Origin of the sequence: Prescottella sp. R16, assembly GCF_030656875.1 — a bacterium.
GTDB lineage: Bacteria > Actinomycetota > Actinomycetes > Mycobacteriales > Mycobacteriaceae > Prescottella.
The window spans coordinates 2,062,962-2,120,632 of record NZ_CP130943.1; the positions used below are offsets into that span (position 1 = coordinate 2,062,962).

The following is a 57,671-nucleotide window of genomic DNA, read 5'->3' on the forward strand; positions in this document are numbered from 1 at the left end:
ACAGGTCGTAGATGCGTTTCGCGACCGCCGGATCCCCGGTGAACATCTGGTTCTCGATCTCGTCGATATCGTTCTCGAGCCCCGCCGCCACCGGAAGATAGTCGTCCACGATCTGGTCGAGCACCGCGTACAGCACCGACTCGGGCCCCAGCCGCAACAGGTCGGGATCGCGTTCGAGCCGGCGGCGCACCTGCGCCAGATCGGGGGACTCCGCGTGCCGGATCGTGACCACGAAATCCGGTCCGACGAACACGTGCACCTCACCGAACTCCACCTTCTCGACGTCGTCGAGATAGCGGGCCGGCCGCAACACCACGAACAGGGTGTCGTCGTAGCGTTCGAGCTTCGGCCGCTGGTGCGCGGCGACGGTGTCCTCCACCGCCAGGTGATGCAACCCGAATTCGGTTGCCAGCGAATCGATCTCGACAGTGTCCGGACGATACAACCCGATCCACGCCATCCCGCCGCACCGGTTCATCGTCGCGAACGTGCCTTCGAGAGACTCAGGACGCTCGACCCGCAGCCCGTCCACGTACACGGCACTGTCCACGATCGTCACGCCGGCCTCCTTCCTCGTCGCGGGCGCTCCGCACGGTCATTGGATCACGACACGGCGGGTGGGGTGGTGTGCATCAGTCGGGCCAGGACGTCGGCGAGGGTGATCAGGCCGACGAGCCTGCCGTCGGCGGCGCGGACGACGGCGATGTGACTGCGGGTATCGCGCATGGTGGCGAGCGCCTCGTAGACGGGGGTGCCGGCGTCGAGGGTGAGGATGTCGCGCATGAGGTCGCGTGCTCGGGTGCCGGTGGGGGCGTCGAGGCTGTCGCGCACGTGTACGACGCCGTCGACCCGGTCGCCGCTGCGCACCAGCAGCCGCAGGTGCCCGGCCCGATCGGAGGCGGCCCGGACGACGTCGGCGGGGGCGTCGGCGTCGACACTGCTCGGGTCGGCGTTGGGTCGGACGATGTCTCCGACGGTGAGGGTCTCGAGTTCGAGGGCGCTGGTGAGGTGGCCGTGGTAGCGCTCGTCGAGGGTGCCGACGGTGGCGGAATGTTCGACGAGGTGGCGGAGTGCTTCGGGGTCCTGGCCGGACGCCACCTGGTCGACCGGTTGTACGCCGACCGCGGCGAGGCAGCGGTTCGCGAACCGGTTGAGGGTGACGATGAGCGGCCGGGTGAGCCACATGAAGCCGCGCATCGGGAGTGCGAGCAGGGTCGCGGATTTCTCGGGGTGCGCGATGGCCCACGATTTGGGGGCCATCTCGCCGACCACGAGGTGCAGGAACGTCACGATGATCAGGGCGAGCACGAATCCGGCGACGTCGGCGAGCCACAGCGGCGCGCCCCAGCTCGAGAAGGCGGGGGTGAGCCAGTGGTGCACGGCCGGTTTCGTGACGGCGCCGAGCGCGAGGGTGCACACGGTGATGCCGAGCTGGGAGCCGGCGAGCAGCACCGACAGTTCGGAGGCGCTGCGCAGTGCGGCGCGGGCCGAGCGGCTCGTCGGGGCCGCGTCCTCGAGCCGGTGCCGGCGGGCGGCGATGAGTGCGAACTCGACGGCGACGAAGAAGGCGCTCGCCGCGACGAGTGCGGCGGTGACGGCGAGGACGATCCACGGGTTACTCATCGGCGGCGTTCTTCCGGTCGGTGTGGACGGTCACGGACAGCAATGCCGGGACGTGCTTGGCGACGGCCCGGACCTCGACGTGCAGTGTCTTCGGGGGTGCGGGTGTGTCGGCGACGAGGTCGGCCGGGGCAGCCGGTAGCGGGACGGTGACGGTGTCGCCGACCCGGGGCAGGCCGCCGAACTCGGCGATCACCAGACCGGCGAACGTTTCGTAGTCGTCGTCTTCGGGGAGTTCCTCGTCGAGGGCGCGGGCGACCTCGTCGATGTGGGCGCCGCCGGGGATCAGCCAGCCGCCGTCGACGGCGACGATCGTGGAGGCGTCGTGGTCGGGATCGTGTTCGTCGGCGATCTCACCGACGAGTTCCTCGGCCATGTCCTCGACGGTCACGACGCCGGCGAACCCGCCGTATTCGTCGATGACCAGCGCCATCTCGTCCTTCGCGGCGGTGATCTGGGCGAGGACGTCGGGCAGGGGCAGGGTGCTGGGCACGATCACGGCCGGCCGGGCCCGGTCGGCGGCGGTGCCGGTCGGGTCGGTGCCGAGGAGGTCGTGCAGGTGCACGACGCCGCGCAGGTCGTCGCTGCTGGAACCGACGACGGGGTAGCGGGTGTGCCCGGTCCCCATCCGGGACAGCACGTCGCGGATCGGGTCGTCGCTGTGGACGACGTCGACGTGGGCGCGGGGGATCATGGCGTGTTCGGCGGTGCGGGTGGGGAAGTCGAGGATCCGGTCGAGCAGTGTCGACAGCTCACGCGGGAGTTCCCCGGTGTCGCGGGACTCGGCGACGATGTGCTCGAGGTCGCGTGGGGTCGCCGAGTGTTCGACGTCGTGGACCGGTTCGATCTTCAGGGCGCGCAGCAGCAGGTTCGACGAGTGGTCGAACAGCCGGATCAGCCAGCCGAACAGTTTCAGGTACACGGTCGTGGACAGGGCGAGGCGGCGGGCGACGGGTTCGGGGCGGGCGATCGCGAGGTTCTTGGGGAACAGTTCGCCGAACACCATCTGCACGATCGTGGAGAACAGGATCGCGAGGAGCGCGCCGACGGCGAGACCGATACCGCTGGGCACACCGACGCCGCCGAGTAGATCGCTCAGGCCGCGCCCGATGAGGGGTTCGGCCACGTAGCCGACGAGCAGGCCGGTGACGGTGATGCCGAGTTGGGCGCCGGAGAGCATGAACGACGTGCGCCGGGTGACGGTCAGGGCGCGGGCCGCGGCGGCGTCACCGGCTCGGGCGCGGGCCTCGAGTCGGGACCGGCTCACGGCCATGTAGGCGAATTCCTGGGCGACGAAGTAGCCGGTCAGGGCGGTGATCGCCAGCACGACGGCGATGCCGGCGACGATGCCGAGCACGGTCAGCACGAGGTCACCCCCGGAGTGGGAGCAGTGGGGGTGACGTTACGGGCGGGGACGGGTCTTCGAGGTGGGCGTCGCATGGCCCTCTTTCTGTGTCGACGACGAACAGGTCTCGAAAAGTAGACGAATGCGACACCGTTCGGGTTCCGGGGTGGCACGAGCCGCGCCACGCCCCGACGGTAACGGGGCGAGCCGTGCCGCAGCGACTAGCGTGGCCGGAAAGGTGTCGGGAGGTGCGCGCATGACCGGAACGATGCGGGTGGTGCTGGTTGCGGTGGCCGCCGTACTGCTGGGTGTCGTCGGCCTGCCGGCCGACGCCGCGACGCTGTCCGCGGACCCCGGGACGTACGTCGTCCCGTCCGTTCCGGGACCGGTGCAGGGCAGTCACGCCGACGCGCTGCGGTATGCGCGGGCACATCCGGGTTCGGTGCCCGCCGGTGTCAACGACGCCGGCTGCCGGCCCGGGCCGGAGCATCCGCACCCGGTCGTTCTCGTGCACGGCAGCGACTCCGACGCCTACTCCGACTGGGCAGCCCTCGCCCCGATGCTCGTCGCCCGCGGATTCTGTGTGTTCGCACCGAACTACGGCGCCGACGGCACCCCCGGCACGTACGCCCGCGGCGACATGGTGGCCAGTGCCCGCCAGCTCGCGGACATGGTGCGTACGGTGCGCGAGTCGACGGGGGCCGCGGCCGTGGACCTGGTCGGGTACTCGCAGGGGGCGACCGTCGCCCGGTACTTCGTCAACCGTCTCGGCGGTGCGGACGTCGTCGACCGGTGGGTGGGGATCGCGTCTCCCACCTACGGCGGCACGATGTTCGGGCTGGTGCCGCTGCTGCGGTTGCTGCCGCAGCCGGAGCGGATCGCAGCCTGGTTGACGTCGGAGGCGATCGGCCAGCAGATGCAGGGGTCGACGCTGCTCGCGGAGCTCAACACGCCCGGTGACACGGTGCCGGGCGTCGAGTACACGACGATCGGGTCGCGGGTCGACGAGATGATCCAGCCGGCGTCGAACATCGCGTTGCGTGACGCCGGTGCGACGAATCTGGTGGTGCAGGATCTGTGCCCGCAGAATCTGGGCGGGCACTTCGCGATGGTGTACGACCCGTTCGTTCTCGCCCTCACGACGAGGGCGCTGGATCCGTCGGCGCCGTCGCCGCAGTGCGTGCCGGTGCCGCTCGGTTCCGGAATCCCGGAGATGGTGGTGGCGAGCCACTCCTGAGACCGTCCGGTCTGCCGGTTAGGGTTCCGGTCCATGAACGCCTTCGCGAGAGCGACCGCCCCCGTACGCGCCTACGGTCGTCGCCTGCATCCCGTGGGACTGGCGTTCGCGCTCGTGTTCTTCACGTGGTCGATCAGTCCGTCGCTGCTGCCGCGCGCGTGGTATCTGCAGGGACTCGCGACCGGTATCTCCGTCGCGCTCGGATACGGAGTCGGATGCCTCGTCGCCTGGATCGTGCGGGGGTGCGGCGTGCAGCCGGCGTGGTCGTCGCGCACCCGCAGGATCGGCCGGTGGCTGCTCGGTGTCGCCGCCGTGATCCTGGTCCCGGTGTACCTGGGCCTCGGTGCGGTGTGGCAGAACTACGTGCGCGACCTCGTCGGCGTCGAACGTAGTCACGCCGCGAACGTGCTGTTGGTGGCGCTGATCGCGCTCGTCGTGTGGTTCGTGCTGCTCGAGGCCGGACGCGGGATCCGGGTGGGCACCCGCAAGGCGTCCGATCTGGCCCGGCGGGTGGTGCCGCGGCCCGCCGCGAACGTCGCGGGCCTGATCGTCGCGGTCGTCGTCGCGGTCCTGATCGTCAACGGTGCGCTCTACCAGGGCCTGATCGCATTCGCGAACTGGAGTTTCTCGGGGGCCGACACCGCGACCGCGGAGGGTGTCGAGCAGCCCACCGTGCCCGAGCGCAGTGGGTCGCCCGCGTCGGCGCAGGCGTGGGACACCCTCGGGCAGGAGGGCCGCACGTTCGTCGGCCTCGGCCCCGGTGCCGCCGACATCACCGCCGTCACCGGACGTCCGGCGATCGAACCGATCCGCGTGTACGCGGGCCGCGAGTCGGCCGAGTCGGTCGCCGCGGTCGCGGACCTCGTCGTCGCGGAACTGGATCGCACGAAGGCGTGGGAGCGGAACGTTCTCGCCGTCAACACCACCACGGGTCGCGGCTGGGTCAACCAGAGTGTGGCGTCGTCGCTCGAGTACCTCGAGGGTGGTGACACCGCGATCGCGTCGATGCAGTATTCGTTCCTGCCCAGCCCGCTCGCGTTCATCGCCGACCGGGAGACCCCGCAGGTGGCCGGTCGGGCCCTGTTCAACGCGGTGTTCGCGCGCTGGATCGACCTGCCCGTCTCGACGCGCCCGAAACTCGTGGTGTTCGGGGAGAGCCTCGGCGCCTACGGCGGTCAGAACGCGTTCGCCGGTTACCAGGACATGGCGACCCGCGTCGACGGAGGGCTGTGGGTGGGCACCCCGAACTTCACACCGCAGTGGCAGGAGGTCACCGCGGACCGGGAACCGGGTTCACCGGAGATCCTGCCGATCGTCGATGCCGGGAAGGCGGTGCGGTTCGCGTCCGACCCGGAGGACCTCGACCTCGACACCGAGTGGGGGCCGCGCCGGATCGTGTACTGGCAGCACGCGTCCGACCCGATCGTGTGGTGGTCGCCGTCGCTGCTGCTGAACAAGCCGGACTGGCTGAGCGAGCCCCGCGGCCGGGACGTCGACCCCAACATGACGTGGATACCGCTGGTGACGTTCTGGCAGGTCACCCTCGACATGATCTTCTCGGCCGACGTTCCCGCCGGACACGGGCACTCGTACGGTGCCGAAGCCGCGGGAATGTGGGCGCGGATCCTGCAACCGGACGGCTGGACCGACGCGGACACCGCCCGCGTCGAGGCGGCCCTGACCGGGGGAGGCGGGGATTCGGCGGAGGCTCCGTAGAATCCTGGGGTGAACCTTCTTCCGGCGCCGCCGGGACTCGACGATCCGGGAGCTGCCCTCGTGCTTTCTGTGACCCCCCACCAGCCTCTGCCGTCCGCATGTGCGGAGGTGCTGCGCTGATGCGGATCGTCTTCGCGGGTACGCCCGAACCGGCCGTGCCGTCGCTGCGGCGGCTCGTCGAGTCCGGGCGGCACGAGGTGGTCGCGGTGGTCACCCGTCCCGACGCGGTCGCCGGCCGCGGCCGCAAGCTGGTGCGGTCGCCGATCGGGCAGCTCGCTGACGAGCACGGCATCGAGGTGCTCACCCCGGCGTCGGCGTCGGACCCGGAGTTCCTGGCGCGGTTGACGGAGCTGGCCCCGGACGCGTGCCCGGTCGTCGCGTACGGCAACCTGCTGCCGCGTCCGGTCCTCGACGTTCCTCGGCACGGCTGGATGAATCTGCACTTCTCGCTGCTGCCGGCGTGGCGTGGTGCCGCCCCGGTGCAGGCCGCGATCAATGCGGGTGACGAGGTGACCGGGGCGACGGTGTTCGCGCTCGACGAGGGGATGGACACCGGTCCCGTGTACGGCGTGGTGACCGAGACCATCCGCACCACCGACACTGCCGGGGAACTGTTGACGCGTCTCGCCGACAGCGGGGCGATCCTGCTCGAGAGTGTGCTCGACGGTGTGGAATCCGGTGCGGTGCAGGCGGTTCCGCAGCCACGGGACGGTGTCTCGCACGCCCCGAAGGTGTCGGTGGAGTCGGCGCACATCCGCTGGGATCAGCCGGCGCTCGCGGTGCACCGGCACATCCGGTCGGTGACACCCGCACCGGGTGCCTGGACGATGATCGGCGACCTGCGGGTCAAGGTCGGTCCGGTCGAACTGGTGGAGGAGACGTTGCCGCCGGGCCGGATCGAGGTCCGCAAGAACGGTATGTACATCGGGACGTCGACGACGGCGGTCCGGCTCGGGCAGGTGCAACCGCAGGGCAAGAAGCAGATGGCGGCAGTGGACTGGGCGCGCGGTGCGCGTCTGGGTGGAGAGGTGCGGGCACAGTGAGCGAGTCGGGCAGCAGCGAGTCCCGTGGCAGCGGGCAGGGCCGGCCGCAGCGCCGGTCCGGTGGGCAGGACCGGCAGGGTGGACAGGGCGGCAGGAACGCCCGTGGCAGCCGTGGCAACCGGGGCGGGGGCAACAGCCGGCCGCGGCAGGCCCGGCGCCCCGATCCGGGGCAGGCGTCGATCGATCAGCCGCGGCGTGCCGCCCGGGACGTGATCCGGGCGGTCCGGGAACGGGACGCGTACGCGAATCTCGTTCTCCCGGGGCTGCTCCGGGAACGCCGCCTCGACGGCCGGGATGCCGCGCTGGCCACCGAACTGGCCTACGGCACGGCCCGCGCCCGCGGACTGCTCGACGCGGTGATCGCGGAGTGCGCGGGACGCCCGATCGACGAGATCGACGGCCCGCTGCTGGACGTGCTGCAGTTGGGCGCCTACCAGCTGCTGCGTACCCGGATCGCGCCGCACGCGGCGGTCGCCACCTCGGTGGATCTGGCGCGTGCCGAATCCGGTTCGGGCAAGGCCGGTTTCGTCAATGCGGTGCTGCGCCGGGTATCGGAGAAGACCGAGGACGAGTGGGTGGCCGCACTGGGGCCCGACGCCGTCCGGGATCCGGTGGGGCACCTGGCGTTCGCGCACGCCCATCCGACGTGGATCGCGCAGGCGTTCGCCGATTCGCTCGGCACCGCGGCCGGTGAACTCGAGGACGTCCTGATCGCCGACGACGCCCGCCCCGGCGTGCACCTGGTGGCCCGGCCGGGGGAGATCTCGGCGGAGGAACTGGCGCTCGTCACCGGTGGCGAGGTGGGCCCGTACTCGCCGTACGCGGTGCACCTCGACGGCGGCGACCCGGGCCTGCTCGACGCGGTCCGGGAGGGCCTGGCCGGGGTGCAGGACGAGGGCAGCCAGCTGGTGGCCCGTGCCCTCACCCTTGCCCCGCTCGCCGGACCGGACACGGGCCGCTGGCTGGACCTGTGTGCGGGACCGGGCGGCAAGGCGGCACTGCTCGGTGCGCTCGCCGACATCGAGGGCGGACGCCTGGACGCCGTCGAACCGGCCGAGCACCGCGCCGACCTGATCCGCAAGACCACACGTGGGCTGCCCGTCGACGTGCACGTCGCGGACGGCCGGGAGCCGGGACTCGAGCCCGGATTCGACCGGATCCTGGTGGACGCGCCGTGCACGGGTCTGGGGGCGCTGCGCCGCCGCCCGGAGGCGCGGTGGCGGCGGCAGCCGTCGGACGTGGCGGGGCTGGTGAAGCTGCAGCGCGAGCTGCTGGCGTCGGCGCTGCAGCTGGTCCGGCCCGGCGGTGTGGTGCTGTATTCGACGTGTTCGCCGCATGTCGCGGAGACGATCGGCGTCGTCGACGACGCGGTCCGTCGTTACGGTGCGGTCCCGCTCGACACCCGGGAACTGGTGCCCGGGGTGCCGGATCTGGGGGACGGCCCGGGCGTGCAGCTGTGGCCGCACCGGCACGGCACGGACGCGATGTTCATGGCGGCGCTGCAGCGGCCGGCGGACGGGTGACGGGGGAGACGACTGTGCCACGCAGGCAGGAACACGCCGACCGCTACACGGATGCGCTCGCAGCGTTGTCGGCGGCCACGCACCGGCCCACGAACATCGTCGAGTACGGGGACGGTTTCGCGATCCGGGTCGACTTCGCCTTCGACCGGTTCCTCGTCGCCGTCAACACCGATACGGGCCTGAGCGACGACCCGGACGCGGTCGAAGGCTGGATCGTCCGGTTCTGCGAGACCGCGGACTCCGGGGTGCGGGTGCTGGCGGAGTCCCGGAAGGGCTGGCTGGTCGACGCGTTCGACGACGTGTTCGAGGCCGTCGACAAGGCGGGGCAGTGGATCGAGTCCGACGCCCAGCTCGGTGAGCTCACGCAGCAGCGCGACACGTACGACAGCTGAGCGGCCGGCCGCGGTCACACCGGTTCCGGCCACACCCAGTTCCGGATCTCGGGCAGGTCCTCGAAGTGTTCGCGGACGTAGTCGTGGTGCCGGCGGAGCATCCGCCGGCAGTAGCCGATCAGGTCGTCGGCGCCGTCGGGGCGTCGGCGACTGCGCCGCAGTGCCTCGATCGTCAGGTGGTAGCGGCTCATGTGGTTGAGGACGACCATGTCGAACGGTGTGGTGGTGGTGCCCTGCTCGGTGTAACCGCGCACGTGGAACCGGTCGGGGCGGGGCCGTCCGTGCAGGAGCTGGTGCAGGGCGCGGGCGTAACCGTGCCATGCGACCACGACGTCGGTGTCGTCGGTGAAGAGCCGGGTGAAATCGGTGTCGGGGCGGCCGTGCGGGTGCACGTCCGGCGGTGCGAGGGACAGTGGATCGACGACGTTGACGACCCGGACCCGCAGGTCGGGGACGTGCCCGCGCAGCAGTGCCGCGGCGGCGAGCGTCTCCTCGGTGGGCACGTCGCCGATGCAGGCGAGGACGATGTCGGGGCCGGAACCGTCCGGGGTCTCGCCGGTCTCGCTGTTCTCGGTGCCCGCCCAGTCCCACACGGACGCGCCCGCCTCGACGTGGGTGCGGGCCTGCGCGAGCGACAGGTACTGCGGATGCGACTGCTTGTCGACGACGAGCAGGTTGACGCGGTCCCGGGTGCCGAACACGTGTTCGGCCACCACGAGCAGGCAGTTGGCGTCCGGTGGCAGATAGATGCCGGTGACCCCGCCGGACAGTGACAGCACCGTGTCGATCAGCCCGGGCCCCTGGTGGGAGAACCCGTTGTGGTCGTTGCGCCAGCACGTCGACGTGAGCAGGATGTTCAGGCTCGCGACCGGAGCCCGCCAGTGCAGGGACCGGGCGCGTTCGAGCCATTTGGTGTGCTGGATCGTCATGGACGCGCTCACCATCGCGAACGCCTCGTACGTCGCGAACAGCCCGTGCCGTCCGGTGAGGAGATAGCCCTCGAGCCAGCCGTGGCACAGGTGCTCCGACAACACCTCCATGACCCGGCCGTGGCGTCCGACGTGCTCGTCGCCGGGGGACGGGGTGCCGGCGAGGCAGCGGTCGGTGACGTCGAAGACCGCGCCGAGCCGGTTGCTGTTCGTCTCGTCGGGGCAGAACAGGCGGAAGTTGTCCGGGTTCGCGGTGTACACGTCGCGCAGGAACTCGCCCAGCGGCCGTGTCGTCTCGTGGTGGACGGCGCCCGGCACGGGTACGTCCAGCGCGTAGGACGCCGGGTCCGGCAGGTGCAGCGGGCGCAGCAGCCGCCCACCGTTCGCGTGCGGATTCGATCCCATCCGCCGGTCCCCGGCCGGGGCGGCCGCGGCGAGCTCCGGCAGCAGGCGCCCGAGATCGTCGAACAACTCGTCCGGCCGGTACGACCGCAGCCACTGCTCGAGCTGCCGCAGGTGCACGGGATCGTCCCGGACATCGGTGATCGGCACCTGATGCGCCCGGAACGTGCCCTCCACCGGTTTCCCGTCGACGACGGTGGGACCGGTCCAGCCCTTCGGAGTGCGCAGCACGATCGCCGGCCACCGCGTCCGGTCGCCGCCCCCGGACGGGCGGGCCTCCCGCCGGATCCGGGTGATCTGTGCGTACGCGTCGTCGAGAGCGTCCGCGAACTCCCGGTGTACCCGCCCGGGATCGTGTCCCGCGACCAGCCGGGTGTCCCAGCCGTACGCGTCGAGCACGGCGGTGATCTCGGTGTCGGAGCGGCGGCCCGGCACCGTCGGCCCCGAAATCTTGTAGCCGTTGAGGTGCAGGATCGGCAACACCGCGCCGTCCCGGACGGGATCGAGGAAGAACGGGGCCTTCCACGACGCCGCCAGCGGGCCCGTCTCGGCCTCGCCGTCGCCGACGACGCACGCCGCGATCAGGTCGGGGTTGTCGAAGACGGCGCCGGTGGCGTGGGCGAGGGAGTAGCCGAGCTCGCCGCCCTCGTTGATCGACCCCGGTGTCTCCACCCCCGAATGGCTGGGAATCCCGCCGGGTGTGGAGAACTGCCGGGCCAGCCGGCGCAACCCCGCCTCGTCGGCCGTGATCTCCGGATACAACTCGGAGTACGTGCCCTCCAGATAGGCGTTCGCGACGACGGCCGGGCCGCCGTGCCCGGGCCCGGCGACGAACACGACGTCGGCGCCGGTACGGCGGATCAACCGGTTCAGGTGCACGTACACCAGCGACAGCCCCGGGCTCGTGCCCCAGTGCCCGAGCAGCCGCGGCTTGATGTCCGGCACCGTCAACGGGCGGCGCACCAGCACGTTGTCGCGCAGATAGATCTGCGCCACCGTCAGATAGTTGGCCGCCGTCCAGTACCGGTGCAGGACGGTGAGATCCTCGTCGGTCACGGGCCGCTCCTCCGGTCACGCGAAGTGCTTCCACCGACGACCCTAGAGCGGATCGGGGCCGAGTGTCGGTCACGAACGTGGTTCGGTCCACGAGAACCGGTGTCACCGGACCCCGGCGGCGCGCATCCTGGAGACATACACCCGGCGCCCGTGGCGGCGCCGGGCATCGATCGGCATCCGAACACGAGACGCAGGCTGGCATGCGGACCGACACCACACGACCGTCGACACCGACCACCACGATGCAGGCATGGCGGGTGACCAGACCGGGCCCGCTCAGCACCCGACCGCTGCGACTGAGCCGGGAACTCCTGCCGCGGCCCACCAGCCGGGACCTGCTCGTGCGGGTGCTGGCGTGCGGCGTGTGCCGCACCGATCTGCACGTCGTCGCGGGGGAGCTGGCACCGCACCGGCTCGAGGTCGTCCCCGGTCACGAGGTCGTCGGCGAGATCGTCGCGATGGGCGACGACGTGCCCACGTCCCGGTTCACGATCGGGCAGCGGGTGGGGATCGCGTGGCTGCGCGGCACGTGCGGGCACTGCCGGTACTGCGTGCGCGGCGACGAGAACCTGTGCCCGTACTCGACGTACACCGGCTGGGACGCCGACGGCGGCTACGGCGAGTACGCGACGGTGCCCGCCGACTTCGCACTCGACCTGCCCACCGGCTATCCGGTCGTGGAACTCGCGCCGCTGCTGTGCGCCGGCATCATCGGCTACCGGGCGCTGTCCCGGGCCGAACTACCCGACGGCGGCCGGCTCGGCATCTACGGTTTCGGTGGCAGCGCCCACCTGACCGCGCAGGTCGCGCTCGCCCGCGGCGCCCGCGTGCACGTGATGACCCGCGGTGAGGAGGCGCGCCGGCTCGCGTTCAGCCTGGGGGCGTCGTCGGTGCAGGGCACGTGCGATCCGCCGCCCGAACCGCTGGACGCGGCGATCCTGTTCGCGCCCGTCGGGGAACTGGTGCCCCCGGCGCTCGCGGCCCTCGACGCGGGCGGCACCCTCGCGCTCGCCGGCATCCACGTCAGTGACATCCCGGCACTGAATTATCAGCAGCACCTCTTCCGGGAACGGCAGATCCGCAGCGTCACCGCCAACACCCGGCAGGACGCCCGCGAATTCCTGGCCGTCGCCCAGAAGCACCGGCTGCGGGTGAGCGCGCACCGGTATCCGCTGGATGCCGCCGACGTCGCGCTCGCGGATCTGGCGGGCGGCGTGTTCGGTGGCGCGGCGGTCCTCGTGCCGTGATCACCCATCCGGCGTTCCCCGCCGAGCCGTGGCGGCTGCGGGCGACCAGCCTCGACCTGGACGTTCTCGCGCAGACCGAATCGCTGTTCACGGTCGCGAACGGTCATCTCGGGTGGCGGGGCAACCTCGACGAGGGCGATCCGCACGGGTTGCCGGGCAGCTATCTCGCCGGCGTCCACGAGGTCCGGCCGATGCCGTACGCCGAACCCGGCTACGGGTATCCGCGTTCCGGGGAGACGATCATCAACATCACCGACGGCAAGATCGTGCGGTTGATCGTCGACGACGAACCGTTCGACGTCCGGCGCGGACGTCTCCTGAACCATGAGCAGGAACTCGACCTGCGGGCCGGGGTGCTGCGCCGGAGCGTCGACTGGCAGTCCCCGGCGGGCCGGACCGTGCGGGTGGTCACCACCCGGTTGGTGTCGTTCACCCAGCGGTCGATCGGGGCCGTGCACTACGAGGTGGGTCCGCTCGACGGCCCGGCCCGCGTGGTGGTCCAGTCGGAGCTGGTCGCGAACGAGCCGATGCCGCAGCCGGAGAAGGATCCGCGGGCCGCCGCTGCGCTGGCCGAACCGCTGTGCGCGGAGGAGAACCTCGTGCACGGCACCCGCGTCCAGATGATCCACCGCACCTCCGCGAGCGGGCTGCGGGTGGCGGTCGCGATGGACCACGACGTCACCGGACCCGATCCGCACGTCGCCGCGGAAAGCTCCCCGGACCAGGGGCGGGTCACGATCACGGCGCACCTGCAGGCCGGGCAGCGGCTGTCCACCGTCAAGTACGTCGCGCACGCGTGGTCGGCGCGGCGCACCACCCCGGCGATGCGCGACCAGGTGATCGGTGAACTCGCCCTGGCGCGGTCGAGCGGCTGGGACGGGCTGGTCGCCGAACAACGATCGTTCCTGGACGCGTTCTGGGAACGCGCCGACGTCGTGGTCGACGGTGATCCGCAGGTCCAGCAGGCGGTCCGGTTCGCGCTGTTCCAGTTGTTGCAGGCGTCGGCGCGCGCCGAGGGGGTCGCGATCGCCTCGAAGGGGCTGACCGGGCGCGGCTACGACGGCCACGCCTTCTGGGACACCGAGATGTTCGTGCTGCCGGTGTTGACGTCGGTGCTGCCGCACGCGGTGGCCGACGCCCTGCGGTGGCGGCACGCGACACTGCCGATCGTGCGGGAGCGGGCCCGCCAGTTCGGGTTGCGCGGTGCGATGTTCCCGTGGCGCACCATCACCGGCACCGAGTGCAGCGGCTACTGGCCGGCGGGCGCGGCCGCGTTCCACGTCGACGCCGCGATCGCGCGGGCCGTCGTCGGCTACGTGCGCTCCGGCGGCGACACCGAGTTCGCGCGCACCGTCGGCCTCGACCTGCTGGTGGAGACGGCCCGGCTGTGGCAGTCGCTCGGCTACCTCGCCACCGACGGCACCTTCCGCATCGACGGCGTCACCGGCCCCGACGAATACAGTGCGCTCGCGTCGAACAACCTGTACACCAACCTCATGGCGCGAGTGAACCTGCGGGCCGCAGCCGCGTTGTCGGAACGATTCCCGGACCGGGCGGCCGAGCTGTCCGTGACCGCCGACGAGACCACCGCCTGGCGCGACGCCGCCGACCGCATGCTCGTCCCGTACGACGAGACCCGCCGCGTACACCAGCAGGCAGCCGGATTCACCGACCTGCAGGAATGGGACTTCGCCGGCACCCCGGCATCGAACTATCCACTGCTGCTGCACTATCCGTACTTCCACCTGTACCGCAAGCAGGTCGTCAAACAGGCCGACGTCGTGCTGGCGATGCAGTGGATACCCGACGCATTCACGCTCGAGGAGAAGATACGGAACTTCACCTACTACGAACGGTTGACGGTGCGGGACTCGTCGCTGTCGGCGTCCAGCCAGGCCGTTGTCGCCGCCGAGGTCGGTGCCCTCGATCTCGCCTACGATTATCTCGGCGAGACCGCCCAGATCGACCTCCTCGACCTCGAACACAACACCAGCGACGGCCTGCACCTGGCGTCGCTCGCCGGCAGTTGGATCGCCCTCGTCCAAGGCTTCGGCGGGGTCCGGCGGGCCCGCGACGGACTGCACCTGCGACCCGTCCTGCCCGACGGCATCGCCCACCTCTCCTTCGGTATCGCCGCCGGAGGCTGCCGGCTCCGCGTCGACATCGACCCCGAACGCACCCGCTACCGGCTCGTCACCGGCGACGAACTGACCCTGATCCACGACGGTACGCAGGTCACCGTCCGCGCCGGCGAGGTCCGTGTCCTGCCCACCGTGCATCTGCCGCCGGGACCCGTCGTCACCCAGCCACCCGGGCGGGCACCGATGCGGTGGAGGCCGTGACGGCGGCGTGTGCGCCCGGCCTACCCGCCCGCGAACTTCTCCGACGTGCCCAGATCGACGGGCAGGGCGATACCGGTGATACCGCGACCGGTGTCGCCGACCAGATAGAGGACCGCGTCCGCGATCGCCTGCGCCTCCACCCACGGCTGGGGGAGCAGGTTGAGTTTCTGCATGATCTCGGCAGTGTCCTCGAGCACCGGATGTTCGAGGTCGGGGCGGAATCCGCGCACCATCGCATCGTTGTCGATCATCGCGGTCCGCACATTGCCGGGGTGCACCGAGTTCACCCGGATGTTCGCCCACCCCAGTTCGTTCGCCAGCGACTTCGCCATACCGCGGACCGCGTGCTTGGCCGTCGCGTAGTGCACGATGCCGGGCACCCCGCGCAGACCCGCCATCGAACTGATCAACACGATCGAGCCGCCGTGGCCCGCCGCCAGCATGTGCGGAATCGCGACCTTCGTCGTCTGCCACACCCCGGTGACGTTGATGTCCAGCATTTCCCGGAACTCGTCGGCCGACAGATCCCACGACAGCTTCGGCGACGCGGAGATGCCCGCATTGGCGACGACGATGTCGAGCCGGCCGAACCGTTCGACACCGGCATCGACAGCCTTCTGCAGTGCATCGAGATCGCGGGTGTCGGCGACCGCCGACACGATGCCCCGGCCCTGAGCCTCCACCAGCGCCACCGTCTCGGCGAGATCGGCCTCGGTCGCCATCGGATAACCGGCCGTCGCGACCGGCGCGCAGCGGTCCACCGCGATGATGTCGGCGCCGGCCGCGGCCATCGTCACCGCATGCGCACGCCCCTGCCCACGCGCCGCGCCCGTCACGAACGCCACCTGCCCGTCGAGAACACCCACTACCGTCACCTCCGGTCGAAGAACTGGAACACGCTCATCATTCGGTATGTCGGATGCCGGCGCGGCCGTTTCCCGAAGGACGGTGTGTCGCGCCGGGCCGGCGTCGTACCGGCCTGTCGCAGACCGATTCCCGCCGTCGCAGGGGCTGTCGATGCACAGAACCCCTGCGACGGTGCGACCAGCCCTGCGGCGTCACGGCCCGTCGGAGCCGCCGAACGCGAGCGGCGGCGTCCCGACGACCGGCTCGCCCGGATGCAGTTGCTGCTGCAGTGAGTCGACGGCGACGGCATCGAGAGCCCCTCGCCTCGTCTGGATCGCCCAGTCGAAATCCGATGTGGACCAGGCGATCTGACCGCTGTAGGTCTGGACCCGCCACGGCTCGGTCGAGCGCGGGCGGCGGGTGAGCCAGCCTTGGTATCGCCCTTGTCCGAGTTCGGCGGAGAAGGCGCCGGCGTCGCGGTCGATCCAGTGGACCGAGTGTGGGCTCAGATCGACCGTGACCGGCACCCGGATCGGGTCCGCGGTGACGGTGTCGCGGAACCACTGCAGCGACTCCTCCCGGTCGGGTTCGTCCGGGGTGCCGCGGCCGGCGCGGATGCGGGATTCGTCGTCGGTGATCACCGGCCCGTCCCATGTGAACAGCGACGGATCGAGCGGCTCGCCCACCGTCACCTCGGTGAACGCCGCGCCGTCGATGCCGTCACCGCCGTGCTGTCCGAGGACCGCGCCGGATTCGGCGTCGACCACCAGACGCAGCGACGGCTCCGGAGGGTCACTGTTCTCCGTCGCGCCCAACTCCACCGACCAGCAGGGCCGCCCCAGGAACTCGACGTCGGACACCGGTCCGGTCGGGCGGGCCCAGTGTTCACCGGCCCAGTGCGAGACACGCGGTGTGATCACCAGGAATCGGCCCGAACCCGGACTGTGCACGTTCTTCACCTCGGTGCAGCGGGGCCGGTCCGGATCGGTGGTGAAATCCCAGGCCGTCTCGCCGTCGCTGACGAACAGCACTGTCCCGTCGAGTGATTCGATCCGTGACCGCCGCCCCCACCGCAGCAGGCGCACACCCTCGGAGCGTAGGGGGAGGAACACCGGTTCCTCGCCGTAGGTGCCGTAGTAGTAGTGCAACGGAACGTCACTGTTCCGGTACGGCACCATCGTGCCGTGCACGGGCAACGCGGGGCCGTCGGCCATCGTCACCAGCATCTGTACCCATGGGGTCATGGTCGTGTCTCCGTGTGCATGTCAGACGTACAGCACGCTGTTCACGGCGGCCGAACGCGGCGGATACTCGTGGGTGCCGGCCTGCTCCATCAGCATCGCCGGTACGTATGTGAAGAATCGTTCGAGCCGGACACCCTGCTCGTCGTACAGGTTCAGCTGCGCCACCAGCGTCAGGCCCGGGTAGTGGCTGTGCCGGAAGCGGAGGTGGATCCGGCCGTGCGGCCACTGCCCGACGTAGGCCGCCGACACGTCGTCGACCTCGTCGGAGAAACGCATCCCGTCGAGGCGGCGCACGCAGTGGTCGACGTACGCGCGGTGGTCGAGCGGTTCGGGACCCACCGGCCGGCAGTGGTCGGTGATGTCGACGGCGTCGAGCGGTATCGGTCGCACGGTGCCGTCGAGGTCGGCGACGAGCACGGATCGTCCTGGGCCGGTGTGGTCCTCCGGTGCGACGACCATCCACAGGCGGTTGTCGGCAGCCGCCCCGTCGACCACCCGGGTACGGGGTAGTTCGACGGTGACCGTGGGTGTCGACTCGCCCTGCCGGTAGGCCCGGACGGTTGTCGTGTCCCGTTGTCGTTTCTCGAACCCCCAGTGCCAGCGCAGTTCCGCCGTGATCGATCGTTTGCGCCGGTGGGCCTCGTTGTACGACATGTCCGCGTACTCGCTCGTGTACCCGACCGGGCGATGTTGCCGGCACGGATGGGTGTCGGGTCCGATCCGGGTGGGGACCGGCCCGTCCAGGGGTACCTGCAGCACGGACCGGTGGTATCGCACCTCGAATCCGCTGCGGTCCGCTCCCGGCGGTGTCGGAACCCGCTCCCACGGTGGATGTTCCACGCCGAGGTACAGGAAATGTTCGTCGCACTCGAGCGAGACGACCGCCGCGACATCCACGCCGACGCGTCGGGTGCCGCCGTCGGGCCCGGCCACCAGCAGCGTCGGGCGTTGCACGATCGGGCGGGGCGGAACCTCGGGGAAGGAGGTGACGTCGCGCCGACGCCGGGGCAGGCGCACACACCATGCGCCGGACGGTCCGGCGCAGGTCAGGTGGTGGTCTTCGGCGTACTCGCCGCGGACGATGCCGTCGACGCCGATCCGGATCAGTGGGCCGGCGGCATGGGTCTGCACCCACAGGCCGCCGGCGTCACCGACGATCGTCGGCTGCCGGTGTGAACCGGGTGGTGCGTCAGGTAACGCGGACCAGGACACCAGACGGGCGAATGCGCCGGTGCCGGGGTCGAACAGTGCCGCGACGGGCTGGGATTCGTCGACCACCCACACATGGCCGTCCGAGAAGAACACGTGACGAGGGCGCAGAAACCTGCGCTCGGATACGGCGCTCATGCGCCTTTCTGCAGTGTCATGGGGTCGACGGTACCGCAGATGTGTGCGCCTGTCGCAGACCGATTCCCGCCGTCGCAGGGGCTGTCGATGCACAGAACCCCTGCGGTGGTGCGACCAGCCCTGCGGCGTCACGGCTCGTCGGGTCGTGTACCCGGGGCGAGCCGCGCACACGCACCGGACCCGACAGCCACTAAACTCGCGGCCGTGGGAATTCCGATGATCGCTCCGTCCATCCTGTCCGCCGATTTTGCGCGTCTCGCCGAGGAGGCCGATGCGGTCGCGGGTGCCGACTGGCTGCACGTGGATGTCATGGACGCCCACTTCGTGCCGAATCTGACGTTGGGTCTGCCGGTGGTGCAGAGTCTGCTGAAGGCGACGGACATTCCGTTGGACTGCCATCTGATGATCGAGGATCCGGGCCGCTGGGCGCCGCCGTACGCGGAGGCCGGGGCGCACAACGTCACGTTCCATGCGGAGGCCACGGACGATCCGATCGCGGTGGCCCGCGACATCCGCGCGGCGGGAGCGAAAGCCGGCCTGAGCATCAAGCCGAACACCCCGATCGAGCCGTACCTGGAGATCCTGAAGAGCTTCGACACGCTGCTCGTGATGAGCGTCGAACCGGGTTTCGGCGGTCAGTCGTTCATCCCGTCCGTCCTGGACAAGGCGCGTGCGGTCCGCAAGCTCGTCGACGCCGGTGAGCTGCGGCTGATCGTGGAGATCGACGGCGGCATCAACACCGACACCGTCGAGCAGGCCGCCGAGGCCGGTGTCGACTGTTTCGTCGCCGGGTCCGCCGTCTACGGTGCCGCCGATCCCGCCGCCGCGGTGCGAGGTCTGCGGGAGCAGGCGGCGAAGGCGTCCCCGCACCTGACGCTCGCGATCTGACGGGCCGGCCGTGACGACGTCCGTACGGGACGTGCAGGCCGCGATGCGGCTCGCGATCGACGCCTCCCAGCGGGTGCGGGGCACCACCAGCCCCAATCCGCCGGTCGGTGCGGTGATCCTCGACGCCGCCGGTGAGGTCGTCGGTATCGGTGCCACCCGGCCGCCGGGTGGTTCGCACGCCGAGGTCGCCGCGCTCACCGAGGCGGGGGAACGGGCCCGCGGCGGCACCGCCGTCGTCACCCTCGAACCGTGCAACCACTGGGGGCGCACCGGCCCGTGCGCACAGGCATTGATCGACGCGGGTGTCGCGGCCGTGCACTACGCGGTCGACGACCCCAATCCGGCCGCGTCCGGTGGTGCCGATCGTCTGCGTGACGCCGGCATCACCGTCACCGGCGGCACCCTCGCCGCCGACGTCGCCCACGGTCCGCTGCGTGCGTGGCTGCACCGGCAGCGCACCGGCCGTCCCCATGTCACCTGGAAGTTCGCGGCGAGCCTCGACGGGCGGACCGCTGCCGCCGACGGCACCAGCCAGTGGATCACCGGACCCGAGTCGCGGGCCCGGGTGCACGCCGACCGGGCCCGGCTCGACGCGATCGTCGTCGGTACCGGCACCGTGCTCGCCGACGATCCGTGGCTGACCGCCCGACTGCCCGACGGCAGCCTCGCACCGCACCAGCCGCTGCGGGTCGTGGTCGGCACGCGGGACGTCCCGTCCACCGCGAAGGTCCTCGACGCTGCCGCCCCCACTCTGCTACTGCGCACCCACGACGTCTCGGAGGTCCTCGCCGCCCTGGCCGACCGCGACGACGTCCTGATCGAGGGCGGCCCGACGTTGGCGGGCGCGTTCCTGGCGGCCGGGTGCATCGACCGGGTCCAGGCGTATGTGGCGCCGGTCGTGCTCGGTGCGGGGTCCCACGCAGTGGAAGGTGCCGGAGTGGGCACGATTACCGAGGCGTTACGGTTTCGGCGAGAGAGCGTCGACACCGTCGGTGACGACGTGCTGTTGACGCTGGTCCCGAAGGATCCGACAAGGAGTGAGTGACGACATGTTCACCGGAATCGTCGAGGAACTCGGCGAGATCGTCGCCAAGGAAGATTTGGCCGACGCCGCCCGTTTCACCGTGCGTGGGCCCGTCGTCACCTCCGACGCCGGCCACGGCGATTCGATCGCGGTCAACGGGGTGTGCCTGACGGTCGTCGACGTGATCGACGGGAACGCGTTCACCGCCGATGTGATGCGCGAGACCCTGGTGCGGTCGAGTCTCGGTGCCCTCGAGGTGGGGAGCCGGGTCAACCTCGAGCGGGCGGCGGCGGTGAACAGCCGCCTGGGCGGGCACATCGTGCAGGGCCATGTGGACGACACCGGCACGGTCCTCCAGCGGTCTCCCTCGGAGCACTGGACGGTGGTGCGGATCTCGCTGCCGTCCACCGTCTCCCGGTATGTCGTCGAGAAGGGGTCGATCACTGTCGACGGGGTGTCGTTGACGGTGTCGGCGCTCGGCGGCGAGCCGGGTGACGAGTACTTCGAGATCTCGCTGATCCCCACGACGCTCGCCCTCACCACTCTCGGGTCGGCGGAGCCTGGTACCCCCGTCAACCTCGAGGTCGACGTGATCGCCAAGTACGTCGAACGTCTGCACACCGCCGCTCACCAGCCGGGATAACGACCGGATCTCGACAGGTCGTACTGTTGAGGTGCATCCGAGTCGATGCGCCGGGACATACTCGAGCACACCAGTTCAAGAAGTTGGAGCCCCAGAACGTGACCAGGTTCGACAGCATCGAGCGCGCCGTCGCCGATATCGCTGCAGGTAAAGCGGTTGTGGTCGTCGACGACGAGGATCGTGAGAACGAGGGCGACCTCATCTTCGCGGCCGAGAAGGCGACCCCCGAACTCGTGGCGTTCATGGTGCGCTACACGTCCGGCTACCTGTGTGTTCCGCTCGACGGCGACGACTGCGATCGGCTCGGGCTGCCCCCGATGTACGCCACCAACCAGGACAAGCACGGTACCGCCTACACGGTCACCGTCGACGCCAAGGAGGGCATCGGTACCGGCATCTCGGCATCGGACCGGGCCGCGACGATGCGCCTGCTGGCCGACCCGGAGAGCGGCGCCAACGACTTCACCCGTCCCGGGCACGTCGTCCCGCTGCGCGCCAAGGAGGGCGGCGTGCTGCGTCGTCCCGGCCACACCGAGGCCGCGGTCGACCTCGCCCGGATGGCGGGCCTGCGTCCGGCCGGCGTGATCTGCGAGATCGTCAGCCAGAAGGACGAGGGCCACATGGCCCAGACCGAGGAACTGCGGGTCTTCGCCGACGACCACGACCTCGCCCTGATCTCCATCGCCGACCTCATCGCGTGGCGACGCAAGCACGAGAAGCATGTCGAACGGGTCGCTGCGGCCCGCATCCCCACGCGGCACGGCGATTTCACTGCCGTCGGCTACCGCAGCATCTACGACGACGTCGAGCACGTCGCCCTCGTCAAGGGTGACCTGTCCACCGACGACGGCAACGACGTGCTGGTGCGGGTGCACTCGGAGTGCCTCACCGGTGACGTGTTCGGGTCGCTGCGCTGCGACTGCGGCCCGCAGCTCGATGCCGCGCTCGAGATGATCGCGCAGGAGGGCCGCGGTGTGGTCCTGTACATGCGTGGGCACGAGGGCCGCGGTATCGGCCTGATCCACAAGCTGCAGGCCTACCAGCTGCAGGACGCCGGCTCGGACACCGTCGACGCGAACCTGCAGCTCGGGCTGCCGGCCGATGCCCGCGACTACGGCATCGGCGCGCAGATCCTCGTCGATCTCGGGATCAAGTCGATGCGGCTGCTGACCAACAATCCGGCCAAGCGGGTCGGTCTCGACGGTTACGGACTGCAGATCACCGATCGGGTGGCGATGCCGTTGCGCGCCAACTCCGAGAACCTCACCTACCTGCGGACCAAGCGGGACCGCATGGGCCACGACCTGGTGGGCCTGGACGAGTTCGAGGCCGGTGACGCGCTGTGAGCGGTGAGGGACGCCCCGACCTGCAGTTGGGGATGGCGAAGAGCCTGAAGCTGGCGATCGTGGCCGGCCAGTGGCATCCGGAGATCAGCGAGGCGCTGATCGCGGGTGCCAAACGGGTCGCGAAGCAGGCCCAGATCGAGGAGCCGACGCTGATCCGGGTCGCCGGTGCCATCGAGCTGCCCGTCGTCGTGCAGGAGCTCGCGAAGTCGCACGACGCGGTCGTCGCGCTCGGCGTCGTGATCCGCGGCGGCACACCGCACTTCGAGTACGTGTGCGACGCGGTCACCGCGGGCCTGACGCGGGTGTCGCTCGACGAGTCGACGCCGGTCGGCAACGGTGTCCTCACGTGCGACACCGAGCAGCAGGCGCTCGACCGGTCCGGGCTGCCCGGATCCGTCGAGGACAAGGGCGGGGAGGCGTGCGCGGCGGCGATCGACACCGCCGTCACCCTCGCACAGTTGCGTCGGAAGCGGGCGGAGTGACCACCACGATGACCGAACGGCAGGGCGACTGGGACTTCGAGGTCCGGTCGAAGAAGTCGGCCCGGTACGCGATGATCGTCGCCGCGGTCCTGGTCGTCGTCCACGTGACGCTCGCGGCGTTGATGCGGGTGTCGGCGACGGGCGTCTACTTCCGGCTGGTCGACCAGTTCGCGCTCGCGGGTCTCGGTGTGCTGTTCGGGTGCGGTGTGCTGATGCTCACCCGTCCGCGGCTGCGGGTCGGGCCGCGTGGTATCGGTGTCCGCAACGTGCTCGGTGAACGGATCATCGACTGGGATCTGGCCCAGGGGCTGTCGTTCCCGGAGGGCTCGTCGTGGGCGCGTATCGAACTGCCCGACGACGAGTACGTGCCGGTGATGGCGATCCAGGCCAACGACGGCGATCATGCGGTGGCCGCGGTGCGCCGGTTCCGTGAGCTCGAGGCGAAGTACGCGCGGACGGCCTGAGCGGACGGTGAACTGCGTCGACGCGAGCCTTGTCGACACGAGACCTGTCGGCGGCGCCGACTAGCCTGGACACGTGCCTGATCCCTCGACGTATCGCCCCGCCCCCGGAACCGTCCCGGTGGCGCCGGGTGTCTACAAGTTCCGGGACCCGCACGGGCGGGTGATCTACGTCGGGAAGGCGAAGAGCCTGCGGTCCCGGCTGAACTCGTATTTCGCGGACGTCGCGTCGCTGCATCCGCGGACCCGGCAGATGGTCACCACGGCGGCGAGTGTCGAGTGGACGGTCGTCGGTACCGAGGTCGAGGCGCTGCAGCTCGAGTACAACTGGATCAAGGAGTTCGACCCCCGGTTCAACGTTCGTTACCGCGACGACAAGACGTATCCGGTTCTCGCGGTCACGATGAACGAGGAGTTCCCGCGGCTGTTCGTCTATCGCGGTCCTCGCCGCAAGGGGGTCCGCTATTTCGGCCCCTACTCGCACGCGTGGGCGATCCGGGAGACCCTGGACCTGCTGCTGCGGGTGTTCCCGGCGCGGACCTGCTCGGCGGGCGTGTTCAAACGGCACCACCAGATCGGACGCCCCTGCCTGCTCGGCTACATCGACAAGTGCAGTGCACCGTGCGTCGGCCGGGTCACCGCCGAGGAACACCGTGACATCGTGGACGACTTCTGCGATTTTCTGGCCGGCCGCACCGACCGGCTCGTGAAACAGCTCGAGACCCGCATGCAGGACGCCGCCGAGGAACTCGATTTCGAGACCGCGGCCCGGTTGCGCGACGACGTGGGTGCACTGAAGAAGGCGCTCGAGAAGCAGGCCGTCGTCCTCGGGGACGGCACCGATGCCGACCTGGTGGCGTTCGCGTCCGACGACCTCGAGGCGGCCGTGCAGGTGTTCCACGTGCGCGGCGGCAGGGTCCGCGGGCAGCGCGGCTGGGTGGTGGAGAAGTCCGACGACAGTGGGGCCGCCGATCTCGTGGAGCAGTTCCTCACCCAGTTCTACGGGGAGCAGGCGGCGCTCGCCGACCAGCCGGGGCTCCCCGACGACCGCACCGTCGCGGTACCGCGCGAGGTGCTGGTGCCGGTGCTGCCGGCCGGCGCCGACGAGATCCAGACGTGGCTGTCGGAGCTGCGCGGGTCGGCGGTGCAGCTGCGGGTTCCGCAACGCGGAGACAAGAAGGCGCTCGCCGAGACCGTCGAACGGAACGCGAAAGAGGCTCTGGCGCAGCACAAGTTGAAGCGGGCCGGGGACTTCACGTCACGGTCGGCGGCCCTGCAGGGCATTCAGGACGCTCTCGACCTCGACACCGCGCCGCTGCGCATCGAGTGTGTCGACATCAGCCACGTGCAGGGCACCGACGTGGTGGCGTCGCTCGTCGTGTTCGAGGACGGTCTGCCCCGCAAGTCCGACTACCGGCACTACGCGATCCGGGAGGCCGCCGGCGACGGCCGCTCCGACGACGTGGCGTCGATCGCGGAGGTCACCCGGCGCCGGTTCCTCCGGCACAACCGCGACCTCGCGGCGGGTGTGGGTGGGGTCGTCGGCGACGGTGGGGATCTCGCACCGGAAGCGGCACTGGACCCGCAGACCGGGCGTCCCCGCCGCTTCGCGTACCCGCCGAACCTGTTCGTCGTCGACGGTGGTGCCCCGCAGGTCGCGGCGGCCGCCGCGGTCCTCGACGAACTCGGCGTCACCGACGTCGCGGTGGTCGGCCTCGCCAAGCGACTCGAGGAGGTGTGGGTGCCCGGCGAGGAGGATCCGGTGATCCTGCCGCGTACCAGCGAGTCGCTGTACCTGCTGCAGCGGGTGCGTGACGAGGCGCACCGGTTCGCGATCACGTTCCACCGCAGCAAACGGTCCAAGCGGATGACGGCGTCGGCGCTGGACTCGGTTCGGGGGCTGGGGGAGATGCGGCGCACCGCGCTGGTCCAGCACTTCGGGTCGGTGGCCCGGTTGCGGGAGGCGACCGTCGACGAGATCACCGCCGTCCCCGGGATCGGGGCCACCACCGCCCGTGCCGTCCTGGCCGCCCTCTCCGGTGACACGGGCGACACGGAGCACACCCCCGACGCGGCGGCCGGATCCGATGTCGCTGCAGCGGGCGTGTCCGTGAGGGATGATGTGACGGGCATCGACCGATCGGAACGAACAGGACACGACACCGCGTGAACGACCACGAGAAACGGGACGCCTCCCCGGTCGGGGACACCATGGAGGTCGCGCTCGTCACCGGACTGTCCGGTGCCGGGCTGACCACGGCCGCGAACGTCCTCGAGGACCTCGGCTGGTATGTCGTCGACAACCTGCCGCCGGAACTGATCACCCGCATGGTGGATCTGGGTCTCGAATCCGATCCGCCGATCCGCCGGCTGGCCGTCGTCATCGATGTCCGCAGCCGCCCGTTCTCGGGGGATCTGGGGAACGTGATCGCCGACCTCGAAGAGATGCCCGTGCAGATGCGGGTGCTCTATCTCGAAGCCAACGACTCGGTGCTGATCCGCCGCTTCGAGCACGTGCGACGCAGCCATCCGCTGCAGTCCGACGGCAAGGACGGCACCCTGTCCGAGGGGATCGCCGCGGAACGGGCGAAGCTGGCGCACGCGAAGGCGGTCGCCGATCTGGTCGTGGACACCTCGCAGCTCGCGGTGCGGGAGTTGCGGGAGAAGATCGAGACCGCGTTCGGCGGTGAGGGTCGCGGCGAGATCCAGGTGACGGTGCAGTCGTTCGGGTTCAAACACGGCCTGCCGATGGACGCGGACCTGGTGTGCGACGTCCGATTCCTGCCCAATCCGCACTGGATTCCGGAGCTGCGCCCCCACACCGGGCTCGAGGACGCGGTCCGTGACTACGTGCTGTCCCGTGAGGGGGCCGACGAATACCTCGACACGTATCTGCACCTGCTGGCGTTGACGACGGCAGGCTACCGTCGGGAGGGGAAGCGTTACATGACGATCGCGGTCGGGTGCACCGGCGGTAAACACCGCAGTGTCGCCATGTCCGAGGAGCTGGCCGTCCGGCTGCGGGAGACGGACGGGCTCGCCGTCCGCGTCGTCCACCGCGACGTGGGACGCGAATGACGGGCGCGGTACCGCAGCGGATCGTCGCGTTCGGCGGCGGGCACGGACTGTATGCGACGTTGCGTGCCGTCCGCCGGCTCAGCCCCGACGTCACCGCGGTCGTGACGGTCGCCGACGACGGCGGCTCGTCCGGGCGGTTGCGCAACGAGCTCGGGATGATCCCGCCCGGTGACCTGCGGATGGCGCTGGCCGCCCTGGCAGGGGACGATGCGGACGTCCGGTCCTGGACGCAGACGGTGCAGCACCGGTTCGGGGGTTCCGGGGCGCTCGCCGGACATTCGGTCGGCAATCTGATCCTGGCCGGGCTCACCGAGGTCCTCGGCGACCCGGTCGCTGCACTCGACACGGTCGGTCGTCTCCTCGAGGTGGAGGGCCGGGTCCTGCCGATGTCGACGGTCGCGCTCGAGATCGAGGCGGACGTTGTCGGCCTGGAAACCGATCCCCGGGTCAGTCGCTGCATTCGCGGGCAGGTCGCGGTCGCGACGACCCCCGGCAAGGTGCGGCGGGTCCGGTTGTGTCCGTCGAACCCGCCGGCCTGCCCGGACGCGCTCGCCGCGGTCGATGCCGCGGATCTCGTCGTTCTCGGGCCGGGGTCGTGGTTCTCGAGTGTGATCCCGCACGTTCTGGTGCCGGATCTGCTCGCCGCGATCATGCGGTCGACGGCCCGCAAGGTGCTCGTCCTGAATCTGGCGCCGCAGCCGGGGGAGACCGCGGGATTCTCCGCGGAACGGCATCTGCACGTACTCTCCCAGCACGCGCCCGAATTCCGGGTCGACCACGTGATCGTCGATTCGGCGTCCGTTCCGGTCGGCCGTGAACGCGACCATCTGTGCCGGGCGGCCGGGCTGCTCGGCGCCGACGTCGTCTACGCGGACGTCGCCGAGCACGGAACACACACGCATCACGCGGGCAAACTTGCCGCCGTCCTGGACGGACTCGGTGCGCGGGACGAGCACGTGAACGACGACACCGCCGAACGGCGAGTCGGGGGAAGGGAGAGCGCCTCGTGGCGATGACAGCCGAGGTCAAGGACGAGCTGAGCCGGTTGACGGTGACGCAGGTCAGTTGCCGCAAGGCGGAGGTGTCGTCGCTGCTGCGGTTCGCCGGTGGCCTGCACATCGTCGCGGGCCGGGTCGTCGTCGAGGCCGAGGTGGACCTCGGGTCGATCGCCCGGCGTCTGCGCGGGGAAATCCTCGACCTGTACGGCTATCAGGCCGACATCCAGGTCCTCAGTCCCGGCGGGCTGCGCAAGGCCTCCCGCTACGTGGTCCGGGTCGCGAAGGACGGCGAGGCGCTGGCCCGTCGGACCGGCCTGCTCGACATGCGTGGGCGTCCCGTGCGTGGCCTGCCCGCGCAGGTCGTCGGCGGCAGCATCGGCGACGCGGAGGCGGCGTGGCGGGGTGCGTTCCTGGCACACGGGTCGCTCACCGAACCGGGCCGGTCGTCGGCGCTCGAGATCAGCTGCCCCGGACCGGAGGCCGCGCTCGCGCTGGTCGGGGCGGCCCGCCGGCTCGGCATCACCACGAAGGCCCGCGAGGTGCGCGGTACCGATCGGGTCGTGGTGCGCGACGGCGAGACGATCGGTGCGTTGCTCACCCGGATGGGTGCACAGGACACGCGGCTGACGTGGGAGGAGCGCCGGATGCGGCGCGAGGTACGCGCCACGGCGAACCGGCTCGCCAACTTCGACGACGCCAACCTGCGCCGGTCCGCGCGGGCCGCGGTGGCCGCGGCCGCCCGCGTCGAACGGGCCCTCGAGATTCTCGGCGAGGACGTCCCGGATCATCTCGCGGCGGCCGGGGCGCTGCGTGTCAAGCACCGGCAGGCGTCGCTCGAGGAGCTCGGGCAGCTCGCCGACCCGCCGATGACGAAGGACGCGGTCGCGGGCCGGATCCGTCGGCTGCTGTCGATGGCGGACCGCCGCGCGAAGGAGACGGGGATCCCGGACACCGAGTCCGCGGTCACCGCGGAACTGCTCGAAGACGCGTGACCGAGCGGCCCCGGTCCTGGTGAGCGGGGCAGATGCGCGCCCGTGCCGGCGGGCACATTAGGGTGGGGGCCGAACACTGGCACACAGAGTGATGGGCAAAGGAGCTAACTGTGACGGTCCGGGTAGGCATCAACGGCTTCGGTCGTATCGGACGTAACTTCTTCAGGGCGGTCGATGCGCAGAAGGCGCTCGGCACCACCGACATCGAGATCGTTGCGGTCAACGACCTCACCGACAATGCGACGCTGGCTCACCTGCTCAAGTACGACTCGATCCTGGGTCGTCTGCCGCACGACGTCTCCCTCGAGGGTGACGACACCATCGTCGTCGGTGACACCAAGATCAAGGCGCTGGCGCACCGCGGCCCGCTCAGCGAGCTGCCCTGGGGCGAGCTGGGCGTCGACGTCGTCGTCGAGTCCACCGGCATCTTCACGGACGCCGAGAAGGCCAAGGGTCACCTCGAGGCCGGCGCCAAGAAGGTCATCATCTCCGCGCCCGCCAAGGGCGAGGACATCACCATCGTCATGGGCGTCAACGACGACAAGTACGACGGCAGCCAGGACATCATCTCCAACGCGTCCTGCACCACCAACTGCCTCGGCCCGATCGCCAAGGTCCTCGACGACGAGTTCGGCATCGTCAAGGGTCTGATGACCACGATCCACGCGTACACGCAGGACCAGAACCTGCAGGACGGCCCGCACAGCGACCTGCGTCGCGCCCGCGCCGCCGCGCTGAACATCGTCCCGACCGGCACCGGTGCGGCCAAGGCCATCGGCCTGGTCCTCCCGCAGCTGCTGGGCAAGCTGGACGGCTACGCGCTGCGCGTGCCGATCCCGACCGGCTCGGTCACCGACCTCACCGTCAACCTCGCGAAGTCGGCCACCGCCGAGCAGGTCAACGCCGCGATGAAGGCTGCCGCCGAGGGCCCGCTGAAGGGCATCCTGAAGTACACCGAGGACCCGATCGTGTCGGCGGACATCGTCACCGACCCGCACTCCTCGATCTTCGACGCCGGCCTGACCAAGGTCATCGACGACCAGGTCAAGATCGTGTCGTGGTACGACAACGAGTGGGGCTACTCGAACCGTCTCGCGGACCTCATCGGCCTCGTCGCCAAGTCCCTCTGATCGGAGTTCGACGACCATCATGGCTGTCAAGACTCTGAAGGATCTGCTGGACGAGGGGGTCGAGGGCCGCACCGTGCTGGTGCGCTCCGACCTCAACGTTCCGCTGGACAACGGCACGATCACCGATCCGGGCCGCATCATCGCGTCCGCACCGACCATCTCGGCGCTGGCCGAGGCCGGGGCCAAGGTCATCGTGATGGCGCACCTCGGTCGTCCCAAGGGCGAGGTCGATCCGGCGCTGTCGCTGGCGCCGGTCGCCGCGAAGCTCGGTGAGGTGCTGGGCCGCAACGTCCAGCTCGCCGGTGACGTCGTCGGCCAGGATGCGCTCGCGCGTTCCGAGGGCCTGACGGACGGCGATGTGATGCTGCTGGAGAACATCCGCTTCGATCCGCGTGAGACCAGCAAGGACGACGCCGAACGTGAGGCTCTCGCGAAGGCACTCGTCGACCTGGTCGACGGTGACGGTGCGTTCGTCTCCGACGGCTTCGGTGTCGTGCACCGCAAGCAGGCGTCGGTCTACGACATCGCCGAGCTGCTCCCGCACTACGCGGGCAACCTGGTCGCGGCCGAGATGGACGTTCTCCGGGTGCTGTCCGAAGCTTCCGAGCGGCCGTACGCGGTCGTGCTCGGCGGCTCCAAGGTGTCGGACAAGCTCGCCGTGATCGAGGCGTTGGCCCCCAAGGTCGACACCCTCGTCATCGGTGGCGGCATGTACTACACCTTCCTTGCAGCACAGGGAATCTCGGTCGGCAACTCGCTGTGTCAGGAAGAGATGATCGACACCTGCAAGGAGCTGCTCGAGCGCTACGCGGACGTCATCCACATCCCGCAGGACGTGGTGATCGCCGACTCGTTCTCGGCGGACGCCGAGTCGAAGACGGTCTCCGTGCTGGAGATTCCGGACGGCTGGATGGGCCTGGACATCGGACCGCAGTCGGTGGAGCGCTTCGCAGCGATCCTCTCGGGTGCCAAGACGGTGTTCTGGAACGGCCCGATGGGCGTGTTCGAGTTCGAGAAGTTCTCGGCCGGCACCAAGGGTGTCGCCGAGGCGATCATCGAGGCCACCGGCAAGGGCGCGTTCAGCGTCGTCGGCGGCGGCGATTCCGCGGCGGCCGTGCGTCAGCTCGGTCTGCCGGAGGACGGCTTCTCGCACATCTCGACCGGCGGCGGCGCCTCCCTCGAATACCTCGAGGGCAAGACGCTTCCCGGCATCGCGGCGCTGGAGGACTGACGCATGGCACGTAAGCCTTTGATCGCCGGCAACTGGAAGATGAACCTCAATCACCTCGAGGCCATCGCTCTGGTGCAGAAGATCGCGTTCTCGTTGCCGTCGAAGTACTTCGAGAAGGTCGACGTGACGGTGATCCCGCCGTTCACCGACATCCGCAGCGTGCAGACCCTCGTCGAGGGCGACAAGCTCCTGCTCACCTACGGTGCGCAGGACGTGTCCGCCCACGATTCGGGTGCGTACACCGGCGAGATCAGCGGCTCGATGCTGGCCAAGCTGGGCTGCACGTTCGTCGTCGTCGGACACTCCGAGCGGCGCACGCTGCACGGCGAGTCCGACGAGACGGTGCTGGCCAAGACCAAGGCCGCGCTGAAGAACGGGCTCACCCCGATCGTCTGCATCGGTGAGGGCCTGAACATCCGCGAGGCCGGCGAGCACGTGGCGTACAACGTCGCGCAGCTGAAGGGGTCGCTCGCGGGTCTGTCGGCCGCCGAGATCGCCGAGATCGTCGTCGCCTACGAGCCCGTGTGGGCCATCGGCACCGGCAAGGTGGCCTCGGCCGCCGACGCGCAGGAAGTCTGCAAGGCGGTGCGTGACACGCTCGCCGAGCTGGCCTCGCCCGAGGTCGCACAGGCCGTGCGGGTCCTCTACGGCGGATCGGTCAACGCCAAGAACGTCGGCGAGCTCATCGCTCAGCCCGACGTCGACGGCGGCCTGGTCGGCGGAGCCTCGCTCAAGGCCGACGAGTTCGCGCAGCTGTCGGCGATCGCCGCCGGCGGTCCGCTGCTCTGATCCGGTAGCAATCGAACGAACGCCGGGCGTGCACCCTCGAAAGGGTGCACGCCCGGCGTTTTTCGTGGGTGTGGTCAGAGGACCAGCGCGAGCTTCAACTTCGCGAGGGTGAGGTCGGACAGGCCGAGCCCGTCGCGCAGGTAGTTGTCGATCGTGCCGTACTCGGTCTCGACTTCGTCGAACGAGGCCTGCAGGTAGCTGGCATCGACGCCGATCATGGGTGCGAAGATGTCGGCGCGTTCCTGCCCGTACCGGGTTGCCAGGCCCTGCAGCGTCGTTTCCATCGATGCCGCGGTGTACTCGTTGGTGAGGAGATAGTCCGCCATGACGGTGTCCCGAGGCACTCCGGCGATGGTTTGCAGGAGGGCGGCGGCCCAGCCGGTCCGGTCCTTGCCGGCCGTGCAGTGGAACAGTTGGGGGCCGGTGGTGTCGGCGAGACCGGTGAGCAGGGTGGCGAATCCTGCGCGGGCCGCGGGATCGTTGACGAAGGAGCGGTTCATCTCCCGCATGAACTCGCGTCCCTCGTCCGGCGATTGCAGCGCGAAGGCGGCACCCGCGAGGTCGCCGGACAGGATCGGGACCCGGACGTAGGAGGCGCCGGCCGGCAGCCGGTCGGGTTTGCCGGCCACCTCCTCGTCGGTGCGGACGTCGTAGATCGCGGACAGGCCGAGCGTCTCGAGAGCTGCGAGGTCGTCGTCGCCGGGGACGACTGCATTGGACCGGTAGAAGACGCCCGGGCGCATACGCAGGCCTTGGGTGGTCTCGTAGCCGGGGCCGGCCACATCGCGGAAGTTGTCGATCGTCGCGAGCCGCGGTGTCTCGGCGACGGCCGGGGCGCTCGATCCGGCGCCGATGGACCCGAGGGCCGGCAGATCGAGTGAGCCGGCGGCGCCGGCGGCCGCGGTGCCCGCGAACAGGAACGAGCCGGATGCGGTGAGGGCCACGGCGGTTCGGGTGGTACGGCGCAGGGCTGTCGAGCGGTGCGTCATGGTGGAGCCTTCCTGGTGGGGTGTCTGCTCGCGAGGAAGGTAGCGAACTCCACAGGGTCGTATAAGTGATGCGTCTCATCACGCGGGAGAAATGTGTTGTCGGTCATCGCTTCGGTCGTCTGTGGCGGACCTGCCCCCCGGGACGGCACCCCGGCGGCCGGGCAACAGGTAAGCTGGGCGCGCTAGTGACCGAATTCCGTGGCGTGTGAAGGGCAGCGAATACCGAAATGGCACTGTTCCTGGAGATTCTGCTGGTGATCACCAGTCTGCTGCTCATCCTGCTGGTGCTGCTGCACCGGGCGAAGGGCGGCGGTCTGTCCAGCCTCTTCGGCGGCGGTGTCCAGTCCAGCCTTGCCGGGTCGACGGTCGTGGAGAAGAACCTGGACCGGATCACCGTGTTCACGGCGCTGGTGTGGCTGATCGCGATCCTCGGCATCGGACTCGAGATCAAGTTCAGCTGACGCGACGCCCGTTCGTCGTGCGAGCGGCCGGAGTCCGACCGATACTGGGGTGATGACGGGGAGCCCCGAGCTGCATTCCACTGCCGAGCTGCGTTCCGCTACCGAGCCGCTGCGGGAGGACATCCGGCTTCTCGGTGGCCTGCTCGGTGACATCGTCCGGGAGCAGGCGGGCGACGGCGTGTTCGGGCTCGTCGAGCGGGCACGGGTCGAATCGTTCCGGGTGCGGCGTTCGGAGATCGACCGGGCGCAGCTCGCGGAGATGTTCACGACGATCTACACCGAGGACGCGATCCCGGTGATTCGTGCATTCAGTCATTTCGCGTTGCTCGCGAACGTCGCGGAGGATCTGCACCGCGAGCGGCGTCGCGCACTCCACGTCCGGTCGGGGGAGCCGCCGCAGGACAGCAGTTTGGCGGCCACGTATGCGAAACTCGATGCCGCGAACGTGGATTCGGTGACCGCGTCCGCCGCGTTGGCAGGTGCCCTGGTTGCACCGGTGATCACCGCCCACCCGACCGAGACCCGCCGGCGCACGGTGTTCGAGACACAGCACCGGATCATCGAACTCATGCGGCGACGTGCGTGGCATCCCCCCGGTTCCGACGAGATCGCGGACGTCGACCGGCAGTTGCGCCGGCAGATCCTCACCCTGTGGCAGACGGCCCTGATCCGGTTGTCCCGCCTACGGATCCAGGACGAGATCGAGGTGGGTCTGCGTTACTACGACGCTTCCTTCTTCGAGGTGATCCCACAGATCAACGCGGACGTGCGGGATGCATTGCAGGCCCGTTGGCCCGGGTCGGGGGTGCTGGACGAGCCGATACTGCGGCCCGGATCGTGGATCGGCGGAGACCGGGACGGCAACCCGTTCGTCACCGCCGACGTGGTGGCCCGCGCGACGCACCGGGCCGCGGAGACCGCGCTCGAACATCATCTGGCGGAACTCGAGGTCCTGGAACGGGAACTGTCGATGTCGGCGCGGCTGGTCACGGTCACCGGTGCGCTCACGAGGCTCGCCGACGAGTCGGGGGACGAGTCGGCGTTCCGGGCGGACGAACCGTACCGGCGGGCGGTGCGCGGGCTGCGGGTGCGGTTGTCGGTGACAGCCGACCGGATCCTCGGGCATCCGGCGGCCGGACGCGTGGACGGAGATCTTCCCGGCTACGAGGTTCCCGGCGACCTGCTCGCCGACCTGGACGTGATCGATGCGTCGCTGCGTTCGCACGGCGACGCCGCCGTCGCCGACGATCGGCTGGCCCGGCTGCGGAACGCGGTGCAGGTCTTCGGTTTCCACCTGTGCGGGCTGGATCTGCGGCAGAATTCCGAGATCCACGAGACGGTGATCGCGGAACTGCTGGCGTGGGCGGGCGTCCACCCGGACTATCGCTCCCTGCGTGAGGACCAGCGGGTCGCGCTGCTCGCCGGTGAGTTGGCGACCCGGCGGCCCCTCGCCGGTCCGCACGCCGAGTTCGGTGAGCTCACCACCGGGGAACTCGGCATTCTGCGTGCGGCGGCCGACGCCGTGGACCGTATCGGCCCCGACGCGGTCCCGAACTATGTGATCAGCATGTGCGATTCGGTCAGCGACTTGCTCGAGGTGGCGGTGCTGCTCGCCGAGGTGGGGCTGTTCGACCCGGACGGTGAGGGTGGACCGCGCTGCCCGGTGGGTATCGTGCCGCTGTTCGAGACCATCGACGATCTGCGCGGCGGCGCCGGCATCCTCACCGCGGCCCTCGACGTCCCGATCTATCGGGCGCTGGTCGCGAACCGGGGCGACCGTCAGGAGGTGATGCTCGGCTACTCCGACTCCAACAAGGACGGGGGCTATCTCGCGGCGAACTGGGCGCTGTACCGCGCGGAGCTCGATCTCGTCGCGGTCGCCCGGGAGACGGGAATCCGGTTGCGGCTCTTCCACGGTCGTGGCGGCACCGTCGGCCGCGGCGGCGGACCCAGCTACGACGCGATTCTCGCGCAGCCGCCCGGTGCGGTGCAGGGGGCGCTGCGGCTCACCGAGCAGGGGGAGATCATCGCCGCGAAGTATGCGGAACCGCGGCTGGCCAGGCGCAACCTCGAGGCGCTGGTGTCGGCGACGTTGGAGTCGACACTGCTGGACGTCGAGGGGCTGGGCGACGACGCCGTCCCCGCCTACGAGATCCTCGACGAGCTGGCGGAGCTGGCCCGGGTCGCGTACGCGGACCTGGTGCACGACACCCCCGGATTCGTGGACTACTTCACGGCGTCGACGCCGGTCGCCGAGATCGGGGCCCTCAACATCGGCAGCCGTCCGGCGACCCGGAAGCCGACACGGGCGATCTCCGATCTGCGGGCGATCCCGTGGGTGCTGTCGTGGAGCCAGTCTCGGGTGATGCTGCCCGGCTGGTACGGCACCGGGACGGCGTTCGAGACGTGGGTGGGTGACGACACCGATCGGCTCGCGACGCTCACCGACCTGTACGAGCGGTGGCCGTTCTTCCGGACCGTGCTGTCGAATCTGGCGCAGGTGATGGCGAAGTCCGACATGGGTTTGGCCGCACGATATTCCGAACTGGTGCCCGACGTTGCCCTGCGCCGGGAGGTGTTCGGCAAGATCTCCGCCGAGCATGCCCGCACTCTCGCGATGTACCGGGCGATCACCGGTCACGAGAACCTGTTGTGGGACAACCCCGCCCTCGACCGGTCGGTGCACAACCGGTTTCCGTACCTCGAGCCGCTCAATCATCTGCAGGTGGAGTTGTTGCGCCGTTACCGGGCGGGCGACGACTCCGACAGTGTCCGGCGCGGTATCCAGTTGACGATGAACGGGCTCGCCACGGCATTGCGCAACAGCGGCTAGATCCGGCGGTACCGCCCGCGAGAGAAGCATTCGCGGGCGGTACCCGGGCGGAGCGCGGTGCCGGTCAGGATCCGAACGCGACATCGCCGCCGCCACCGCCGCCGCCCCCGGCGTTGCCGGCGGAGCCGAAGGACGAGTCGCCGGAACCGACGTTGAACTGACCGCCGAACATCGCGTTCAGCAGGGCCGAGAAGAGAGCGGAGATCGACATGGGTACTCCTGTGTTCGCTCGAATCGGTCGACACCGGGTGGTGTCGAGACCCATTCGACCGTGCCGGTTGTGATGTCCGACACGAATCGGGCCGGATTAGGGGACGGATAGGGGTCGACGAGTACTCGGATAGGGGCGGGTAGGGGGACTGCTGTGCGTCGAACGGTTCGTGTCCGGGGGTCGGAAGTACTGGCCGCCCCGTATGCGCGGAAACGTCAGGCACAATGGTGTCGATGTCCGATTCGAGCGGTTGGTGTGTCGGTGTCGACGAGTGCCGGGGGAGAGCCTGTCGGAATCTGGAGGACGTGTGCAGCTTGTGAAGGGGTCGAAGACCGACCTCGTCGGTGACCGATACACCGTCGCGATCACCACGTCGGCCCCAGCGGATGCGGTCGACATTGCTGCAGTGCTCCTCGGCGCCGACGGTCGCGTTCGCGGCGACGACGACTTCGTGTTCTTCAACAATCCGAAAGCCGGTGGCGTCACTCTGGTCTCGGACGCGGCCGTCACCGTCGACCTCGACTCGGTGCCCGCGGACGTGCACCGGGTGCTGGTCACCGGGAGCACCGAAGCCCGGGGCGGAACGTTCGGTGCCGTGGCCGGACTCTCCGTCGACATCGCCGCCGCCGGGCACCGGTCGACGTTCGTGCCGCCGGGACTCGCGGCCGAGACGGTCCTGCAGGTGGTGGCGTTCTATCGGCGCGGAACCGGCTGGCGTCTCGATGCGATCGGCCAGGGTTACAGCGAAGGGCTGGCGTCGTTCGCCACCGAACACGGCATCACCGTCGACGATCCCGGCGCCGCCGAGACTCCGACTGTGGCCGTTCAGGATCCTCCACCCGCATCGACCGTCGTCGAGACGGTGAAGATCTCCCTGGCGAAGGACTCGGCCGACAAGACTGCCCGCATCGATCTGCGCAAGAGCCAGGGGGACCCGAACTGGGTGCTCACCGTCGGACTCGAATGGGACGGCCGCGGTGCCGAGTACGAGCAGGACGGCACCGTGAAGCGATACGGCGAAGGCGACCTCGATGTCTACTTCTTCTGCCGGAACGAGGAGACGAACGAATACGTCGTCGTCAGCGGGGAGAAGGGGCACCGAGGCAGCCTCGACACCTGGCCGTACATCCACCACTACGGGGACAGTCTCGGCCCCGGCCGCGGCGACGAACCGGCCACCGAGCGGGTTCGGGTACTCCCGCAGGAGAACGGGGACCTGCTGGTGAACGTCTACCAGAGTGTCGACAACGGCGGCGGTGCCATCGATACGTTCGGCCGGCCCCGGGTCGCGATCCGTTACGGCCGCGCCGGACGGGACGGGCTCCCGGGACCGGACTCGGACGAGATCCTGGTCCATGTCGGAAACGGTAAGAACTCGTACTGGGCGACCGTCGCGCACATCGATGTCCGAGACGGTGTCCTCACCGTCGACGGCGAAACCCGGTACAGCCGCTTCATGAGCGAAAGAATGCCCGTTCTGGACACGGCCGGGAACTGGGTGCGGAAAGCTTCGGATGGGCCTGTCGGCCGGAGCAAGACGAGCAACGGCGGGATCGGCCTCACGACGTACAGCGGCCGGTGCCCGGACCCGAAGAAGTAGACCCGGTACCGATTCTGCAAGTGGACTACCCCGAAATACAGGAGGACAGATGGGATTCTGGGACCAGCTCAAGGCCAAGACGCAGGAACTGAACGGGCAGCTGCAGGTCAAGACCGCGCAGTTCAAGAACAAGGAGTTCGCCAACGGCGCGATGGCGATGTGCGCGCTGATCGCCGCAGCCGACGGCAGCATCGACCCGGCGGAGCGCCAGAAGACCGCCGCGCTGATCATGTCGAACGAGTCGCTGAAGGTGTTCTCGCCGGACGAACTGCGGCAGAAGTTCGACTGGTACTGCGACAAGCTGCAGGGCGATTTCGACTTCGGCAAGGTCGAGGCCACTGCCACGATCGGCAAGCTGAAGTCCAAGCCGGAGCAGGCGCGTGCAGTGATCCAGATCGGCATCATCATCGGCGGTGCCGACGGCAACTTCGATCAGCACGAGAAGAACGCGGTCAAGGAAGCGTGCTTCGCGGTGGGGATCGATCCGTCCGAGTTCGATCTCTGACGACGGTTCGTTCGTGAGGCTTGTCGGTGGGCCGGGCTACGGTCCTCGGCAGGTGACCGGTGGACCACACTTTTCGGGAGACCCCGGAAAGCTATACAGCACAACGAATTCAGGAGGACAAGCATGGGTGTGAGCCTGACCAAGGGTGGCAACGTCTCGCTGACCAAGGAGGCGCCCGGGCTGACCGCGGTCGCCGTCGGTCTCGGCTGGGACGTGCGCACCACGACCGGACAGGACTTCGATCTCGACGCGTCCGCGATCGGGCTGGGTGCGGACAAGAAGGTCGTCTCGGACCAGCACTTCGTGTTCTTCAACAACCTCAAGTCCCCGGACGGCTCGATCGAGCACACCGGCGACAACACCACCGGTGAGGGCGACGGCGACGACGAGATCATCAAGGTCGACCTCGCCGCCGTGCCGGCGAACATCGATTCGATCGTGTTCCCCGTCTCGATCTACGACGCCGACAACCGCGGCCAGTCGTTCGGCCAGGTGCGCAACGCCTACATCCGCGTCGTCAACCAGGCCGACAACTCGGAGCTGGCCCGGTACGACCTGTCGGAGGACGCCTCCACCGAGACCGCCATGGTCTTCGGTGAGCTGTACCGCAACGGTGCCGAATGGAAGTTCCGTGCCGTCGGGCAGGGCTACGCCTCGGGCCTGTCGGGCATCGCTCGCGACTACGGCGTCAACGTCTAGACCGTGGTACCCGGTGGCGGCGCATCGACGGAACCTGATGCGCCGCCACCTCTCACGGACGGCGTCGGCAGTGGGGGCCTGCCGCGTCCGTTCGCACTATCGAAAGGGGGGCGTTGCCGTGTGGTCGTCCCCTCCCTCCCACTACTTTCGGACGGAGTTTCCATGAGCGTGTCACTTGCCAAGGGCGGCAACGTTTCCCTGTCGAAGCAGTCGGCGAACCTGACGTCGATCACTGTCGGTCTCGGCTGGGACCAGCGCACCACCACCGGTGCCGCCTACGACCTCGACGCCTCCGCGCTGCTGACCGGCCCGGAACGTAAGGTGCTCTCCGACCTGCACTTCGTGTTCTACAACAACCTCAAGTCCCCGGACGGTGCGGTCGAGCACACCGGCGACAACCTCACCGGTGAGGGCGACGGCGACGACGAGTCGATCAACATCGACCTGACCGCGCTGGACCCGAAGGTGACGAACATCTTCTTCCCGGTCTCGATCCACGAGGCCGTCGAACGCGGCCAGTCGTTCGGTCAGGTCATCAACGCGTTCATCCGTGTCGTCGACCGCAACACCGGCATCGAGCTGGCCCGGTACGACCTGTCGGAGGACGCCTCCACCGAGACCGCCATGATCTTCGGCGAGGTCTACCGCAACGGCACCGAATGGAAGTTCCGTGCCGTCGGGCAGGGCTACGCGTCCGGACTGGCGGGCATCGCCCGCGACTACGGCGTCAACATCTGACCGACGCCTGTCATCTGACCGGTGAGTGCCGCCGCGAGTCCGATTCGCGGCGGCACCCCATCTACCCGAGAAAGGGCCACCGCCCGTGATTCTCCGCATCTTCGGAGTCTCGTTTGCCGTCACCGTCGTCTCCCTCGTGGTGGCGTTCCTCTATGGTGGCCCGCAAGCACTGCTCCTCGTCACGATCCTCGGCATCCTCGAGGTGTCCCTGTCGTTCGACAACGCGGTCATCAACGCCACCGTCCTGAAACGGATGAGCGAGTTCTGGCAGAAGATCTTCCTCACCGTCGGCATCCTGATCGCCGTGTTCGGTATGCGCCTGGTGTTCCCGCTCGCGATCGTGTGGATCGCCTCGGGCCTCGGCCCGATCGACGCGATCGACCTCGCGCTGAACCCGCCGGCCGACGGGGCCGCGTACTTCCCCGACGGCTCGGCCAGCTACGAAACCCTCATCACCGACGCCCACCCCCAGATCGCGGCATTCGGCGGCATGTTCCTGCTGATGCTGTTCCTCGGCTTCGTGCTCGAGGAGAAGGAGATCACCTGGCTCTCCTGGATCGAACGGCCGCTCGAGAAGATCGGCAAGCTCGACCAGCTCGAGGTCGTCATCGCCACCGTCCTGCTGGTGATCACCGCGGTGTTCATCGCACCGGAGGACAAGACGGCCACCGTCATGATCGCCGGCGCGCTCGGCATGATCACCTACATGATCGTCAACGGTCTCGGTGAAATGTTCAACGTCGCCGAGGACGCCGACGAGAAGTCCACCGGCCCCAGCGACCTCGCCAAGGCCACCGGTAAGGCCGGGTTCTTCCTGTTCCTGTACCTCGAGGTGCTCGACGCGTCGTTCTCGTTCGACGGTGTGATCGGCGCGTTCGCGATCACCGCCGACCCGATCATCATCGCCCTCGGCCTCGGCTTCATCGGCGCGATGTTCGTCCGCTCCCTGACCGTGTACCTGGTCCGCCAGGGCACCTTGTCGGAGTACGTGTACCTCGAGCACGGCGCGCACTGGGCGATCGGTGCGCTCGCACTGATCCTGATGTACTCCATCGGCACCCACGTCCCGGAGGTCGTCACCGGCCTCGTCGGCGTCGTCCTCATCGCTGCAGCACTGATCACCAGCATCGTCCGCAACAAGCGCAATCCGGATGCCGGCGACGCCGTCGACAACGCGGAACGCGTCTCCTCCACCGCCTGACCCACGCCCACGAAGGAGCCCGAACCATGGCGATCAACCTGAACAAGGTCACGCTCGACAAGGCCACCCCCACCGTGTCCCTCGCGAAGTCCGGCGACGGGCAGGGCACGATGCGGGTGAACCTGAACTGGACCGCGGGCGCAGCACCCGCGGGCAAGGGCTTCCTCGCGAAGCTCAAGGCAGCTGCCGCGCCGTCCATCGACCTGGATCTCGGTGCGATGTACGAACTCGCCGACGGCAGCCGCGGTGTCGTGCAGGCGCTCGGCAACTCGTTCGGCAACCTGAACCAGCCGCCGTTCATCCACCTCGACGGCGACGACCGCAGCGGCAGCAACACCGCCGGGGAGAACCTGCACATCAACCTCGCCGACATCGGCAAGTTCCGGCGGATCCTGATCTTCGCCTACATCTACGAGGGTGTGCCGAACTGGTCGCAGGCGAACGGTGTGGTCACCCTGTTCCCGACGTCCGGCCCGCAGGTCGAGGTCCGGCTCGACTCGGCGGACAACCAGGCCGTCTCGTGCGCGATCGCGATGCTCGAGAGCAACGGCCGCGAACTGACCGTCACCCGCGAGGTCCGCTACATCCGCGGCTCCCAGCAGGAGATCGACAGCACCTACGGGTTCGGCATGAACTGGACGCCGGGCCGCAAGTAGGTCCTGCGGCCACCGGTGGGGCCGAAACGAGCTCGGCCCCACCGGTGCCCGGGTCAGCGCAAGATGTTCGCGGCGCGGGCGGCCCGCAACCAGTCCGGATACTCCGACAGCAGCAGTTCGTACAGCCGGCTGTCGGAGAGGGCGTCGACGCTCTCCACCGAGAAGAAGCCGGCGTTGTCGACCACCCGGCCGGACAGGGTGTCGAGCTTCTCGAGGACACCGAAACCGCTGCGGCCCATGCCGATGAACTGCCAGAACGCCGGCCGGGACGATGCCTGCCGCATCAGCTTCTGGATCGCGGAACGCTTGTTGAAACCGCCGTCGGTGAAGAACAGCACCAGTGTCGGGACGCTGGTGTCGCGGTCGAGGCTGTCGATCACCTCGGACATGATCGGGATCTCGTCGTTGATGCCGCCGATCTGCCGGTCGTAGTCGATGCCGCCGTGGCGGCCGTGCAGGTGGACGTACTCGTCGATCCACTCGTCGGCCCGGTCGACCGTCACGTCCGGCAGCTTCGCGAACTTCACGCCGTACAGGTAGGCCTCGAGTTGTCCGTCGGCGTCGAGCTGGGTGGCCACCGGCACCATCCGGCGGACGATCTCACGGACCTCGCCGCCGGAGTAGCGGCGGCTCATCGAGCCGGTCTTGTCGATCACCAGGATCACCCGCCCGACATAGTTGCTCGCCCCCTTGGTCAGGAGAACCTTCGTGACTTCCTTCTTCCGCAGATCGAGTTTCTGCCGCTTCTCGAGCGACAGCCCGGCCTCCGCGGGCACCGTGCGCACCCCGGCCGCGTCGACCGTCGCCGTACCCGGCGCAGTTGCCGATACCGCAGGGGCGGCGGGAACGGGAACCCCGGCGTGGGCGTGGGCAGTGGGCTGGGCGGGTGGCTCGTCCACGGCAACTCCGTGTTCGGTGACCAACGCGACCAGCCCGCCCTCCCAGCCGGCGGACACGTTGCGGACCTTCCATCCGCCGCCGCGCCGGTACACCTCGAGCAGCACCGCCGAACGCTCGGTGGTGAGCCCGTCGACGGCGGCGGTGACCGTCGCCCCGTCCGGCTGGGTGAGACAGACCCCGAGATGCGGCACGGCCGACAGCGGGCCCGGCACGGTTTCGTCGACCGAGACGGCGACCGCGATCATGTCGACGCCGGCGTCGACGGCGGGCAGCTCGAGCCGGATCTGCCCGTCCGCGTCGAGCGTGACGGTCCGATCCGGGGACGACGGATTGTTGAAGAACACCAGGTCGTCGTCGCTGCGGACCCGGCGGGTCGCGTCGAGCAGGAACACGAACAGGTCGACGCTGCCGGGAGTGGTTCCGGTGACGGCGATCGTGGCGGGGGAGTCGGAGATCGGGGTGTTCGCGCCCCGGGACAGTGCGGTCATCGCCGCATCGTACGGTGCGCCGGACGTGGAATCGGGCCGAGCGGACATCGGTTCGGGGTGCAGGACGACCGCACTGTCGGGCCACGCCGATAGCATCGATGCGTGGCCAGAACCTTCATGCGTCGCTGGTTTTCGGGGGGACCGGACGATGATCCTGCTGCGATCGGCGCCTACAACGCGATGACGACCGCCTTCCTGCAGACCGATCGGCTCCTCGCCGAGATCGAGGACGGCATCGCCGCGTCCCACGACACCGACCCGACCCGTGACGTCGTCGGCCGGTGGACGCCGGTGCGGGAGCAGCATGCGCAGGCCACGTCGAGATACCTGGAACTGCAGCGTCCCGAACCCGAGTCGCCGTACGCGTCGGCCGCCGTCTACGAGGACTGCACCCGCCGCCTCGAACAGGTGTCCGCGGAGATGACCGCGTTCCGGGAGCGGTTCGGGGAGAAGCTGGCCCGCGCCCGCGCGGCCCGGCAGATCGCAGCGGAGGCGGTCCGGCAGGCGCGGGCCGCTGCGGACCGGGCCGTCGCCGAACTGGACCGGCCGGAGAGCCTGCCGTTCCTGCAGTACCCGTCGGTGATCGCCGCCGTCGACGTCCTCGCCGCGCAGGTCCGCCGTCTCGACACCGTCACCGACAGTGCCGATCGACAGGAGTCGGCCACCGCGGTCACCGACGCCGCAGCCGCCGTGCACGCCGCCCTCGCGGCCGCGCCCGGACGGACCGGCGAGGCGCAGAACGCGGTCCGGTCGATCGCGACCCGGATCAGTGCGGTCGCCACCCGCGCCGAGCAGCTGGAGCCGGCCCGCTCGGCACTGCTCCGCGAGTTCAGCGCCGCCTGCTCGAACGATCTGGTCGACAACGACCGGGTCGCCGCGGACGCTGCGGCGGCCGCCGACCGCGAGGTGCAGGCCGCGCGCGGCGAGATCACCGCCGGACACCCCGAATCCGCACTGGCACACTGCGGCAAGGCCCGTGATCATCTGCGCGCCGCGGACGACGCCGTCGACGCGGTCACCGACCGGTTGCGGTCGCTGCGGGAGATCCGCGCGAACCCGGCCGCCGTCGCGGACCGGGTGCGGTTCCGGCTGCGGGACGCGCAGCAGCTGGCGATGCAGCGCGACCTCGTCGGCGAGTGGGGGTCGGTTCTCGACGCCCAGGTCGACCGCATCGACCGCGCATGTGCCGCACTCGACGGAGTGCACCCCGACTACTGGACCTACACGACCGACCTGGAAGCGATCGACAGCTTCATCGGTGGGGTCGTCGACCGCATGAGAGGCCGCGTATGACCGTGACGCAGCAGTCCACCACCCCCGACACCCGGACCGGGCAGGCGTCCACACATTTCCACCACCTGGATCCGGGTGTGCGGGATCGGCTGTTCCTGCACGCACCGCGGCCGGTTGCCGACACCGACCCGCGGAACCGGCTCGCCGTCGCACTCGGCGCCACCCTGTACGTGCCGGGCAACCGACCCGACCTGGCGGACACGATCGCCCGCCGCTACGGCGAGGGGGTGATGTCGATGGTGATCGACCTCGAGGACGCCGTCGCCGACGACCAGGTCGACGCCGCTCTCGCCTCCGCGGTCGACGCGCTCGACACGCTGGCCGGGACACCCGCGTCGGGGATGCTGCTGTTCGTGCGGGTGCGGACCGCCGCCGAGATCCGTGCCGTCACCGCCACTCTCGGCGCGGGTGTCGTCGCCCTGACCGGTTTCGTGGTCCCGAAGTTCACAGCGGACACCGGGACCGACACCCTCACCGCGGTCCGGGAGGCGTCGGACACGCTGGGGAAGCACCTGTACGTGATGCCGGTCCTCGAATCGCCGGTCCTGGCGTACCGGGAGGCCCGCGACACCGAACTGCAGGCGATCGCGGCGCTGCTCGCCGAGCATCGGGACCGGGTGCTCGCGGTGCGGATCGGGGCCACCGACATGTGCGGGCTGTTCGGGATCCGCCGCGACCGCGATCTGACGATCTACGACGTGCGGGTCGTCTCCGACGTCATCGCCAGCATCGTCAACTATCTCGGCCGCACCGACGGCACCGGGTTCGTCGTCACCGGCCCGGTGTGGGAGTACTTCGCCGACCACGAACGCATGTTCCGGCCGCAGCTGCGCGAGACCCCGTTCGCGGAACAGGACGCGGTGCGGTTCCGACAGCAGCTCGTCAGCCGCGACCTCGACGGTCTGCTCCGCGAGATCGCCCTCGACCACGCCAACGGTATCCAGGGCAAGACCGTCATCCACCCCTCCCACGTCGCCCCCGTGCACGCCCTGGCCGCGGTGACCGCCGAGGAGTACCAGGACGCGGTCGACATCCTCGGCGGCGACACCGGTGGTGTGCGCGCGTCGGGCTACGGCAACAAGATGAACGAACTCAAACCGCATCGGGACTGGGCGCAGCGGGTGGCGTTGCGCGCCTCGGTGTTCGGTGTGACCAACCCGGGAGTGACCTTCGTGGACCTACTGACCGCCCTGGCAGTCCGATGACCGCTACGACCGCAACCACGACGACGGAGCCGTGGGCGACCACCGAGTTCGGGCTGACCCTGCACGACACCGGAGCCGACGGCGACCGTCGGGTCACCGAGCTCGTCCGGCCGGGTCTGCGCCGCAACCCGCGTCGCGCGCACCTGCTGGTGTCCACGGTGCTGGGCAAGCATCTGCCCACCGATCCGGGACGGGTCCGGGCGGCAGCGGACACCCTCGCCGACGAGGTGGTCGCCGTTCTCGGGGACGCTGCTACCGATGCGGTCGTCCTCGGCTTCGCCGAGACCGCAACGGGTCTCGGGCACGCGGTCGCCGCCCGCATGCGGGCGGCCTGCTATCTGCACTCCACCCGCCGGGCCACGGCCGGGGTGCCGGTCCTCGGCGGATTCGAGGAAGGGCACTCGCACGCCACGTCGCACCTGCTGCAGCCCACGTCCCCGGAACTGTTCACCGGTGCCGCCCCGTTGGTGCTCGTCGACGACGAGATCTCCACCGGGGCAACGGCCGTCGACGCGATCCGGGCGCTGCACCGGATCGCGCCCCGCGACCGGTACGTGGTCGCGTCGCTCGTCGACATGCGCGAGGCCCACCACCGGGCCGAGATCGACGCTGCCGCCACCGCACTCGGCGCGCGGATCGACCACGTCGCGCTCGCCGCCGGCCGCACCGAACTCCCGGACGGGCTCACCACCCGCGTCACCGCACTCGATCCGCCCGTGCTCAACCCGGTTGCCGCCACCGCCGGAACCGTGACGGTCGTGCCGGTCGGCTGGCCCGCCGACGTGCCCGACGGCGGACGCTACGGCATCCTCGCCGCCGACTCCGCCACGTTCGCCGCCGCCACCGCCGCGGCCGCGGCCGCCCTCGAGCCGCACCTGGACCCGGGGCGGCCGGTGATCGTGATCGGGCACGAGGAACTGATGTATCTGCCGCTGTGCATCGCCGAGCATCTCGCCCGGCAGGGGACGGCGGTCCGATACCAGACCACCACCCGCTCCCCGGCGTACGTCCACGACGATCCCGGCTATCCGCTGCGCCGCGGCTTCGAGTTCCACGCCCCCGAACCGGACGGTGCCGCCCGCCGCTACCTGTACAACGCGGCCTGGCCCGAACCCGCGGCGGAGGAGCAGTTGCTGCTGGTGATCGACAGTCCCGCCGACACCCCCGAACTGCGCAGCCCCGGTGGACTTCTCGACGTCCTCACCGCGGCGGGCCACGACGTCGTCGTCGCCGTCGTCCCCGCCACCGACCACCATGCCCTCACCGCCGCGAGGAACGCGAGGAAGCAGTCATGACATCCATCACCGTCGCGACACCGCCGCTGACCGGCCCCGAATTCGGTTCCTACGCCACCGACGAGGTCACCTGGTTGCTCAAGGACCTCTCCGCACTCGACCTCGAGGCCGACGTCGCCGCCCGCGAGAAGGCCATCCAGGCCGGGACCGCGCACTACGCCGAATCGCTGCCCGTCGAGTATCAGCCGGATGCCGCCTACCGGGAGCTGTTCGAGACCGCGCTGGCCGACTCCGCACCCCGCCTGGCGCACGCGGTGGGCGCCGTCACCGAACTGTTGCTCGCCGAACGCGGGCCGGACCGGACCCTGGTCTCCCTGGCCCGTGCCGGCACCCCGATCGGGGTGCTCGTCCGCCGCTGGGCGCACCGGTTCCACGGACAGGCGTGGCCGCACTACACGATCTCGATCGTCCGGGACCGCGGCATCGACACCGTCGCCCTCGACCACATCACCGCCCGACACGACCCGGACTCGGTGGTGTTCGTCGACGGCTGGACCGGCAAGGGCGCCATCACCCGTGAGCTCACCGCCGCATTGGACGCCTATGCGGACGCCGGTGGTCCGCGGCTGTCCGACGATCTCGCCGTCCTCGCCGACCCCGGCCACTGCGTGCGCACCTACGGCACCCGCGACGATTTCCTCGTCGCGTCGGCGTGCCTCAACTCGACCGTCTCCGGGCTGGTGTCCCGCACGGTCCTCAACGACCGGTACATCGGCGCAGGGGAGTTCCACGGCGCGAAGTTCTACCGGGATCTCGCCGACCAGGACGTGTCGAACCGGTTGCTGGACACCGTCACCGCCGAGTTCGACGCGGTCCACGACGCCGCGGTCGCGTCGGCCCGCACGATCCTGGCGGGGGACCGGACGCCGTCGTGGTCGGGGTGGGCGTCGGTCGACCGGGTCCGCGACGAGTACGGCATCGGGTCGGTGAACTTCGTCAAACCCGGTGTCGGGGAAACCACCCGGGTGCTGCTGCGGCGGATCCCGTGGAAGGTGCTCGTCCGGGACGCCGACGCCCCCGAACACGCCCACATCCGGTTGCTCGCCGGCGCCCGCGGTGTCCCCGTCGAGACGGTGCCCGACCTCGCCTACTCGTGCATGGGCCTGATCAAGGAACAGCCGTGAGTGCAGTGACATCGACGACACCGCGCTCGCTGCTGGTCGCCACCGATCTCGACCGCACCATGATCTACTCCCGCACCGCCGCCGGGGACGGGTTCGAGGCCGCCGCACCGGTGTGTGTGGAGATCTACGACGACGCCCCCCTGTCGTACATGACGGGGGCCGCGCACGGACTCCTCGCCGACCTGGCCGGGCGCGCTGCGGTGGTCCCCACCACCACCCGCACCCCCGCCCAGTACGGGCGCATCACCCTGCCGGGCGGCCCGTACCGGTACGCGGTCACCAGCAACGGCGGCGCGATCCTCGTCGACGGCCGGCCGGACGAGCAGTGGCGGCGGAGCATCGACCGGCGTGTCGCCGCCGCCGGCCCCCCGGTCACGGCGGTGACCGAGGAACTCCGCACCCGCATCGACGAGCGGTGGGTGCGCAGTCTGCGGGTCGCCGACGACCTGTTCTGCTACCTGGTCGTCGATGTCGCCGCCCAGCCCGCCGAGTTCGTCGCCGCGTGGCGGGCCTGGTGCGCGCCGCGCGGCTGGAACGTGTCCCAGCAGGGCCGCAAGATCTACACGATGCCGAACGCGGTCACCAAGAGTGCTGCCCTGCACGACGTCCACGGACGCCTCGTCGCCGACGGCACCCTGCGGGCCGGCAGCCGGGTCGTCGCCGCCGGGGACGGTGTCCTCGACATCGATCTGCTCGTCCACGCCGACACCGCGATCCGCCCCCGGCACGGTGAACTCGAGGACACCGGCTGGCAGCATCCGACCGTCACGGTCACCACCGGCCGGGGTATCCGCGCCGGCGAAGAAATCCTCACCTGGTTCCATCAGCACACCGCTCACCCAGAAACACCGTTCCCGCAAAGGATGTCGACGTGTCCCAACAGCTGACCAAAGGTCAGAACGCCCCCGTGCAGGCCGAGACGATCGTCGTCTCGGTGGCCCTTTCGGCACCGGCCGACGTGTCCGCGCTGCTCCTCACCGACGCCGGCACGGTGCGCACCGACGCCGACTTCGTGTTCTACAACCAGCCCGCCGGACCCGGTGTGCAGTTGGTGACCGGCCCGAACGGCGCGACCCTGCAGATCGACACCGGCCGGATCCCCGCCGACATCGACAAGGTTCGTGCGGTCGTCACCCTCGACAACCCGGGCGCCACGTTCGGGCAGTTCCCGGCGCCGACCGCCCGCGTCGCCGACGCCACCGGAAACCCGCTGTACGAGTACGTGATCGACGGCCTGTCGAGCGAGTCCGTCGTCATCGCTCTCGAGGTGTACCGCCGTCAGGGGGCGTGGAAGGTGCGGGCCGTCGGACAGGGTTATGCCGGGGGCTTCGCGGACCTGGTCACCGACCACGGCATCACCGTCGACGACGCACCCGCCCCGGCGGCACCCGCCCCGGCGGCACCCGCCCCGGCGGCGCCCGCATCGCCGCCCCCGCCCCCGCCGCCGGCGCCGGCCGCACCGGCCGCGCCGCCCGTTCCGCCGCAGCCGACGGAGATCAACCTCACCAAGGGACGTCCCGTCAGCCTCGCCAAGGGCCAGAAGGTCAACCTCCGCAAGGACGGCGGGGTCGACCTGACCATGGTGCGGATGGGTCTCGGCTGGGATCCGGTCGAGAAGCGGGGCATGTTCGGCAGCCGGGCCGTCGACATCGACCTCGACGCGTCGGCGATCCTGTTCGCCGACGACCAGATCGTCGACGTCTGCTACTACGGGCAGCTGCGGTCCAAGGACGGCTCGATCATGCACCGGGGCGACAACCTCACCGGTGCCGGCGACGGTGACGACGAGGTCGTCGACGTCGACCTCACCCGCATCCCGCCGTACGTCACCACGATCGTCTTCATCGTCACGTCCTACAAGGGACAGACGTTCGAGCAGGTCCAGAACGCGTTCTGCCGCCTGATCGACGCCACCACGAACAGTGAGCTCGCCCGCTACACCCTCCACGGCGGCATGCCGTTCACCGGCATGGTCATGGCCAAGGTGTTCCGTGGACCCGACGGCTGGAAGCTGCAGGCGATCGGCGACGGCATCCAGGCCAAGCATCCCGGCGAGGCCGCACCGCAGCTCGCGCCGTTCGTCCGCGTCTGAGCGCACCCGAACCGAACATCCGAGACCCGAAGGAACGACCGTGCACCTGACCCGCGGCCAGAACACCGTGCTGCCGACCACCGCTGTGCGGTTCACCGTCGGGGGTGGCCTCCCGGTGGACGTGTCCGCCCTGGTCGTCGACGCGGACCTGCAGGCGCTGTCGTCCGAGTCCTTCGTGTTCTACAACCAGCCGCACACCGGTGGCGTCCGGATGGGGGCGGGCGGCGTCGACATCGACCTCGACGCCGTCCGCCCCGACGCGCATGCGGTGCTGTGCATCGTGAGCGTCGACCCGCTCGCCGCCACCGGCACGGTGTTCACCGCGGTCGTGGCCGCACTGCACGATCGGGCCGGGAGGCTCGTCGCCGGCTTCGACATCGACTGCCGGGCCGGGGAGACCGCGGTGATCTGCTGGGAGCTGTACCGGCGCGCCGGGCAGTGGAAGATCCGGGCCGTCGGCCAGGGCTACGCGGACGGACTCGCCGGCCTGATCACCCGCCACGGCGTCGACGTCGACGACGATCCGGCACCCGCCCCGCAGGCGACGGTCCCGGACACCGGTGCGCCGGGGCCGGTCGAGCCGTTCGACCCGAACCACACCGTCGAACGATTCGGGATGATCCTGGAGGACGCAGCCCGTTCGGCCGGGGCCCTGATCGAGGCCCGCCGCTTCGCCGAAGCCCGGCTCGATCACGAACTGAGCGTCGCCGTCGCCGACCCCGCAGCCCGCACCGGGCCGGCCGCGCAGCAGGCCCGCACCGTCGCGCAGCAGCGGCACGACACCGTCGTCGACGACGCACAGGCGCGGTATCGGCACGACAGCGACCAGCTCGCCGCCGAACTCGATGCGATCGCCCCGCTGCTGCCGCGGTCGTGCGCCGACTGGGCCGCGCCCGCGTGGTCCGCCACCCCCGCGCCGTACGGTCCGGCGAACGGTATCCGCATCGGCGAGCTGTCCGCCCCCGGCTGTGGACCGCTCCGCGTCCCGCTCGTCCTGCCGTTCCCGCTCGGCCGGCCGCTGCGCATCGTCGGCGCGGACACCGCGGCGACTGCGTCCGTCACCGCCGCCGCGATCCTGCGGATCCTGGCCGCCGACCCGGCGGTCGTCCTCGACGTCGTCGACCTGACCGGGCACCTCCGCGCCGTCACCACCGGTGTCGCCCACCGGGTCGGGGCCACGGTCACCCGCCCCGACAGCATCGGCTCGTTCCTCGAATCTGCTGCTGCCGCAGCCGAACTCGCCCTCCTCGACGGTGCCGGTGGGTCCGCAGCGACACCCCGGCTGATCGTGCTCGGCCACTTCCCGTACGGCTACGACCAGCGGCAGCTGCCCGCGATCGCATTCCTCGCCGAACACGGACACCGCGTCGGCGTCACCGTGATCGTCGTCGCCGACGACTCCACGGACACCGACCCCACCGGCGACGATCCGATGCCCCACGGTTACGCCCTGCCCGCCGACGACAACGACGACTGGCGCGACCCCTGGACGGGCAACACGTGGACGTTCACCCCGGACCGGGCCCCGGCCGACCTCGGCCGGATCCTCGGCGCCCTCACCGACCCCGCGACCCGGTAGCGCCGGCGTACCTGCGACCGGTACGGTCAGTCATCATCGCCGATGCCTCCGACACGGCGCGGAGCGGCCCTACCCGAACTGCATAGGTGTGACGGTTCCGTATCCGTCGTGGCCGGCGACGTGCCACGGGATCGGCGACCGGCCCGCCCCGACCCGTTCCCACAGGTCGGTCAGCCACGTCGCACACGCGTCGACGACGGCGTCCTGGACGCAGAAGCCGCGGCCAGGCGGCGGCACGTCCGGTTCGACACCGTCCTCGGTGTGGACGACGCCGAACAGGTGCCGGTGCGCGTCGACCGGAGCATTGAGGGCGATGCTGTCGGGGCCGTCGAACCGGGCCCACACGTCGAACGTGCCTTCACCGTCCTGGTCGGGGAACACGTCGATCACGAGCTCGGTGGCGGCGGGCGGGCACATCGCCAGCATCGACGAAAGTCGCTGCGCCGCAGCATCGGTGTGCCGGTCGAGAACGGAATCGAGTTCGGCCAGATACTCTGCGCGGTCCACGCGGTGAGCATAGACGGGGCCGGGTCGGGAACCGATCGGCGCACGGCCGCGTCCAACCAGTCACACGGCCCGAACAACGGGGCCGGCAGGGGAGGAGCACGTCGATGACACAGAACGGCAGTACGGGACGGACGTACCGGCGTGGCCTGACGCGGGCCGGTACCGGGCCGCGCAGTGGACGGCTGTGGGCGGCGTGCACACCGCTCCCGGTGGCCGGCGGGTCGCCGCACCCGGTCCCGGGAGGGGAGCGGGGCGACGACGCCGACGACTGACGTCAGTCGCGGGGCAGTCCGCTCGCCGCAGTCTCGTCGAGCAGCCACACCGTCTTCTCGACACCGACGGCACCGGCCGCCGGAATGTCCTCGGCGGACGCCCCACCGATCGCGGCGGCCACCGCCTCGGCCTTCGCCTCACCGGAGGTGATCAGCCACACCTCGCGCGCCGCCCGCAGCGCGGGCAGTGTGAGGGTGACCCGCACCGCCGGCGGCTTCGGCGAATCGGTGACCGCGACGACCAGCTTCTCGGACTCGCGTACCGCATCGGTGTGCGGGAACAGCGAATTGACGTGCCCCTCACCGCCCATGCCCAGCAGGTGCACGTCGAACAGGGGGCCGGTCCGGCCGGCGGCGAACGTCTCGAGCACCTCGCCGTAGGCGGCGGCCGCGGTCACCGGATCGGTGCCGTACGCGCCGTCCGACGCGGCCATCACGTGTACCCGCGCCGGATCGACCGGAACGTGGTCGAGCAGCGCCTCGTGGGCCTGCACCTCGTTGCGTTCGGGGTCCCCGGCGGGCAGGAACCGTTCGTCACCGAAGAACACGTCCAGCGCCGACCAGTCGATCGCCCCCGGACGCTCGCGGATCTGCTCGAGCAGTGCGATGCCGGTGCCGCCGCCGGTCAGCACGACCGCGGCCGAACCGCGGGCCCGCTGGGCGGCGACGATCGCGTCGACGAACCGCTCCGCGGCCGCCGACACCAGTGCTGCGGTATCGGGGTAGCGACGAATCTCGTTGGAGTCAGACATAGTTCACCTTCGACAGTCCGGTCAGGGCGGCTTCGTAGATTTCGTCGGGGTCGAGACGACGCAACTCCTCGGCCAGGCAGTCCCGCGTCTCCCGCCGGGCGAGGGCGACGAGCGCGTCCGGCTGCCCGGTCCGGCTCAGGGTCGCGGTGGTCTCGCTCTGCGGCCGGCTGATCGAAATGCGGTCGTCGCCGGTCAACCGCAGTTCGACGAACAGGTCACCGGTCTGCCGGCGCACCGGGCCGTCGACCCGGTCGGCGAGCCAGCCGGCGAGGATGTCGAGCGCAGGTTCGGTCGCCAGCCCCGACACCGTCGCCGACACGATCCGCCCGTGCGGGGGCTGATCGAGCGCGGAGGTGAGCAGCGCCCGCCAGTACGTGACCCGGCTCCACGCCAGATCGGTGTCGCCCGCCGCGTACGACCCGAGCCGACTCTTGATGGTCGCGGTCGGCTCGTCGGCGCGGGTGGCGTCGGTGATCCGCCGGATCGCCAAGCGGCCCACCGGATCCAGCGACGGGAACGTGGGGGCGTCGTCCGGCCACCACGCCACCACCGGGGTGTCCGGCAGCAGGAACGGCACCACGACACTCGCCTCCTGGTCGGCCAGCTCGCCGTGCAGCCGCAGAATCACCACCTCGGACGCGCCGGCGTCACCGCCGACCCGGATCTCCGCGTCCAGTCGTGTCTCCTCGGACCGGGAACCACGGGCGACGACGATCACGCGGCACGGATGCTCACGGCTCGCGTCGTTCGCGGCGTCGATGACGTCCTCGGAGTTCTTGGACTCGCGCGTGCACACCACCAACGTCAGCACTCGGCCGAGCGTGACCGCGCCACCCGTCTCCCGCAGTTCGACGAGCTTCTTGTTGACCGCACCCGTCGTGGTCGACGGCATTTCGATGATCACGGCCTTCTCCATTCCCGACCGGATCGGCGCAGCATCTCCTGCGCCGACGGCGGACCCCACGTGCCGGCCTCGTACGGTTCCGGCCTACCCTGCTGCGCCCAGTGTTCGAGGACGGGATCGAGGATCTTCCACGACAACTCGACCTCGGCGTTCACCGGGAACAACGACGGCTCCCCGAGCAGGACGTCGAGGATCAACCGTTCGTAGGCTTCCGGGGACGACTCGGTGAACGCCTGCCCGTAGCTGAAGTCCATGTTGACGTCCCGGACCTCCATGCTCGAGCCCGGCACCTTGGAACCGAACCGCATCGTGACCCCCTCGTCGGGCTGCACCCGGACGACGAGCGCGTTCTGGCCGAGTTCCTCGGTCATGGTGGCGTCGAACGGCAGGTGCGGGGCACGTTTGAAGACGACCGCGATCTCGGTGACCCGCCGGCCCAAGCGTTTCCCGGTGCGCAGATAGAACGGCACCCCCGCCCAGCGGCGGGTGTCGACCTCGAGGGTGATCGCGGCGTACGTCTCGGTGATGGAGTCCTGCGCGAACCCCTCCTCCTCGTGCAGGCCGACGACCTTCTGACTGCCCTGCCAGCCGCCCGTGTACTGGCCGCGGGCGGTGGTCTCGTCGAGCGGTTCCGCGAGGCGGGTCGCCGACAGCACCTTGATCTTCTCGGCCTGCAACTCGGACGGTTCGAAGCTGACCGGCTCCTCCATCGCGGTGAAGGCCAGCAGCTGCAGAAGATGGTTCTGGATGACGTCGCGGGCGGCGCCGATGCCGTCGTAGTAGCCGGCGCGGCCACCGAGCCCGATGTCCTCGGCCATCGTGATCTGCACGTGGTCGACGTAGTGCGCGTTCCAGATCGGATCGAACAACTGGTTCGCGAACCGCAGCGCCAGAATGTTCTGGACCGTCTCCTTGCCCAGATAGTGGTCGATGCGGAACACCGAGTCCTCGGGGAAGACGGTGTTCACCACCGCGTTCAGTTCCTTCGCCGACTCGAGGTCGTGCCCGAACGGCTTCTCGATGACGACCCGGCGCCACTGGCCGTCCGTCGACTGCGCCAGCCCCGATTTCGAGAGCTGCTCGCACACCGTCGGGAACTGTGCCGGCGGCACCGACAGGTAGAACGCGTGGTTGCCGCGGGTGCCGCGCTCACGGTCGAGCGTGGCCAGCGTGTCGGCGAGCTCGGTGAACGCGGCCGCATCGTCGAAGCTGCCCTGCACGAAGCGGATGCCCTGCGACAGCTGCTCCCACACGTCCTCACGGAACTCGGTGCGCGCATGCTCGCGCACCGCGTCGTGGACGACCTTTCCGAAATCCTCGTTCGCCCAATCCCGTCGGGCGAACCCGACCAGAGCGAACCCGGGCGGCAACAGGCCTCTGTTGGCGAGGTCGTACACCGCCGGCATCAGCTTCTTGCGTGCCAGGTCACCGGTGACCCCGAAGATCACCAGGCCGCAGGGGCCGGCGATGCGAGGCAGTCGCCGGTCCCTGCTGTCCCGAAGTGGATTGCTCCACCGGTCCGCCGCGGGTCCGCTCACGGATCAGCTCTCGCGAGCAGCCGTGAGCTGCTCCGTGATCGCGTCGAGGAGCTCGTTCCACGCCACCTCGAACTTGTCGACCCCCTCGGTCTCGAGCGTCTCGAACACCGCCGGGACGTCGATCCCGACCGCGGTGAGCGCGTCGAACACCTGCTGCGACGCCGCGGCCGTCCCCGAGATCGTGTCCCCGGTGACGGTGCCGTGGTCGGCGACCGCCTCGAGGGTCTTCTCCGGCACCGTGTTGACGGTGTGCGGGGCGACGAGCTCGGTCACGTACAGCGTGTCCGGGTAGGCCGGGTTCTTCACCCCCGTCGACGCCCACAGCGCACGCTGCACGCGGGCACCGGCGTCCGCGAGCGGCGCCCACCGGTCACCGCCCTCGAACACCCGCTGGTACGACGCGTACGCGAGCCGCGCGTTCGCCAGACCGGCCTTGCCGCGCAGCGCGAGCGCCTCCTCGGAGCCGATCTTGTCGAGCTGCGCGTCGATCTCGGTGTCCACGCGGGAGACGAAGAACGACGCCACCGAATGAATCTTCGACAGGTCGTGCCCGGCGGCGCGGGCGGCCTCGAGACCGGCCAGGTAGGCGTCGATGACGGCCTCGTACCGTTCCACCGAGAAGATCAGCGTCACGTTGACGCTGATGCCCTCCGCGATCACCCGGGTGATCGCCGGCAGTCCCGCCTTCGTGGCCGGGATCTTGATGAACAGGTTGTCCCGGTCGACGGCCTTCCACAGCTCGATCGCCTGCGCGACGGTGCCGTCGGTGTCGTGCGCGAGCCGCGGATCGACCTCGATCGACACCCGGCCGTCGACGCCGTCGGTGGCGGCCGCGGTCGGGGCCAGCACGTCGCACGCGTCGCGCACGTCGTCGGTGGTCAGCGCCCGGACCGTCTCGTCGACACCGGCGCCGCGCACCGCCAGTTCGTGCAGCTGCGCGTGGTACTCGGGGCCCTTGAGCGCAGCCTGGAAGATCGACGGGTTGGTGGTGACGCCGACGACGCTGCGGGTCGCGATCAGCTCGGCGAGATTGCCCGTCTGCAGCCGCGACCGGGACAGGTCGTCGAGCCACACGGACACGCCGGCCGCGGACAGGGCCGCGAGGGTGGGGTTCTGGGTAGCGGTGTCAGTCATGGTGAATCATCCCTTCACACGAGTCAGGGAGCGGCGGGCTGCCTCGGTGACCGCGTCGGCGGTGATGCCGAACTCACGGAACAGCGTCTTGTAATCGGCCGACGCACCGTAGTGCTCGAGCGACACGGCCTCGCCGTCGCTTCCGATGATCTTGTACCACGGCATCGCGATACCGGCCTCGACGGACACCCGGGCCCGCACCGACGGCGGCAGGATCTCGTCGCGGTAGGACTGGTCCTGCTGCTCGAACCAGTCGAGGCACGGGACCGACACGACGCGGGTGGCGATGCCGTCCGCTTCGAGCACCTCACGGGCCGCGACGGCCAGCTGCAGTTCCGAGCCGGTGCCGAGCAGGATCACCTCGGGGGTGCCGGTCGACGCCTCGGCCAGCACGTACGCGCCACGCGCCACGCCTTCTGCCGCCTTCTCCCGAGTTCCCTCGAGGACGGGGATGTCCTGACGGGTCAGGGCCAGTGCGGTGGGGCCGGTCTTGTGCTCGAGCGCCGCCTTCCACGCCTGCGCGGTCTCGTTGGCGTCACCCGGGCGGATCACCGACAGGTTCGGGATCGCCCGCAGCGCCGCGAGATGCTCGATCGGCTGGTGCGTCGGGCCGTCCTCGCCGAGACCGATGGAATCGTGCGTCCACACGTACAGCGCCGGGGTCTGCATCAGCGCGGCCAGCCGGACCGCGGGACGCATGTAGTCGCTGAACACCATGAACGTGCCGCCGTACGGGCGGGTCGGGCCGTGCAGCGCGATGCCGTTGAGGATCGAACCCATCGCGTGCTCACGGATACCGAAGTGCAGCGTCCGGCCGTACGGCTGGGCGTTCCAGTCCTTCGTCGAGATCGAGGTGGGGCCGAACGAGTCGGAGCCGTCGATCGTGGTGTTGTTGGAGCCGGCGAGGTCGGCGGAGCCGCCCCACAGTTCCGGCAGGATCGGGCCCAGCGCGTTGAGGGCCTTGCCCGAAGCCTTACGGGTCGCGACACCCTTCGCGTCGGCGTCCCACGACGGCAGGACGTCCGCCCAGCCCTCCGGGAACTCGCCGGCGTGCAGACGGTCGAACAGCGCCTTGCGCTCCGGCTCGCGGGCAGCCCACGCATCGAACTCGGCCTGCCACTCGGCGTGAGCCGCGGCACCGCGGTCGACGACCTTGCGGGCGTGCGCGAAGGCGGCGGGGTCGACGTCGAAGCTCTTCTCCGGATCGAAACCGAGGGCACGCTTGACGCCCGCGACCTCCTCGGCGCCGAGCGCGGCACCGTGCACGTCACCGGTGTTCATCATCGTCGGCGCCGGGTAGCCGATGATCGTGCGCATCACGATGATCGACGGCTTGTCGGTGAC

General features: G+C 70.0%; 52 protein-coding genes (2 of these 52 cut by a window edge). 36 read left to right on the forward strand and 16 right to left on the reverse strand.

Translation table 11 applies throughout. The annotated features are described in order from the left end of the window. The 3 genes in view from Q5696_RS09745 to Q5696_RS09755 are tightly spaced (at most 44 nt apart) and all read right to left on the reverse strand, a layout consistent with a single transcriptional unit that may run on beyond the window. Positions 1-559 carry the 5' portion of a magnesium and cobalt transport protein CorA gene (locus Q5696_RS09745; RefSeq protein WP_305094929.1) on the reverse strand. 458 nt of this gene lie to the left of the window's left edge, so the window shows 559 of its 1,017 coding nt (coding positions 1-559); the start codon lies at positions 557-559; the stop codon falls past the left edge of the window. Positions 560-603: 44 nt separating this feature from the next. Further along, positions 604-1,623, reverse strand: coding sequence for a hemolysin family protein (locus tag Q5696_RS09750; RefSeq protein WP_305094930.1), 1,020 nt, complete (start codon positions 1,621-1,623; stop codon positions 604-606). Then, a complete protein-coding gene (locus tag Q5696_RS09755) occupies positions 1,616-2,986 on the reverse strand; it encodes a hemolysin family protein (RefSeq protein WP_305094931.1) in 1,371 nt (456 codons plus the stop codon). The genes Q5696_RS09750 and Q5696_RS09755 overlap by 8 nt, the downstream gene beginning before the upstream one ends. Before the next feature lie 235 nt (positions 2,987-3,221). On the opposite strand from Q5696_RS09755, the gene Q5696_RS09760 reads away from it, so the two are divergent. The 5 genes from Q5696_RS09760 (at position 3,222) to Q5696_RS09780 (ending at position 8,876) form a co-directional block, all read left to right on the forward strand. Next, a complete protein-coding gene (locus Q5696_RS09760; RefSeq protein ID WP_305094932.1) occupies positions 3,222-4,202 on the forward strand; it encodes an esterase/lipase family protein in 981 nt (326 codons plus the stop codon). 33 nt (positions 4,203-4,235) lie between these two features. After that, complete coding sequence (locus Q5696_RS09765; RefSeq protein ID WP_305094933.1) at positions 4,236-5,918, forward strand: alpha/beta hydrolase; 1,683 nt, start codon at positions 4,236-4,238, stop codon at positions 5,916-5,918. Between the two features lie 119 nt (positions 5,919-6,037). Beyond that, on the forward strand, positions 6,038-6,961 hold the full coding sequence (gene fmt / locus Q5696_RS09770) for a methionyl-tRNA formyltransferase (protein WP_305094934.1): 924 nt from the start codon (positions 6,038-6,040) through the stop codon (positions 6,959-6,961). A 179-nt stretch (positions 6,962-7,140) separates the two neighbouring features. Continuing rightward, positions 7,141-8,484, forward strand: a complete 1,344-nt coding sequence (locus tag Q5696_RS09775; RefSeq protein ID WP_305095214.1) for an RsmB/NOP family class I SAM-dependent RNA methyltransferase — start codon at positions 7,141-7,143, stop codon at positions 8,482-8,484. A 14-nt stretch (positions 8,485-8,498) separates the two neighbouring features. Continuing rightward, positions 8,499-8,876 (forward strand): hypothetical protein, encoded by a 378-nt coding sequence (locus tag Q5696_RS09780; RefSeq protein WP_305094935.1) that lies wholly within the window; start codon positions 8,499-8,501, stop codon positions 8,874-8,876. A 14-nt stretch (positions 8,877-8,890) separates the two neighbouring features. On the opposite strand, the gene Q5696_RS09785 is transcribed toward Q5696_RS09780, so the two are convergent. Further along, a complete protein-coding gene (locus Q5696_RS09785) occupies positions 8,891-11,263 on the reverse strand; it encodes a phosphoketolase family protein (RefSeq protein WP_305094936.1) in 2,373 nt (790 codons plus the stop codon). A 242-nt stretch (positions 11,264-11,505) separates the two neighbouring features. Between Q5696_RS09785 and Q5696_RS09790 the strand changes: the two genes are divergently transcribed. Both Q5696_RS09790 and Q5696_RS09795 read left to right on the forward strand, forming a co-directional pair. Then, positions 11,506-12,510: a zinc-binding alcohol dehydrogenase family protein gene (locus tag Q5696_RS09790; RefSeq protein WP_305095215.1), complete on the forward strand. Its 1,005-nt coding sequence runs from the start codon at positions 11,506-11,508 to the stop codon at positions 12,508-12,510. After that, positions 12,507-14,852, forward strand: coding sequence for a glycoside hydrolase family 65 protein (locus Q5696_RS09795; RefSeq protein ID WP_305094937.1), 2,346 nt, complete (start codon positions 12,507-12,509; stop codon positions 14,850-14,852). Before Q5696_RS09790 ends, Q5696_RS09795 begins: the two co-directional genes overlap by 4 nt. Before the next feature lie 20 nt (positions 14,853-14,872). Here the strand turns inward: Q5696_RS09795 and Q5696_RS09800 are convergent, their stop codons facing one another. From Q5696_RS09800 to Q5696_RS09810, 3 genes are all read right to left on the reverse strand, one after another. Further along, entirely contained in the window at positions 14,873-15,718 is an 846-nt protein-coding gene (locus Q5696_RS09800; RefSeq protein ID WP_305094938.1) for a mycofactocin-coupled SDR family oxidoreductase, read from the reverse strand. 192 nt (positions 15,719-15,910) lie between these two features. Beyond that, complete coding sequence (locus Q5696_RS09805) at positions 15,911-16,942, reverse strand: hypothetical protein (protein WP_305094939.1); 1,032 nt, start codon at positions 16,940-16,942, stop codon at positions 15,911-15,913. Positions 16,943-16,963: 21 nt separating this feature from the next. Further along, on the reverse strand, positions 16,964-18,289 hold the full coding sequence (locus tag Q5696_RS09810) for an NHL repeat-containing protein (protein ID WP_305094940.1): 1,326 nt from the start codon (positions 18,287-18,289) through the stop codon (positions 16,964-16,966). Between the two features lie 204 nt (positions 18,290-18,493). On the opposite strand from Q5696_RS09810, the gene rpe reads away from it, so the two are divergent. From rpe to tpiA, 13 genes are all read left to right on the forward strand, one after another. Continuing rightward, complete coding sequence (gene rpe / locus Q5696_RS09815) at positions 18,494-19,177, forward strand: ribulose-phosphate 3-epimerase (RefSeq protein ID WP_305094941.1); 684 nt, start codon at positions 18,494-18,496, stop codon at positions 19,175-19,177. Between the two features lie 43 nt (positions 19,178-19,220). Next, a complete protein-coding gene (gene ribD / locus Q5696_RS09820) occupies positions 19,221-20,222 on the forward strand; it encodes a bifunctional diaminohydroxyphosphoribosylaminopyrimidine deaminase/5-amino-6-(5-phosphoribosylamino)uracil reductase RibD (RefSeq protein WP_305095216.1) in 1,002 nt (333 codons plus the stop codon). A gap of 4 nt (positions 20,223-20,226) precedes the next feature. Next, positions 20,227-20,844 (forward strand): riboflavin synthase, encoded by a 618-nt coding sequence (locus Q5696_RS09825; RefSeq protein ID WP_305095217.1) that lies wholly within the window; start codon positions 20,227-20,229, stop codon positions 20,842-20,844. Positions 20,845-20,942: 98 nt separating this feature from the next. Then, complete coding sequence (locus tag Q5696_RS09830) at positions 20,943-22,190, forward strand: bifunctional 3,4-dihydroxy-2-butanone-4-phosphate synthase/GTP cyclohydrolase II (RefSeq protein WP_305094942.1); 1,248 nt, start codon at positions 20,943-20,945, stop codon at positions 22,188-22,190. Continuing rightward, positions 22,187-22,672: a 6,7-dimethyl-8-ribityllumazine synthase gene (gene ribH / locus Q5696_RS09835; RefSeq protein ID WP_305094943.1), complete on the forward strand. Its 486-nt coding sequence runs from the start codon at positions 22,187-22,189 to the stop codon at positions 22,670-22,672. Before Q5696_RS09830 ends, ribH begins: the two co-directional genes overlap by 4 nt. An 8-nt stretch (positions 22,673-22,680) precedes the next feature. After that, complete coding sequence (locus Q5696_RS09840) at positions 22,681-23,136, forward strand: PH domain-containing protein (RefSeq protein ID WP_305094944.1); 456 nt, start codon at positions 22,681-22,683, stop codon at positions 23,134-23,136. A gap of 73 nt (positions 23,137-23,209) precedes the next feature. Continuing rightward, on the forward strand, positions 23,210-25,303 hold the full coding sequence (gene uvrC, locus Q5696_RS09845; protein ID WP_305094945.1) for an excinuclease ABC subunit UvrC: 2,094 nt from the start codon (positions 23,210-23,212) through the stop codon (positions 25,301-25,303). Between the two features lie 41 nt (positions 25,304-25,344). Continuing rightward, entirely contained in the window at positions 25,345-26,211 is an 867-nt protein-coding gene (rapZ, locus tag Q5696_RS09850; RefSeq protein ID WP_305095218.1) for an RNase adapter RapZ, read from the forward strand. After that, positions 26,208-27,227, forward strand: coding sequence for a gluconeogenesis factor YvcK family protein (locus Q5696_RS09855; protein WP_305094946.1), 1,020 nt, complete (start codon positions 26,208-26,210; stop codon positions 27,225-27,227). The genes rapZ and Q5696_RS09855 overlap by 4 nt, the downstream gene beginning before the upstream one ends. Further along, a complete protein-coding gene (gene whiA / locus Q5696_RS09860) occupies positions 27,218-28,201 on the forward strand; it encodes a DNA-binding protein WhiA (RefSeq protein ID WP_514131065.1) in 984 nt (327 codons plus the stop codon). The genes Q5696_RS09855 and whiA overlap by 10 nt, the downstream gene beginning before the upstream one ends. 110 nt (positions 28,202-28,311) lie before the next feature. After that, a complete protein-coding gene (gene gap, locus Q5696_RS09865) occupies positions 28,312-29,331 on the forward strand; it encodes a type I glyceraldehyde-3-phosphate dehydrogenase (RefSeq protein ID WP_305094947.1) in 1,020 nt (339 codons plus the stop codon). A 19-nt stretch (positions 29,332-29,350) separates the two neighbouring features. Next, positions 29,351-30,562: a phosphoglycerate kinase gene (locus Q5696_RS09870; protein WP_305094948.1), complete on the forward strand. Its 1,212-nt coding sequence runs from the start codon at positions 29,351-29,353 to the stop codon at positions 30,560-30,562. A 3-nt stretch (positions 30,563-30,565) separates the two neighbouring features. Continuing rightward, positions 30,566-31,351 carry a triose-phosphate isomerase gene (tpiA, locus tag Q5696_RS09875; protein ID WP_305094949.1) on the forward strand — a complete coding sequence of 262 codons (786 nt, stop codon included), beginning with the start codon at positions 30,566-30,568 and terminating at the stop codon, positions 31,349-31,351. Positions 31,352-31,425: 74 nt separating this feature from the next. Here the strand turns inward: tpiA and Q5696_RS09880 are convergent, their stop codons facing one another. Further along, positions 31,426-32,340, reverse strand: a complete 915-nt coding sequence (locus tag Q5696_RS09880; RefSeq protein ID WP_305094950.1) for a tyrosine-protein phosphatase — start codon at positions 32,338-32,340, stop codon at positions 31,426-31,428. Positions 32,341-32,567: 227 nt separating this feature from the next. Here Q5696_RS09880 and secG point away from each other — a divergent pair, with 227 nt between their 5' ends. Together secG and ppc are read left to right on the forward strand one after the other, a co-directional pair. Next, entirely contained in the window at positions 32,568-32,801 is a 234-nt protein-coding gene (gene secG, locus Q5696_RS09885; RefSeq protein WP_305094951.1) for a preprotein translocase subunit SecG, read from the forward strand. Positions 32,802-32,853: 52 nt separating this feature from the next. After that, entirely contained in the window at positions 32,854-35,634 is a 2,781-nt protein-coding gene (gene ppc, locus Q5696_RS09890) for a phosphoenolpyruvate carboxylase (RefSeq protein ID WP_305094952.1), read from the forward strand. 64 nt (positions 35,635-35,698) lie between these two features. Here ppc and Q5696_RS09895 read toward each other — a convergent pair whose 3' ends face one another. Further along, complete coding sequence (locus Q5696_RS09895; RefSeq protein WP_305094953.1) at positions 35,699-35,845, reverse strand: hypothetical protein; 147 nt, start codon at positions 35,843-35,845, stop codon at positions 35,699-35,701. 307 nt (positions 35,846-36,152) lie between these two features. On the opposite strand from Q5696_RS09895, the gene Q5696_RS09900 reads away from it, so the two are divergent. From Q5696_RS09900 to Q5696_RS09925, 6 genes are all read left to right on the forward strand, one after another. Next, entirely contained in the window at positions 36,153-37,445 is a 1,293-nt protein-coding gene (locus Q5696_RS09900; RefSeq protein ID WP_305094954.1) for a TerD family protein, read from the forward strand. A 49-nt stretch (positions 37,446-37,494) separates the two neighbouring features. Beyond that, positions 37,495-37,950 carry a tellurite resistance TerB family protein gene (locus Q5696_RS09905; RefSeq protein WP_305094955.1) on the forward strand — a complete coding sequence of 152 codons (456 nt, stop codon included), beginning with the start codon at positions 37,495-37,497 and terminating at the stop codon, positions 37,948-37,950. 123 nt (positions 37,951-38,073) lie between these two features. Next, on the forward strand, positions 38,074-38,649 hold the full coding sequence (locus Q5696_RS09910) for a TerD family protein (protein WP_305094956.1): 576 nt from the start codon (positions 38,074-38,076) through the stop codon (positions 38,647-38,649). A gap of 162 nt (positions 38,650-38,811) precedes the next feature. After that, positions 38,812-39,387: a TerD family protein gene (locus tag Q5696_RS09915; protein ID WP_305094957.1), complete on the forward strand. Its 576-nt coding sequence runs from the start codon at positions 38,812-38,814 to the stop codon at positions 39,385-39,387. Positions 39,388-39,472: 85 nt separating this feature from the next. Continuing rightward, the gene (locus Q5696_RS09920; protein ID WP_305094958.1) at positions 39,473-40,588 is read left to right on the forward strand and encodes a DUF475 domain-containing protein; all 1,116 of its coding nucleotides are present in this window, start codon (positions 39,473-39,475) and stop codon (positions 40,586-40,588) included. 26 nt (positions 40,589-40,614) lie between these two features. Further along, complete coding sequence (locus Q5696_RS09925; protein WP_305094959.1) at positions 40,615-41,244, forward strand: TerD family protein; 630 nt, start codon at positions 40,615-40,617, stop codon at positions 41,242-41,244. 53 nt (positions 41,245-41,297) lie between these two features. On the opposite strand, the gene Q5696_RS09930 is transcribed toward Q5696_RS09925, so the two are convergent. Then, positions 41,298-42,632 carry a VWA domain-containing protein gene (locus tag Q5696_RS09930; protein WP_305094960.1) on the reverse strand — a complete coding sequence of 445 codons (1,335 nt, stop codon included), beginning with the start codon at positions 42,630-42,632 and terminating at the stop codon, positions 41,298-41,300. A gap of 102 nt (positions 42,633-42,734) precedes the next feature. On the opposite strand from Q5696_RS09930, the gene Q5696_RS09935 reads away from it, so the two are divergent. From Q5696_RS09935 to Q5696_RS09965, 7 genes are read left to right on the forward strand one after another with little or no spacing between them, the layout of a single operon-like run. Then, positions 42,735-43,925, forward strand: a complete 1,191-nt coding sequence (locus Q5696_RS09935) for a hypothetical protein (RefSeq protein WP_305094961.1) — start codon at positions 42,735-42,737, stop codon at positions 43,923-43,925. After that, positions 43,922-45,130 carry an HpcH/HpaI aldolase/citrate lyase family protein gene (locus tag Q5696_RS09940; protein WP_305094962.1) on the forward strand — a complete coding sequence of 403 codons (1,209 nt, stop codon included), beginning with the start codon at positions 43,922-43,924 and terminating at the stop codon, positions 45,128-45,130. Before Q5696_RS09935 ends, Q5696_RS09940 begins: the two co-directional genes overlap by 4 nt. Continuing rightward, positions 45,127-46,425: a phosphoribosyltransferase family protein gene (locus Q5696_RS09945; protein WP_305094963.1), complete on the forward strand. Its 1,299-nt coding sequence runs from the start codon at positions 45,127-45,129 to the stop codon at positions 46,423-46,425. The genes Q5696_RS09940 and Q5696_RS09945 overlap by 4 nt, the downstream gene beginning before the upstream one ends. Then, entirely contained in the window at positions 46,422-47,549 is a 1,128-nt protein-coding gene (locus Q5696_RS09950; RefSeq protein WP_305094964.1) for a cysteine protease StiP family protein, read from the forward strand. The genes Q5696_RS09945 and Q5696_RS09950 overlap by 4 nt, the downstream gene beginning before the upstream one ends. Before the next feature lie 59 nt (positions 47,550-47,608). Then, positions 47,609-48,436, forward strand: a complete 828-nt coding sequence (locus Q5696_RS09955) for an HAD family hydrolase (protein ID WP_305095220.1) — start codon at positions 47,609-47,611, stop codon at positions 48,434-48,436. Next, entirely contained in the window at positions 48,421-49,641 is a 1,221-nt protein-coding gene (locus tag Q5696_RS09960) for a TerD family protein (RefSeq protein WP_305094965.1), read from the forward strand. The genes Q5696_RS09955 and Q5696_RS09960 overlap by 16 nt, the downstream gene beginning before the upstream one ends. Before the next feature lie 40 nt (positions 49,642-49,681). Further along, on the forward strand, positions 49,682-51,220 hold the full coding sequence (locus Q5696_RS09965) for a TerD family protein (RefSeq protein ID WP_305094966.1): 1,539 nt from the start codon (positions 49,682-49,684) through the stop codon (positions 51,218-51,220). Between the two features lie 69 nt (positions 51,221-51,289). Here Q5696_RS09965 and Q5696_RS09970 read toward each other — a convergent pair whose 3' ends face one another. Continuing rightward, positions 51,290-51,727: a DUF6389 family protein gene (locus tag Q5696_RS09970; protein ID WP_305094967.1), complete on the reverse strand. Its 438-nt coding sequence runs from the start codon at positions 51,725-51,727 to the stop codon at positions 51,290-51,292. 104 nt (positions 51,728-51,831) lie between these two features. Between Q5696_RS09970 and Q5696_RS09975 the strand changes: the two genes are divergently transcribed. Then, the gene (locus Q5696_RS09975; RefSeq protein ID WP_305094968.1) at positions 51,832-51,999 is read left to right on the forward strand and encodes a hypothetical protein; all 168 of its coding nucleotides are present in this window, start codon (positions 51,832-51,834) and stop codon (positions 51,997-51,999) included. A gap of 2 nt (positions 52,000-52,001) precedes the next feature. Here the strand turns inward: Q5696_RS09975 and pgl are convergent, their stop codons facing one another. The 5 genes in view from pgl to tkt are tightly spaced (at most 6 nt apart) and all read right to left on the reverse strand, a layout consistent with a single transcriptional unit that may run on beyond the window. Beyond that, positions 52,002-52,751, reverse strand: coding sequence for a 6-phosphogluconolactonase (pgl, locus tag Q5696_RS09980; protein WP_305094969.1), 750 nt, complete (start codon positions 52,749-52,751; stop codon positions 52,002-52,004). Further along, positions 52,744-53,655, reverse strand: coding sequence for a glucose-6-phosphate dehydrogenase assembly protein OpcA (gene opcA, locus Q5696_RS09985; RefSeq protein ID WP_305094970.1), 912 nt, complete (start codon positions 53,653-53,655; stop codon positions 52,744-52,746). The genes pgl and opcA overlap by 8 nt, the downstream gene beginning before the upstream one ends. After that, entirely contained in the window at positions 53,652-55,193 is a 1,542-nt protein-coding gene (gene zwf, locus Q5696_RS09990; protein ID WP_305094971.1) for a glucose-6-phosphate dehydrogenase, read from the reverse strand. Before zwf ends, opcA begins: the two co-directional genes overlap by 4 nt. A gap of 3 nt (positions 55,194-55,196) precedes the next feature. Then, positions 55,197-56,327 carry a transaldolase gene (gene tal / locus Q5696_RS09995; RefSeq protein WP_305094972.1) on the reverse strand — a complete coding sequence of 377 codons (1,131 nt, stop codon included), beginning with the start codon at positions 56,325-56,327 and terminating at the stop codon, positions 55,197-55,199. Between the two features lie 6 nt (positions 56,328-56,333). Further along, on the reverse strand, positions 56,334-57,671 hold the 3' portion of the coding sequence (gene tkt / locus Q5696_RS10000) for a transketolase (protein WP_305094973.1). It continues 765 nt past the right edge of the window; the window shows 1,338 of its 2,103 coding nt (coding positions 766-2,103); its start codon lies beyond the right edge, outside the window — the gene reads right to left on this strand; the stop codon is at positions 56,334-56,336.

Coding starts and splice junctions, on each gene's coding strand:
- Q5696_RS09750 (WP_305094930.1), bottom strand. CDS start 1,623: ATGAGTAACCCGTGGATCGTCCTCGCCGTCACCGCCGCACTCGTCGCG.
- Q5696_RS09760 (WP_305094932.1), top strand. CDS start 3,222: ATGACCGGAACGATGCGGGTGGTGCTGGTTGCGGTGGCCGCCGTACTG.
- Q5696_RS09765 (WP_305094933.1), top strand. CDS start 4,236: ATGAACGCCTTCGCGAGAGCGACCGCCCCCGTACGCGCCTACGGTCGT.
- fmt (WP_305094934.1), top strand. CDS start 6,038: ATGCGGATCGTCTTCGCGGGTACGCCCGAACCGGCCGTGCCGTCGCTG.
- Q5696_RS09790 (WP_305095215.1), top strand. CDS start 11,506: ATGCAGGCATGGCGGGTGACCAGACCGGGCCCGCTCAGCACCCGACCG.
- Q5696_RS09805 (WP_305094939.1), bottom strand. CDS start 16,942: ATGACCCCATGGGTACAGATGCTGGTGACGATGGCCGACGGCCCCGCG.
- Q5696_RS09810 (WP_305094940.1), bottom strand. CDS start 18,289: ATGAGCGCCGTATCCGAGCGCAGGTTTCTGCGCCCTCGTCACGTGTTC.
- ribD (WP_305095216.1), top strand. CDS start 19,221: ATGCGGCTCGCGATCGACGCCTCCCAGCGGGTGCGGGGCACCACCAGC.
- Q5696_RS09825 (WP_305095217.1), top strand. CDS start 20,227: ATGTTCACCGGAATCGTCGAGGAACTCGGCGAGATCGTCGCCAAGGAA.
- Q5696_RS09840 (WP_305094944.1), top strand. CDS start 22,681: ATGACCGAACGGCAGGGCGACTGGGACTTCGAGGTCCGGTCGAAGAAG.
- rapZ (WP_305095218.1), top strand. CDS start 25,345: ATGGAGGTCGCGCTCGTCACCGGACTGTCCGGTGCCGGGCTGACCACG.
- Q5696_RS09855 (WP_305094946.1), top strand. CDS start 26,208: ATGACGGGCGCGGTACCGCAGCGGATCGTCGCGTTCGGCGGCGGGCAC.
- Q5696_RS09870 (WP_305094948.1), top strand. CDS start 29,351: ATGGCTGTCAAGACTCTGAAGGATCTGCTGGACGAGGGGGTCGAGGGC.
- tpiA (WP_305094949.1), top strand. CDS start 30,566: ATGGCACGTAAGCCTTTGATCGCCGGCAACTGGAAGATGAACCTCAAT.
- Q5696_RS09880 (WP_305094950.1), bottom strand. CDS start 32,340: ATGACGCACCGCTCGACAGCCCTGCGCCGTACCACCCGAACCGCCGTG.
- secG (WP_305094951.1), top strand. CDS start 32,568: ATGGCACTGTTCCTGGAGATTCTGCTGGTGATCACCAGTCTGCTGCTC.
- ppc (WP_305094952.1), top strand. CDS start 32,854: ATGACGGGGAGCCCCGAGCTGCATTCCACTGCCGAGCTGCGTTCCGCT.
- Q5696_RS09895 (WP_305094953.1), bottom strand. CDS start 35,845: ATGTCGATCTCCGCTCTCTTCTCGGCCCTGCTGAACGCGATGTTCGGC.
- Q5696_RS09905 (WP_305094955.1), top strand. CDS start 37,495: ATGGGATTCTGGGACCAGCTCAAGGCCAAGACGCAGGAACTGAACGGG.
- Q5696_RS09910 (WP_305094956.1), top strand. CDS start 38,074: ATGGGTGTGAGCCTGACCAAGGGTGGCAACGTCTCGCTGACCAAGGAG.
- Q5696_RS09915 (WP_305094957.1), top strand. CDS start 38,812: ATGAGCGTGTCACTTGCCAAGGGCGGCAACGTTTCCCTGTCGAAGCAG.
- Q5696_RS09925 (WP_305094959.1), top strand. CDS start 40,615: ATGGCGATCAACCTGAACAAGGTCACGCTCGACAAGGCCACCCCCACC.
- Q5696_RS09930 (WP_305094960.1), bottom strand. CDS start 42,632: ATGACCGCACTGTCCCGGGGCGCGAACACCCCGATCTCCGACTCCCCC.
- Q5696_RS09940 (WP_305094962.1), top strand. CDS start 43,922: ATGACCGTGACGCAGCAGTCCACCACCCCCGACACCCGGACCGGGCAG.
- Q5696_RS09945 (WP_305094963.1), top strand. CDS start 45,127: ATGACCGCTACGACCGCAACCACGACGACGGAGCCGTGGGCGACCACC.
- Q5696_RS09950 (WP_305094964.1), top strand. CDS start 46,422: ATGACATCCATCACCGTCGCGACACCGCCGCTGACCGGCCCCGAATTC.
- Q5696_RS09955 (WP_305095220.1), top strand. CDS start 47,609: ATGATCTACTCCCGCACCGCCGCCGGGGACGGGTTCGAGGCCGCCGCA.
- Q5696_RS09975 (WP_305094968.1), top strand. CDS start 51,832: ATGACACAGAACGGCAGTACGGGACGGACGTACCGGCGTGGCCTGACG.
- pgl (WP_305094969.1), bottom strand. CDS start 52,751: ATGTCTGACTCCAACGAGATTCGTCGCTACCCCGATACCGCAGCACTG.
- tal (WP_305094972.1), bottom strand. CDS start 56,327: ATGACTGACACCGCTACCCAGAACCCCACCCTCGCGGCCCTGTCCGCG.